The organism is Nocardioides sp. NPDC101246 (assembly GCF_044767415.1).
In the GTDB taxonomy this organism is placed as follows: Bacteria; Actinomycetota; Actinomycetes; order Propionibacteriales; family Nocardioidaceae; genus Nocardioides.
Map to the genome: position 1 here is coordinate 1 of NZ_JBIWNX010000018.1, position 54,963 is coordinate 54,963.

General features: G+C 69.7%; 58 protein-coding genes (1 of these 58 only partly in view). 28 read left to right on the forward strand and 30 right to left on the reverse strand.

Annotation, left to right across the window (positions count from 1 at the left end; translation table 11 throughout):
• The first annotated feature begins 99 nt into the window (after positions 1-99).
• The 5 genes from ACIRON_RS26200 (at position 100) to ACIRON_RS26220 (ending at position 5,039) form a co-directional block, all read left to right on the forward strand.
• Positions 100-2,061: a polymorphic toxin-type HINT domain-containing protein gene (locus tag ACIRON_RS26200; RefSeq protein ID WP_402996976.1), complete on the forward strand. Its 1,962-nt coding sequence runs from the start codon at positions 100-102 to the stop codon at positions 2,059-2,061.
• A gap of 2 nt (positions 2,062-2,063) precedes the next feature.
• Entirely contained in the window at positions 2,064-2,498 is a 435-nt protein-coding gene (locus tag ACIRON_RS26205; RefSeq protein WP_402996978.1) for a hypothetical protein, read from the forward strand.
• Positions 2,499-3,079: 581 nt separating this feature from the next.
• Positions 3,080-3,667: a hypothetical protein gene (locus ACIRON_RS26210; RefSeq protein WP_402996980.1), complete on the forward strand. Its 588-nt coding sequence runs from the start codon at positions 3,080-3,082 to the stop codon at positions 3,665-3,667.
• Positions 3,668-3,792: 125 nt separating this feature from the next.
• Positions 3,793-4,569, forward strand: a complete 777-nt coding sequence (locus ACIRON_RS26215) for a nucleotidyl transferase AbiEii/AbiGii toxin family protein (RefSeq protein WP_402996982.1) — start codon at positions 3,793-3,795, stop codon at positions 4,567-4,569.
• 134 nt (positions 4,570-4,703) lie between these two features.
• Positions 4,704-5,039: a YnfA family protein gene (locus ACIRON_RS26220; RefSeq protein WP_402996984.1), complete on the forward strand. Its 336-nt coding sequence runs from the start codon at positions 4,704-4,706 to the stop codon at positions 5,037-5,039.
• On the opposite strand, the gene ACIRON_RS26225 is transcribed toward ACIRON_RS26220, so the two are convergent.
• From ACIRON_RS26225 to ACIRON_RS26260, 8 genes are all read right to left on the reverse strand, one after another.
• Positions 5,014-6,024 (reverse strand): M56 family metallopeptidase, encoded by a 1,011-nt coding sequence (locus ACIRON_RS26225; protein WP_402996986.1) that lies wholly within the window; start codon positions 6,022-6,024, stop codon positions 5,014-5,016. The two genes, ACIRON_RS26220 and ACIRON_RS26225, sit on opposite strands and share 26 nt — an antisense overlap.
• Positions 6,021-6,401 carry a BlaI/MecI/CopY family transcriptional regulator gene (locus ACIRON_RS26230; protein WP_402996988.1) on the reverse strand — a complete coding sequence of 127 codons (381 nt, stop codon included), beginning with the start codon at positions 6,399-6,401 and terminating at the stop codon, positions 6,021-6,023. Before ACIRON_RS26230 ends, ACIRON_RS26225 begins: the two co-directional genes overlap by 4 nt.
• 10 nt (positions 6,402-6,411) lie before the next feature.
• Positions 6,412-8,433, reverse strand: coding sequence for a heavy metal translocating P-type ATPase (locus ACIRON_RS26235; RefSeq protein WP_402997267.1), 2,022 nt, complete (start codon positions 8,431-8,433; stop codon positions 6,412-6,414).
• Between the two features lie 74 nt (positions 8,434-8,507).
• Positions 8,508-8,864 (reverse strand): ArsR/SmtB family transcription factor, encoded by a 357-nt coding sequence (locus tag ACIRON_RS26240; protein ID WP_402996990.1) that lies wholly within the window; start codon positions 8,862-8,864, stop codon positions 8,508-8,510.
• 50 nt (positions 8,865-8,914) lie between these two features.
• Positions 8,915-9,535, reverse strand: a complete 621-nt coding sequence (locus tag ACIRON_RS26245; RefSeq protein ID WP_402996992.1) for a vitamin K epoxide reductase family protein — start codon at positions 9,533-9,535, stop codon at positions 8,915-8,917.
• Positions 9,532-10,194, reverse strand: a complete 663-nt coding sequence (locus ACIRON_RS26250; RefSeq protein WP_402996994.1) for a DsbA family protein — start codon at positions 10,192-10,194, stop codon at positions 9,532-9,534. The genes ACIRON_RS26245 and ACIRON_RS26250 overlap by 4 nt, the downstream gene beginning before the upstream one ends.
• A 65-nt stretch (positions 10,195-10,259) precedes the next feature.
• Positions 10,260-11,576, reverse strand: a complete 1,317-nt coding sequence (locus ACIRON_RS26255) for a hypothetical protein (protein WP_402996996.1) — start codon at positions 11,574-11,576, stop codon at positions 10,260-10,262.
• A 3-nt stretch (positions 11,577-11,579) separates the two neighbouring features.
• Positions 11,580-12,023, reverse strand: coding sequence for a hypothetical protein (locus ACIRON_RS26260; protein ID WP_402996998.1), 444 nt, complete (start codon positions 12,021-12,023; stop codon positions 11,580-11,582).
• Positions 12,024-12,168: 145 nt separating this feature from the next.
• Between ACIRON_RS26260 and ACIRON_RS26265 the strand changes: the two genes are divergently transcribed.
• The 6 genes from ACIRON_RS26265 (at position 12,169) to ACIRON_RS26290 (ending at position 16,221) form a co-directional block, all read left to right on the forward strand.
• The gene (locus ACIRON_RS26265) at positions 12,169-12,507 is read left to right on the forward strand and encodes an ArsR/SmtB family transcription factor (RefSeq protein ID WP_402997000.1); all 339 of its coding nucleotides are present in this window, start codon (positions 12,169-12,171) and stop codon (positions 12,505-12,507) included.
• Positions 12,508-12,596: 89 nt separating this feature from the next.
• Positions 12,597-13,442: a cation diffusion facilitator family transporter gene (locus ACIRON_RS26270; protein WP_402997003.1), complete on the forward strand. Its 846-nt coding sequence runs from the start codon at positions 12,597-12,599 to the stop codon at positions 13,440-13,442.
• Positions 13,439-13,702 (forward strand): hypothetical protein, encoded by a 264-nt coding sequence (locus ACIRON_RS26275; RefSeq protein ID WP_402997006.1) that lies wholly within the window; start codon positions 13,439-13,441, stop codon positions 13,700-13,702. The genes ACIRON_RS26270 and ACIRON_RS26275 overlap by 4 nt, the downstream gene beginning before the upstream one ends.
• A gap of 9 nt (positions 13,703-13,711) precedes the next feature.
• Positions 13,712-14,434 carry a sulfite exporter TauE/SafE family protein gene (locus ACIRON_RS26280; protein ID WP_402997008.1) on the forward strand — a complete coding sequence of 241 codons (723 nt, stop codon included), beginning with the start codon at positions 13,712-13,714 and terminating at the stop codon, positions 14,432-14,434.
• A 197-nt stretch (positions 14,435-14,631) separates the two neighbouring features.
• On the forward strand, positions 14,632-15,135 hold the full coding sequence (locus ACIRON_RS26285; RefSeq protein ID WP_402997011.1) for a hypothetical protein: 504 nt from the start codon (positions 14,632-14,634) through the stop codon (positions 15,133-15,135).
• 66 nt (positions 15,136-15,201) lie between these two features.
• Positions 15,202-16,221, forward strand: coding sequence for an App1 family protein (locus ACIRON_RS26290; RefSeq protein ID WP_402997013.1), 1,020 nt, complete (start codon positions 15,202-15,204; stop codon positions 16,219-16,221).
• A gap of 56 nt (positions 16,222-16,277) precedes the next feature.
• On the opposite strand, the gene ACIRON_RS26295 is transcribed toward ACIRON_RS26290, so the two are convergent.
• From ACIRON_RS26295 to ACIRON_RS26315, 5 genes are read right to left on the reverse strand one after another with little or no spacing between them, the layout of a single operon-like run.
• Positions 16,278-17,123: a PaaX family transcriptional regulator C-terminal domain-containing protein gene (locus ACIRON_RS26295; protein ID WP_402997016.1), complete on the reverse strand. Its 846-nt coding sequence runs from the start codon at positions 17,121-17,123 to the stop codon at positions 16,278-16,280.
• Positions 17,120-19,492, reverse strand: coding sequence for a bifunctional salicylyl-CoA 5-hydroxylase/oxidoreductase (locus ACIRON_RS26300; protein ID WP_402997019.1), 2,373 nt, complete (start codon positions 19,490-19,492; stop codon positions 17,120-17,122). Before ACIRON_RS26300 ends, ACIRON_RS26295 begins: the two co-directional genes overlap by 4 nt.
• A 10-nt stretch (positions 19,493-19,502) precedes the next feature.
• Positions 19,503-21,146 carry an AMP-binding protein gene (locus ACIRON_RS26305; protein WP_402997022.1) on the reverse strand — a complete coding sequence of 548 codons (1,644 nt, stop codon included), beginning with the start codon at positions 21,144-21,146 and terminating at the stop codon, positions 19,503-19,505.
• Positions 21,143-22,048: an acyl-CoA thioesterase gene (locus tag ACIRON_RS26310; RefSeq protein WP_402997025.1), complete on the reverse strand. Its 906-nt coding sequence runs from the start codon at positions 22,046-22,048 to the stop codon at positions 21,143-21,145. Before ACIRON_RS26310 ends, ACIRON_RS26305 begins: the two co-directional genes overlap by 4 nt.
• A complete protein-coding gene (locus ACIRON_RS26315; protein ID WP_402997028.1) occupies positions 22,045-22,491 on the reverse strand; it encodes a cupin domain-containing protein in 447 nt (148 codons plus the stop codon). Before ACIRON_RS26315 ends, ACIRON_RS26310 begins: the two co-directional genes overlap by 4 nt.
• Before the next feature lie 87 nt (positions 22,492-22,578).
• Here ACIRON_RS26315 and ACIRON_RS26320 point away from each other — a divergent pair, with 87 nt between their 5' ends.
• Complete coding sequence (locus ACIRON_RS26320) at positions 22,579-23,016, forward strand: RidA family protein (RefSeq protein WP_402997030.1); 438 nt, start codon at positions 22,579-22,581, stop codon at positions 23,014-23,016.
• On the opposite strand, the gene ACIRON_RS26325 is transcribed toward ACIRON_RS26320, so the two are convergent.
• From ACIRON_RS26325 to ACIRON_RS26340, 4 genes are all read right to left on the reverse strand, one after another.
• Positions 22,973-23,953 (reverse strand): bile acid:sodium symporter family protein, encoded by a 981-nt coding sequence (locus ACIRON_RS26325; protein ID WP_402997032.1) that lies wholly within the window; start codon positions 23,951-23,953, stop codon positions 22,973-22,975. The two genes, ACIRON_RS26320 and ACIRON_RS26325, sit on opposite strands and share 44 nt — an antisense overlap.
• A 98-nt stretch (positions 23,954-24,051) precedes the next feature.
• Positions 24,052-25,455, reverse strand: a complete 1,404-nt coding sequence (locus ACIRON_RS26330; protein WP_402997035.1) for a glycoside hydrolase family 28 protein — start codon at positions 25,453-25,455, stop codon at positions 24,052-24,054.
• Between the two features lie 191 nt (positions 25,456-25,646).
• On the reverse strand, positions 25,647-26,042 hold the full coding sequence (gene sodN, locus ACIRON_RS26335) for a superoxide dismutase, Ni (RefSeq protein ID WP_402997038.1): 396 nt from the start codon (positions 26,040-26,042) through the stop codon (positions 25,647-25,649).
• A 46-nt stretch (positions 26,043-26,088) separates the two neighbouring features.
• Positions 26,089-26,619, reverse strand: a complete 531-nt coding sequence (locus tag ACIRON_RS26340; protein WP_402997041.1) for a flavin reductase family protein — start codon at positions 26,617-26,619, stop codon at positions 26,089-26,091.
• Between the two features lie 255 nt (positions 26,620-26,874).
• Here ACIRON_RS26340 and ACIRON_RS26345 point away from each other — a divergent pair, with 255 nt between their 5' ends.
• The 5 genes from ACIRON_RS26345 (at position 26,875) to ACIRON_RS26365 (ending at position 31,567) form a co-directional block, all read left to right on the forward strand.
• Positions 26,875-27,885, forward strand: coding sequence for a TerC/Alx family metal homeostasis membrane protein (locus tag ACIRON_RS26345; RefSeq protein ID WP_402997043.1), 1,011 nt, complete (start codon positions 26,875-26,877; stop codon positions 27,883-27,885).
• A 96-nt stretch (positions 27,886-27,981) separates the two neighbouring features.
• Positions 27,982-29,172: a sensor histidine kinase gene (locus ACIRON_RS26350; protein WP_402997046.1), complete on the forward strand. Its 1,191-nt coding sequence runs from the start codon at positions 27,982-27,984 to the stop codon at positions 29,170-29,172.
• Entirely contained in the window at positions 29,169-29,840 is a 672-nt protein-coding gene (locus tag ACIRON_RS26355) for a response regulator (protein ID WP_402997048.1), read from the forward strand. The genes ACIRON_RS26350 and ACIRON_RS26355 overlap by 4 nt, the downstream gene beginning before the upstream one ends.
• A gap of 75 nt (positions 29,841-29,915) precedes the next feature.
• Entirely contained in the window at positions 29,916-30,557 is a 642-nt protein-coding gene (locus ACIRON_RS26360; RefSeq protein WP_402997050.1) for a DUF2867 domain-containing protein, read from the forward strand.
• The gene (locus tag ACIRON_RS26365) at positions 30,554-31,567 is read left to right on the forward strand and encodes a hypothetical protein (protein ID WP_402997053.1); all 1,014 of its coding nucleotides are present in this window, start codon (positions 30,554-30,556) and stop codon (positions 31,565-31,567) included. The genes ACIRON_RS26360 and ACIRON_RS26365 overlap by 4 nt, the downstream gene beginning before the upstream one ends.
• Before the next feature lie 56 nt (positions 31,568-31,623).
• On the opposite strand, the gene ACIRON_RS26370 is transcribed toward ACIRON_RS26365, so the two are convergent.
• Genes ACIRON_RS26370 through ACIRON_RS26390 form a run of 5 tightly spaced genes read right to left on the reverse strand, consistent with a single transcriptional unit; the run spans position 31,624 to position 35,282 of the window.
• A complete protein-coding gene (locus ACIRON_RS26370; RefSeq protein ID WP_402997055.1) occupies positions 31,624-31,950 on the reverse strand; it encodes a putative quinol monooxygenase in 327 nt (108 codons plus the stop codon).
• Positions 31,947-32,435: a DUF1097 domain-containing protein gene (locus tag ACIRON_RS26375; protein WP_402997058.1), complete on the reverse strand. Its 489-nt coding sequence runs from the start codon at positions 32,433-32,435 to the stop codon at positions 31,947-31,949. Before ACIRON_RS26375 ends, ACIRON_RS26370 begins: the two co-directional genes overlap by 4 nt.
• 12 nt (positions 32,436-32,447) lie before the next feature.
• A complete protein-coding gene (locus ACIRON_RS26380; RefSeq protein WP_402997060.1) occupies positions 32,448-33,482 on the reverse strand; it encodes an NAD(P)-dependent alcohol dehydrogenase in 1,035 nt (344 codons plus the stop codon).
• Positions 33,479-34,237: an iron-sulfur cluster assembly protein gene (locus tag ACIRON_RS26385; protein ID WP_402997063.1), complete on the reverse strand. Its 759-nt coding sequence runs from the start codon at positions 34,235-34,237 to the stop codon at positions 33,479-33,481. The genes ACIRON_RS26380 and ACIRON_RS26385 overlap by 4 nt, the downstream gene beginning before the upstream one ends.
• 1 nt (position 34,238) lies before the next feature.
• Positions 34,239-35,282, reverse strand: a complete 1,044-nt coding sequence (locus tag ACIRON_RS26390) for an amidohydrolase family protein (protein ID WP_402997065.1) — start codon at positions 35,280-35,282, stop codon at positions 34,239-34,241.
• Between the two features lie 154 nt (positions 35,283-35,436).
• Here ACIRON_RS26390 and ACIRON_RS26395 point away from each other — a divergent pair, with 154 nt between their 5' ends.
• The 3 genes from ACIRON_RS26395 to ACIRON_RS26405 all read left to right on the forward strand — a co-directional run bounded on the left by ACIRON_RS26395 (position 35,437) and on the right by ACIRON_RS26405 (position 40,747).
• Positions 35,437-36,909, forward strand: coding sequence for a GAF domain-containing protein (locus ACIRON_RS26395; RefSeq protein ID WP_402997068.1), 1,473 nt, complete (start codon positions 35,437-35,439; stop codon positions 36,907-36,909).
• Between the two features lie 90 nt (positions 36,910-36,999).
• Positions 37,000-38,607, forward strand: a complete 1,608-nt coding sequence (locus ACIRON_RS26400; RefSeq protein WP_402997071.1) for a serine/threonine-protein kinase — start codon at positions 37,000-37,002, stop codon at positions 38,605-38,607.
• Between the two features lie 82 nt (positions 38,608-38,689).
• Entirely contained in the window at positions 38,690-40,747 is a 2,058-nt protein-coding gene (locus ACIRON_RS26405) for a protein kinase (protein ID WP_402997074.1), read from the forward strand.
• A 15-nt stretch (positions 40,748-40,762) separates the two neighbouring features.
• Here ACIRON_RS26405 and ACIRON_RS26410 read toward each other — a convergent pair whose 3' ends face one another.
• The gene (locus tag ACIRON_RS26410; protein WP_402997078.1) at positions 40,763-41,587 is read right to left on the reverse strand and encodes a metal-dependent hydrolase; all 825 of its coding nucleotides are present in this window, start codon (positions 41,585-41,587) and stop codon (positions 40,763-40,765) included.
• A 186-nt stretch (positions 41,588-41,773) separates the two neighbouring features.
• On the opposite strand from ACIRON_RS26410, the gene ACIRON_RS26415 reads away from it, so the two are divergent.
• From ACIRON_RS26415 to ACIRON_RS26430, 4 genes are all read left to right on the forward strand, one after another.
• Positions 41,774-42,076 carry a hypothetical protein gene (locus ACIRON_RS26415; protein ID WP_402997080.1) on the forward strand — a complete coding sequence of 101 codons (303 nt, stop codon included), beginning with the start codon at positions 41,774-41,776 and terminating at the stop codon, positions 42,074-42,076.
• A gap of 55 nt (positions 42,077-42,131) precedes the next feature.
• Positions 42,132-42,665: a glutathione peroxidase gene (locus ACIRON_RS26420; RefSeq protein WP_402997082.1), complete on the forward strand. Its 534-nt coding sequence runs from the start codon at positions 42,132-42,134 to the stop codon at positions 42,663-42,665.
• A 110-nt stretch (positions 42,666-42,775) separates the two neighbouring features.
• Entirely contained in the window at positions 42,776-43,249 is a 474-nt protein-coding gene (locus ACIRON_RS26425) for a MarR family winged helix-turn-helix transcriptional regulator (RefSeq protein WP_402997085.1), read from the forward strand.
• A 69-nt stretch (positions 43,250-43,318) separates the two neighbouring features.
• Positions 43,319-44,539, forward strand: coding sequence for an MFS transporter (locus ACIRON_RS26430; protein ID WP_402997087.1), 1,221 nt, complete (start codon positions 43,319-43,321; stop codon positions 44,537-44,539).
• 29 nt (positions 44,540-44,568) lie between these two features.
• Here ACIRON_RS26430 and ACIRON_RS26435 read toward each other — a convergent pair whose 3' ends face one another.
• The 4 genes from ACIRON_RS26435 to ACIRON_RS26450 form a co-directional block, all read right to left on the reverse strand.
• Positions 44,569-46,392 carry a CocE/NonD family hydrolase gene (locus ACIRON_RS26435; protein WP_402997090.1) on the reverse strand — a complete coding sequence of 608 codons (1,824 nt, stop codon included), beginning with the start codon at positions 46,390-46,392 and terminating at the stop codon, positions 44,569-44,571.
• Positions 46,393-46,484: 92 nt separating this feature from the next.
• On the reverse strand, positions 46,485-47,135 hold the full coding sequence (locus ACIRON_RS26440) for a CoA transferase subunit B (protein ID WP_402997093.1): 651 nt from the start codon (positions 47,133-47,135) through the stop codon (positions 46,485-46,487).
• Between the two features lie 3 nt (positions 47,136-47,138).
• Positions 47,139-47,927: a CoA transferase subunit A gene (locus ACIRON_RS26445; RefSeq protein ID WP_402997095.1), complete on the reverse strand. Its 789-nt coding sequence runs from the start codon at positions 47,925-47,927 to the stop codon at positions 47,139-47,141.
• Between the two features lie 51 nt (positions 47,928-47,978).
• Positions 47,979-49,205, reverse strand: coding sequence for an acetyl-CoA C-acetyltransferase (locus tag ACIRON_RS26450; RefSeq protein WP_402997097.1), 1,227 nt, complete (start codon positions 49,203-49,205; stop codon positions 47,979-47,981).
• A 160-nt stretch (positions 49,206-49,365) separates the two neighbouring features.
• On the opposite strand from ACIRON_RS26450, the gene ACIRON_RS26455 reads away from it, so the two are divergent.
• The 4 genes from ACIRON_RS26455 to ACIRON_RS26470 are packed head-to-tail and all read left to right on the forward strand — an operon-like array spanning position 49,366 to position 51,752.
• A complete protein-coding gene (locus tag ACIRON_RS26455) occupies positions 49,366-50,058 on the forward strand; it encodes an energy-coupling factor ABC transporter permease (protein ID WP_402997270.1) in 693 nt (230 codons plus the stop codon).
• Complete coding sequence (locus ACIRON_RS26460) at positions 50,055-50,387, forward strand: PDGLE domain-containing protein (protein WP_402997100.1); 333 nt, start codon at positions 50,055-50,057, stop codon at positions 50,385-50,387. The genes ACIRON_RS26455 and ACIRON_RS26460 overlap by 4 nt, the downstream gene beginning before the upstream one ends.
• A gap of 4 nt (positions 50,388-50,391) precedes the next feature.
• Positions 50,392-51,003 carry a cobalt ECF transporter T component CbiQ gene (gene cbiQ, locus ACIRON_RS26465; RefSeq protein ID WP_402997103.1) on the forward strand — a complete coding sequence of 204 codons (612 nt, stop codon included), beginning with the start codon at positions 50,392-50,394 and terminating at the stop codon, positions 51,001-51,003.
• Positions 51,000-51,752, forward strand: coding sequence for an energy-coupling factor ABC transporter ATP-binding protein (locus tag ACIRON_RS26470; RefSeq protein ID WP_378867560.1), 753 nt, complete (start codon positions 51,000-51,002; stop codon positions 51,750-51,752). The genes cbiQ and ACIRON_RS26470 overlap by 4 nt, the downstream gene beginning before the upstream one ends.
• Positions 51,753-51,882: 130 nt before the next feature.
• On the opposite strand, the gene ACIRON_RS26475 is transcribed toward ACIRON_RS26470, so the two are convergent.
• The 3 genes in view from ACIRON_RS26475 to ACIRON_RS26485 are tightly spaced (at most 23 nt apart) and all read right to left on the reverse strand, a layout consistent with a single transcriptional unit that may run on beyond the window.
• A complete protein-coding gene (locus tag ACIRON_RS26475) occupies positions 51,883-52,302 on the reverse strand; it encodes a DUF3054 domain-containing protein (RefSeq protein ID WP_402997106.1) in 420 nt (139 codons plus the stop codon).
• Between the two features lie 23 nt (positions 52,303-52,325).
• Positions 52,326-53,450, reverse strand: coding sequence for an N-acetylglucosamine-6-phosphate deacetylase (locus tag ACIRON_RS26480; RefSeq protein WP_402997109.1), 1,125 nt, complete (start codon positions 53,448-53,450; stop codon positions 52,326-52,328).
• Positions 53,441-54,963, reverse strand: partial view of a dolichyl-phosphate-mannose--protein mannosyltransferase gene (locus ACIRON_RS26485; protein WP_402997112.1) — the 3' portion only. The gene runs 262 nt beyond the window's last position; only the last 1,523 of its 1,785 coding nucleotides appear in the window; its start codon lies beyond the right edge, outside the window — the gene reads right to left on this strand; its stop codon occupies positions 53,441-53,443. Before ACIRON_RS26485 ends, ACIRON_RS26480 begins: the two co-directional genes overlap by 10 nt.

Genomic DNA, 54,963 nt, shown 5'->3' on the forward strand with positions numbered 1-54,963 from the left:
TGGACTACCATCCTGAACGAACTGACCGTGGCCTACGGCGACCGCCTAGGCCCTAACTAAGTCAGACCGAAGAACACAGTCGAGAAGACAGACCCCACGGTGGCGGTTGACACGGTCTCCGGGACTGCGGATGCGGCCCTGGCGGGGATCGAGGGCACCTACACCTACAGTGACGCTGGCGAGCTGTTGGACCGTCCAGTGGCGGGTGATGTGCAGCGTCTGGAGTGGGATGCCGAGCACCACCTCGCCGGTGTCGACCCGACCAGCGAGACGGCCGCGGATCAGACGGCTGTTTACGACACGGCCGGCGCCCGCCTCCTGCGCCGGGTTAGCGAGCCGGGCGCCGGGACGGTCACGACGGTCTATCTACCCGGTGGCGTGGAGTTGGTCCACGACAGTGCAAAGGACACCGGCGCCGGCCTCCAGACCGGTGAGGTGACCCCGCGACGCGACTACTCCTTCGCGGGCCAGATCATCGCCACCCGAACCGGTGTGAACCCAGCTGATGTGACGACTTGGTCGGTCGATGCCCACGGCACCCCCGAGTACGCACTCGGGAACGCCGAGTCCGCTGCTGCGACCGCGCAGGACGAGTCCCTGCCACAGCGGCGCGAGCGACCTTTCGGTGCCGACCGCGGTACGGCCCCCGACAGGGCGACGTTCCCGGGGGAGAAGGGGTTTGTCGGGTCTACTCGGGATGAGGGTGTGGACCTGTTGCAGGTCGGCGCGCGTCCCTACGACGCCGTGTTGGGGCTGTTCATGACCACTGACCCGCTGGTCGATCCCGCGGACCCGGCCTCGCTGAACGCGTACTCGTACGCGAACCAGAACCCGATCACCTTCAGTGACCCGTCCGGTCTGGCGGCTGCTTGTATCCGGGAAGGCACCTGTGGTGCGTCTTCGAAGGGGACTCCGCAGGCGAATTCTGACGGGACGCTCAACGCGAACCCGTTCGACGACGGGTATGTCGGAACGCCCGCGGCTGAGATCGCTCCTGTGGTGAATCCGCCTCGGGAGGTCTACGAGCAAGCGGTTGCGGTCAGCAATGGGTACGGCGATGGGAAGCGGCCCGACAAGTTGTTCCCGCATCAGGGACACACTCTTGATGCTGACCAGGTCATCGCCGCGTACCTCGGGCAGCGCCCGGAGTTGTGGTCCGACGACTTCGAGACCGTGTTGACCGTGCTCGTCTTCGACCCTTCTGCGTGCAACGGGGAAAGTGCGGCCGCGTGCACCTTCGAGGTCGTCACCGTGATCGGAGTGACCAAGCCCCTCAAGTACGTCGATGACGCCTTCGAGATCGCTGGCAAAGCCATCAAGAAACGCCCCTCCAAGACCAAGGACGCCGCAAGCGGCGTAGGCAAGACCTGCAAGTTCAACTCCTTCAGCGCCGACACCCTCGTGTTGATGGGCGATGCGTCGAAGAAGAAGTTCAAGGATCTCAAGGTCGGCGACTTCGTGATGGCCCAGAACCCGATCACCGGGGTCAAGGGGCCACGACTGATCACGGCGGTCTGGATGCACAAGGACTCGCTCTACGACCTCGAGGTCGAAGGCCGAACTATCGTGACGACCGAGGACCACCCGTTCTGGTCAGTCACCGATCAAGCGTGGGAAGGCGCTGAAGACCTGGCGGTCGGTGAGGTCGTCCTCACCGCTGACGGGGACACCGGCCGGGTGACCGAGGCGGTTGACTTCGAGACGCGTCGCGTGGCGGACGCCTACAACCTGACCGTTGATGACCTGCACACCTACTTCGTCGGCGCTGAGTCAGTACTCGTCCACAACGATGACTACAACCAGGCGATGAGGGACGCTTTGGCATGGCTTGAGGAGCGTGGCTTTCGGGCCGAGCAGCCGACCTTGGGTAGATTCGGAGACATTAAGGGCAAGCCGATCGGCCGGCAGACGGCCAACGGGAAGATCGGCTTCCGGGTGGAGTTCGACGAGCGAAGTGGCGCCCACGTCAACGTGTGGAACGGCAAGGAGAAGGGTCCTCACTTCACGTTCGATGGAAGCGCGAAGACCGTAACCAAGATCCAGGGACAGTTCGGGTGCTGATGATGTCTGAGAACTATTGGGAGACCGAGGTGTACGGAGTCACTCCGCTTGCTGGGTTGGAGCGCATCGACGCAGATGACGTCTTCGAGTGGCTAGGGGAATCTATGCCTGTCGAGGGCTCACGAATCAACTGGCTCGAAGCGCGGGGGAAACACACCCACAACCACCTTGATGATGAAGCGGAGTTGCTCGCGCGAGCGACTCGAGAAGTGTTGCGGAGGATCGAAGGGGGCTCAAGAGTCGAGCATGCCGGTGACAGTCTGTCGCCGTTCGGAGTCCGGTTTGGTGGCGAAGAAGCAAGTTCCATCGTCGCAGCACTCCTTGAAATCCCAGAGCATCACTACTTCCTCGATGTGCACAGAGGGTGGCTCGTGGTTGTCAGTAGCGAGGGCGATCTCGACACCCTTGACCGGCTCGGGACTGACGCTGAGTCATAATCCGTCCTTCGCTGATCCTCGACGATCAGGCCCGTCGCTGAGCGGCGCCGGGGCCGGACTGCTCCACGGAAACTCCGCGCTTTGGGTTTCGAAGTGTGCCGAGCTGACGCGTTATAGTCCGAGCTGAATCATCAACTGACGTTGGGCATCGGCGCAGGTCGAGGCGAGATTTCCCGAAGCAAGCTGAATGATCGGGCCGTGAGGTCTCAGTGGCACGAGAAGGCCAGGGGTTCGAATCCCCTCAGCTCCACCAACCAAGAACCCCGCCTGACCTGCGAAAATGCAGAGATCTAGGCGGGGTTCTTGCTTGTTTGTGCTGCCGTTACTCCGAGGATTCCCCTCGAGCCGTTCAGACGGGCCAATCCGGCCTCATCTGCGACGGTCCCTAGGTGGTGCAGGTAGATGTTTGTCGTCGCGATTGAGGCGTGCCCCATCCAGGCCTGAACGGTGGTCGCGGGCACCCCCTTCGCCGGCCATGGGTCTGTGACGTAGGGCGTTGAAGTTCAGTCATGGTGACTGACCACCGCCCGCCATGGATCAAAACCATACACACTGACTTCGAGCGTGTATGGTTTTGATCCATGGCGGGATTGGAATCGCTCCCTGCGACGTTCACGGCCCGGGCGGCCCGCGGGATGGAGGTGCATCCCCGGGACCTGTATCGCTGGCGAGACAGGGGCGAGGTCGTTGAGCTGTCTCGAGGTGTGTTTCGCCGAGCGGATGCGCCGGAGCCGACCTATCCGGACCTGTTGGCAGTGGCGATGCGGGCGCCACGGGCGATCGTGTGCTGTGTGAGTGCTGCGGTGGTTCATGGGCTGAGTGACGAGATGGAGCCGACCGTCCAGATCGCGGTCTCCACGGCTCAGAACGCGCCGCGCATCTCCTATCCGCCGACCACAGTGTTCCGGTTCGATGCCGAGACGTTCGAGGTCGGCCTCTCGCGGGTGGAGGCGGCACCGGGAGAGTTCGTGCGCATCTACGACCCGGCGCGAACAGTGGTGGACCTGATGCGCCTGCGACACCGACTCGGCGAACCGCTGGCTCATACAGTGCTGAACCGATACCTGGAACGCCCAGGCAACAGACCCGCACCAGTGCTCGAGTACGCCACTGTGCTCGGCGTGGTCGGGCCCGTGCGGCTGGCGCTGGACATCGCGGGGGCACGATGAACAGGCCGACGAGGGAGACCGCTTCCGGACGGGCATACCTGGATCTGCAGAACCGCGCCCGCAGGGAAAGACGACGCACCCAGGACCTGCTGACGATGTACGTCGTGGAACGATGGCTGGCTCGGATGAGCGCATCGCAGTACGCCGGTGACTTCGTCCTCAAGGGCGGGATGCTCTTGGCGAGCTTCGGGAGTCGGCGGCCGACCACCGATGCGGACGCGCTGGCTCGAAACATGCCGGCCAATGAGAACGCTGTCGCGGCCCGGGTCGTCGAGATCGCAGGTCTGGCGGATCCGGACGACGGAGTCATCTACCTGGCCGAGACTGTCAAGGCAGCGGTGATCCGAGACGATGCGCTCTACTCGGGCGTCCGCGTGACCATGGACGCGACATTGGGCACGGCGCAGTTGAAGCTCAAGCTGGACATCAACTTCGGCGACCCGGTCACGCCGGAGCCGTCAGTGATCGAGTTGCCCGCGCTGCGACCTGACGCGACGCCGGTGCGGATCTTGGGGTATCCGATCGCGACCGTGCTGGCGGAGAAGATCTCGACCGCGATCGATCTCGGGCCAGCGAGCACGAGAGTGCGGGACTGGGCCGATATCTACACCCTGGTCACGGCACATGACCTCAGCGGTGCTGAGATGCGCACGGCGGTGGCGGCAACCATGGACTTCCGAGGCGTCGACGTCCGACCGTTGTCTGCCGCGGTCGGTGACCTGGTGAAGGTCAGGGCCTCGGCGTATGTCGCGTATCGACGCGGCCTGGGTGTCGATGGTGTGCATCTCCCCGCGACCTTCGAGGAAGTCGTGGACATGGTGGTCAGGTTTGCCGACCCGGTGCTGAATGTCGGGACCCCGGGCGCTGTGCAGTGGAGGGCGGAGGCCCGGGCATGGTCCTGAATGCTGTCGCAGTGTGCGCGCGGACTCCGCTTGCTGCTGAGTGCCGTTGGATTCCCCCCGGATGTCCCCCGAGCTGTTCAGGCGAGCCAATTCGGCCTCGTCTGTGGCCGCGAGAGGTTTGACAGGATGACGCCGTGGACACGCTGAAGTCGATCGCCCTGTTTCTCGCTGCCGCGGTTGCCGAGATCGGAGGGGCCTGGTTGGTGTGGCAGGGCGTACGCGAGCAGCGCGGTCTGGTCTGGATCGGCGCCGGTGTCATCGCCCTCGGCATCTACGGCTTCGTCGCCACCCTCCAGCCGGATGCGAACTTCGGACGCATCCTGGCTGCGTACGGCGGTGTCTTCGTCGCCGGCTCGCTCGCCTGGGGCATGGTCCTCGACGGCTTCAAGCCCGACCGTTACGACGTCATCGGGGCGCTGATCTGCCTGGTCGGTGTCGCGGTCATCATGTATTCGCCCCGCGCAGGCTGAGCACCGCCGTTCGGGTGTCGCCCGCGCTCAGGCAGCAGTGGTGTGCGTCGCTGACTCCGCCGGGCACCAGGGCGAGGGTGACCGGGGTCGAGGCGACCAGGACGATGGCTGCTGCCAGTGCCGCGATGGAGATCCGTCGGAGCGGCTGGTGCGGTCCGACCAGTCGTTGCGCGCGCTGGACGACGTCGGAGCCGGTGGCGGCGAGAGCGACCGACGCCTGCGCGGGCCGATTGGCCAGGGCGAGCTCGTACAGCGCCTCGGCCAGTGATCGGCGATCGTCCACGGCGACGGCGTCGTCGGCGTGCATCTCCGCGAGGAGGGCGATCTGCTCGTGGGCGACGCGGAAGAACCCGATGAACGGAAATGCCCGGCTCAGCGCAAGCGCGCGAGCGACCAGGCGAGCGTGGTGCGAGCTCAGGTGGGCGTGCTCGTGCCGAAGGACCAGGGTCATCTGGGCGGCGGTGAGGGTCTGCAGCGCGCCTCGGGTGACGACCACGGTGTCGGAGGTCCCGGCGCGTCGCTCACCCTGTACGCAGTAGACGGCCGCGGCCGCCTGGTCGAGGACCACGACGCCGTCCTCCGGGTGCTCGGCCACCAGCTCGAGGCCGGCCAGGTGTGCTCGCCGGGCGCGCAGGTCTCGGCGCCGCTGGCTCCACAGGGCAACGGCAAGACGTCCGCCGACGACGCCCAGGAGCACGACGCTCGCCGTCGTCAGGATGGCGCCGGCCACGGAGGCGTACTGGTGCTGGATCCCGACGACGCACGCGCGCAGAACCTCCCCGATCGCCGCGGCGGCGGACAGTCCGGGCATGGTGAGAGCGACCATGCCGAGCAGGAGCGCCGCGATCGCCGCAGCGGCGAGCGTCTGCCACAGGGCGATACCCAGCCGGGGGGCCCGGTGGAGCACCGAGAGTCGAGGGAGCAGGTGCTGCCCGGCGTACATCGAGGCCGCGGCGAAGGCGAGCAGCGCGATCGTGCCGGTCATCTCGACCCGTCCTGGTGCGGCGACCTGTCGGGGTCGGTGACCACTCGGCGCAGCGCCTCCAGCTCGTCGGCGTCGAGGTGCTCGACGAAGTGGAGCAGGACGTTCGCGCGGTCTCCGCCGTCGGCGAGCACTTCGCCGAGCAGCGAGGCGGTGTGCTCCTCACGTGTCGTCGACGGCGAGTAGACGTAGGCCCGCCCCTGCCGCTCGCGCCCGAGGAACCCCTTGCGGTGCAGGTTGTCCATGACGGTCATCACCGTCGTGTAGGCGATCTTGCGGTCCTCCGCCAGCGAGTCGTGCACCGCGCGCACCGTCTGTGGCGCGTCGCCGGACCACATCCGCTGCATGATCGTCGCCTCGAGAGGGCCCAAGCCGCGCATCATCACTCCTTCACGTACGAACCGCCATCGTAGCTGCGGGCGCACCGACCGGCGGCTGGCCGGTCGAGCTCGCCCGCGGCAGCGTCAGGTCGCGCACCTTCGCGGCACGCAGCCCGTTGAGGATGACCACCACCTCCGCGAGCTCGTGGACGAGCACGACCTCGGCCAGTCCGAGGACGCCGACCAGGGCGAGCGGGACCAGCACCACGATGATGGCCAGGGCGAGCGCGATGTTGCCGGTCATGATGGCTCGACCCCGCTTGGCGTGATCGAAGGCGAGCGGGATCTGGCGCAGGTCGGTCCCGGTGAAGGCGACGTCGGCCGACTCCACCGCGGCGGCCGACCCGGTGACGCCCATCGCGATGCCCACCGTCGCGGCGGCCAGGGCCGGGGCATCGTTGATGCCGTCGCCGATCATCGCCGTCGGAGTCGTGGCGACCGAGGACTCGATGGCCGCGGCCTTGCCGGCGGGCAGCTCCTCGGCGCGTACGTCATCGATCCCGACCTGCGCGGCCAGGGCGCGCGCGGTGCGCTCGTTGTCGCCGGTGAGCATCAGCGACCTGATGCCGCGCTGGTGGAGCATCGCGATCGCCTCGGCGGCTTCGGGCTCGAGCTCGTCCCGGACGCCGATGACGCCCACCGGGACGTCGTCGGCCTCGACGACGATGACGCTCATGCCTCGTTCGGCCATCGAGTCGGCCGCCTCGCCGAGGATCGTCCCGGGGGAGACCCAGCGCGGGCTCCCCACACGTACGCTGCGTCCCTCGGCGATGCCCCGGAGGCCGTGGCCGGCCAGCTCCTGCACGTCGGCAGCCGGTGGTACGCCGGGTCCGGCGCTACGCACGGCCTCGGCCAGCGGATGGGTGCTGGTCGCCTCGACCGCGGACGCCAGGCGCAGGACGTCGTCCTCGGACCAGCCGGCCGCTCCGGTCACCTCGACCACCGAGGGCTGGTTGCGGGTCAGGGTGCCGGTCTTGTCCAGTGCGACCGCCCGGATCGTGCCGAGCTGCTCGAAGGCCTGGCCGGACTTGATGATGACGCCGAGCTTGCTGGCCGAACCGATCGCGGAGATCACGGTGACGGGCACCGCGATCGCCATCGCGCACGGTGAGGCCGCCACCAGGACGACCAGGGCACGCTCCACCCACACCAGCGGGTCGCCGGTGAGGAGCCATCCGAGCAGTGCCACTCCGAGGGCGAGCACCAGAACGGCCGGGACGAGCGGCCGGGCGATCCGGTCCGCGAGGCGGGCGCGGTCCCCCTTGCGGGCGTGCGCCTCCTCGACGAGCCGCACGATCTGCGTCAGCGAGTTGTCGCGGCCGTCGGCCGTGGCCTCGATGCGGAGGGTCCCGCCGCCGTTGACGCTTCCCGCCGGGACGGGGTCGCCGGTGACGACCTCCACGGGGATGGACTCGCCGGTGACGGCCGAGGTGTCGATGCTCGAGCTGCCCTCGACCACGATGCCGTCGGTCGAGACCCGCTCGCCGGCGCCGATGAGCAGGACGTCGTCGCGGCGTACCTCGAAGGCCTCGATGGTCCTCGCCTGGCCGTCGCGCTCGACCCTGGCCGTGTCGGGGATCAGCGCGAGCAGGGCGCGCAGGCCGTGCTGGGCGCGGTCCATCGCCCGGTCCTCCAGTGCCTCGGCGATCGAGAACAGGAACGCCAGGGCCGCTGCTTCGCCGATCCGGCCCAGCGCGACCGCACCGACCGCGGCGATCGTCATCAACAGCCCGACACCGAGCTTGCCTCGGCGCAGTCGGCGCAACGCACCGGGAACGAAGGTCCAGGCGCCTGCGGCCAGCGCGCCGGTCTCGAGGACGAGAGCCACCGTGTCCTGGCCGAGCCAGCCGGCCAGGAACCCCAGCGCGAGCAGGATCCCCGACACCGCGGGCCACAGCAGCCCGCGATCACGCCACCACGGAGTCAGCTCCTCGTGCTTCAACGGCTCCTCGGACAGCGACTTCGGGGCGCAGCAGTCATCGTCCTCGGTGTGGGTCTGGGGGAGCCCACCCACCGGCGAGAGCGACAGCATCATCGGCTGCTGAGGTCCGCCGTGCGCGTGACCGGTGTCGCCGTCGGACTCCTCGGGCCCGCAGCAGTGGCGGCTCACCGGTCCGCCTCCGCGGCGCAGCAGCCGAGCTCGCAGCCGGCGTCCTCGCAGGCGAGGCCCTCGTCGACCGCGAGCACCACCTTCACCAGCGACTCCAGCGCGGCGGTCAGATGCGGGTCCGCGATCCGGTAGCGGGTCTGACGCCCTTCAGGCTCGGCCACGACGAGGCCACACCCGCGCAGGCAGGCGAGGTGGTTCGACACGTTGGTGCGCGTCAGCTCCAGGCTCCGGGCGAGCTCCGCGGGATAGCCCGGAGCCTCCAGCAGCGCCGTCAGGATGCGTGCACGCGTGGGATCGGACATGGCACGACCCAGGCGGGTCATCACGTCCATCCGCGAGGCAATGGTCAGCATGCGCTGACCATACAGCGAATGCTGAACAATCGGGAAGGTGGCCGGGTGCGTCAGATCAGCGTCGACCAGTAGTCCCAGAAGCGGACCGCGATGAGCGCGAGAATCGCCAGGAAAGCCGCCAGGAGGATCGGGGCGTGCCATACGTCCGCGACCTCCGCAGCCCTGCTGCGGGCGGCCCGCTCCCCGAAGACTCCGTGGCGGAGGTTGTGCAGGGTGACGTACCAGAAGGTCGGGACGACCACGATCCACACGACCATGCAGTAGGGGCACAGTGCGCCGATGCGGTAGAGGCTCTGGAAGATCAGCCAGGCGATGAACGCCAGCCCTGCCGTAACGCCTGCCTGGAGCCCGAGCCAGAACCAGCGTCGGAACCGGGCTCCCGCGAGGATCGCCGCGCCGGTGGTGATGAGCACCGGAAACGCCGCCACGCCGATCAGCGGGTTGGGGAAGCCCAGCACCGCGGCCTGCGCCGACTCCATCACCGACCCGCAGCTGACCACGGGGTTCAGGCTGCAGACCGGCGTGTACGAGGAGTCCTGCGCCAGCTTGAAGCGCTCGATCAGGAGGGCTGCCGCCGCGACGAGCCCGATGAGGCCGCCCAGGATCAGGCCCCAGCCCATCGCGGTGCTCGCGGCCGGGGAGCCCTCCTGCGTCGAGGATGCGTCGTTCACTGCGCGAGCGCCTCGTCGAGGACGCGGTCGAAGTCCTCCGCCGTCTGCGGCTGGAACGGCTCGCCGTCGACGAAGAAGGTCGGCGTCCCCTGCACGCCGAGCTCGGTGCCGTCGTCGATGTCGCGCTGGACTCGGGCGGCGACCTCCTCGGAGGCGTAGTCGGCGTCGTACGTCTTCATGTCCAGGCCGATCTCCTCGGCGAAGGAGCGGAAGAGGTCGTCGTGGGGCGTCCGGGCCTCGCCCCAGGTCGCCTGGGTCTCGTACATCTTGCTGTACATCGCCTCGAACTGACCCTGTCGGCCGGCGGACTCGACCGCTCGCGCCGCCCGCTCGGAGTTGAAGTGGCCGGGCAGCGGGAAGTAGCGGACGACGAAGGTGACCTCGCCGGCGTACTTCTTCCGTATGTCCTCGACGATCGGGTACGCGGCGCCGCACGCCTCGCACTCGAAGTCGAGGAACTCGACGAAGGTCACGTCGCTGGAGCCCTTCTCGCCGAGCATCCGGGCATCGGGGCGCGTCAGCGCGTTCTCCTCGGCCGGGGTGTCCGCAGCGGGAGCGGGGCGCTCTGCCTCGCCTCTCGACGAGGCGACGATCAGGGCCACGATCGCGGCGATCACCAGACCCGCGACGACGGCGGTGATCTTGGTCTGCTTGGACACGGTTGCACTCCTCCTGAGAACTACTACTAGCGGGAATAGTAGGCGACGCCTGGTCACCCCTCGGGTCAGCCGCTGAACAGCAGGTAGAGGCCGCCGACGGTGTAGACGAGCATCACGACCAGAAGTGCGAGCTGCCCGGTCGCCTGATGGCCTCTCGGGAGCAGCCTGACGGCACGATCGTGGGCGGCGATGACGCCGAGGATGTGGCCGGCGAGCACCGCGAGGACCTTGATCGTCGCCAGGGTCGTGGGCTGCTCGGAGAGGAAGTAGACCGCGGTCCAGTCGGCGGTGCCGAGCAGGTTCGCGCCGGTCACCATCGGGTCGCTGAGCTGGATGAGGACCTGCTGGCCGAACTCCAGCAGGAGCGTGAGGTAGTGCGCGATCACGTAGCCGACGATGATCGGCACCACCGAATGGGCGAACAGGGCCGGCAGCTGCCTACGTCGCAGATCGGCCGGGACGGCTGTCGCCATCGTGCCCAGCGAGAACGTCACCCCGACGAAGACGCAGAACGCCAGCAGTGTCAGTGTGCCGAGCAGCGTCATGTCGATCAGCACCGCCTGGGAGAACCTGACCCAGTGCTGGGAGCGGCTGAAGCTGTCGTACGCCGTCGAGCCCAGCAGCACCGCGACGACGGCGACCCGGCTCGGGCTCGGCGCGAACGCGTCGAGATGGACGAGCGGCCACTGCCACACGAGCTGCCCGTCGCTGCGCCGGCCCACTGGTGAGAGCTGCGCGATCAGCGTCGAGTACGCCTCGAACGGATCGGCGCGCTCGAACCACACGTCGCCGAAGACCGCGGCCCCGATGATCAGCGCCGCCGCCCAGACCGCGAACCAGGTCTGGACGGTGGTCAGGTAGTTCGCCTCCTCGTTGACCAGCTCCAGCCAGACGAAGGCGAACAGGCCGACCGTCGCCGGCCAGTATCCGACCCATGACGGCAGTGCGACCAGGCCCTCTCGTGGTGAGGTCCCGGCCACCTTGGCGATGCCGAGATGGAACGTACGCAGCGGGCTGATCGCCCGCCATACCGGACCGAGCACGAGCGACGCCGGGACGAGGCCGACCCACAGCAGCACGTAGACGATGCCGAAGATCGGGTTCAGGGCGAGATCCGGTCCCCAGATCATCGCCCAGGCGGCGTAGCCGACCAGGACGATCCCGATCACCCTGGCGACGATCGACAACCAGGTCGACTCGATGAGGCCCGCGAGCGGGGCGGGCAACGGGCGGCCGGCGCCGGCGCCGTCGAACCGAGGTCGCCGCCAGGCCACCAGGAGCACCCCGAAGCTGATGACCAGGGCGACCCCGGCGCCGGTGATGGCGTAGCTCGCGGGGATCGGCAGGTCCTGCGCCCCGCCGATGCCGTGCGTGGGAAGCATCGTTCAGCGGACTTCCAGCTGCACGACGAGCTCGCCGGACTCGTGCTCCTCGACGTCGATGAGGCCCGGGCGCTCGATGGTCACCTGGAGCGTGGTCGTGCCGTCGACGAACTCCGGTGTCTGCTCCGGGCTCGAGTGCACGTGCAGCCCGCCGGCCCGATCGGAGGTGACGACGAACGTCACCGGCACGCCGACCTGGGCGCTGATCCGCTTGCCCGCAGGGGTGACCTCGGCGCCCTTGATGGCGACCTCCACCACCGGGCCCGCGGGCTCTGCCGGTCGCTCTGATGCCGGTGGCTCGGCATGCGCCGACGACTCGGGAGTGCTGGTCGCCGGGGCTGAGGTGGCGCCGTCGCTCGGGCGAGTCGTCGGCGAGGTCTCCTCCCCGCAAGCGGCGAGTCCGGTCAGCATGGCGAACGCCAGGCAGAGGGAAGCGATCGGCTTCATCGAAGCTCTCTCTCGGTTGTGCGATCGGTGGTGGGTCGAGCCCGGGAGATACTACTATCGTGGATAGTAGATGGTGGGCCGGGTCCTCCGTGATGCGACAGATCAATCTATTGCTGAATTCATGATCTGATGTACTGTCGTACGCATGACCACCGATGTGAGTCCCGGATCGATCGATGCGCTCGCCCGTTTCGGGCATGCGCTCTCCGACCCCACGCGGGCACGGATCCTGATGCGGCTGCGTGAGCAGCACGACTACCCGGCCGAGCTCGCCGACTCGCTCGGGGTGAGCCGACAGTCCATGTCGAACCACCTCGCCTGCCTGCGTGGCTGCGGCCTGGTCGTCGCGGTGCCCGAGGGTCGCCGCACTCGCTACGAGATCGCCGACCGGCGGCTGGCCCACGCTCTGGGTGACCTGCAGGAGGTCGTCCTCGTCACCGACCCCGCCATGTGTGCTGCCGCCGACTCGGACGGAGCCGCCTGATGGGCGCGGGCCACGGGCACGGTCATGGGCACGGTCATGGGCATGGTGCCGCCGCCGGGCACGTCGGCGGCCGGTATCGGAGCCGACTCATGGCGACCTTCTTCCTGGTTGCCGCCTTCATGGTCGTCGAGCTCGTCTTCGGGCTCCTGTCGGGCTCGCTCGCACTGGTCTCGGACGCCGGCCACATGGCGGCCGACGTCGTCGCTCTCGGCGCCGCGCTCGTCGCGACCCGGATCGCCACCAGGAAGGACACCACGGGCCGGCGCACCTACGGCTCCTACCGGGCCGAGGTCTTCGCCTCCGGGCTGACCGTCCTGATCATGCTCGGCGTCGCGGCGTACGTGGTGGTCGAGGCGCTGGGCCGGATCGGCGAGGAGGTCGAGGTCGCCACCGGGCCGATGCTCGTCGTCGGCGTGATCGGGCTCGCGGTCAACGTGATCTCCATGCTCCTGCTGCGCGAGGGCTCCGCCGAATCGCTCAACGTCAAGGGCGCCTACAACGAGGTCATCGCCGACGCCGCCGGAAGCGTCGGCGTCATCGTGGCGGGCATCCTGGTCGCCACGACCGGACTCCCGCTCTGGGATGCCGTCGTCGCGGTCGCCATCGGCCTGTTCGTCGCGGTGCGCGCGGTTGTCCTCGGTCGTCAGGTCTTGGCGGTCCTCGGCCAGGAGGTCCCCGAAGGTCTGACCCTCGAGAACGTCGTCGCCGACCTCGAGGCCGTTCCGGGGGTGAGTGACGTACACGACCTCCACATCTGGGCCCTCACCTCCGGCATGAACGTCGCGACCGCCCATCTGGTGCTCGCGGTCGAGGCCGACGGGCAGGCCGTACGCACCCAGGCTCAGCAACTTCTGGCCAGCCGGCACCGCATCGAGCACGCCACGCTGCAGACCGAGACCGAGATGAGCCCGCAGTGCCATGAGGTCACCTGGTGACGAAGTCGCGAGGTCCTGTCCTCGACACCTCCAGGCCAGAGGTGATGTACGCCGTCGCCCCAGGGGTGGCAGGGTTCACCAGCCTGGTGAACGTGACCGGGGGCGCAGCGATGTCGGTGCCCGCCGGGGTCGATCCCGACGGCCTGCCTCTCGGCGCACACTTCTTCACCGACCTCGGTGGCGAGCCGCTGCTGCTGTCCCTGGCCGGCCAGCTCGAGCGGGTCGCGCCGTGGCCGCGGCATGCGCCGCGCGCCGGCTGAGCAGAACCGATGTCGGCCGAGCTGCTCCCCCTCATCGGGATCGCGTTGCTGGTGTTCGTCATCGCCGCGCTCGTGCAGGCGGTGACCGGTTTCGGGTCCGTCCTGGCGGCCGTGCCCGGCCTGCTCCTCGTGACTGACCCTGCCCGCGCTGTCGTCGTGGCGACGATCGTCAGCTGGATCCTCACCACGGCTGTCGCGCTGCGTGAGCGCGCCCATGTGGACCGCCGCGACGGCCTGCTGCTGACCCTGACCGGGATCGTGGGGATGCCGGTCGGGTTGGTGCTGTTGGCGGTCGCCGACGAGCGCCGGCTCTCGGCCGGTATCGCCGTGGTGATGCTGGTCCTGGTACTGCTGATGGCGATCAGGCCGCAGATCGGCCGCCGTGGCATGCCGGTCGCCGGCATCGTGAGCGGCGTACTGCTGACGTCCACCGGGATGAACGGCCCACCCCTGGTGATGGCGCTCGTCGACCGGGAGCCGCGGCGCTACCGGGCGACCCTGCAGGCGGTGTTCGCCGGTCAGGATCTCGTCGCGGTCGCTGCCTTCCTCGTCCTCGGTCACATCGACTCGGAGGTCCTCCTGCTCTCCCTCGGCGGCGTGGCCGGGCTGCCGGTCGGATGGCGGCTGGGCGACGCGCTCTTCCGCCGGGTGTCCCCGGCGCAGCTGCGACCGCTCGTCATCGCGACACTCGTCATCTCGGCCGCGGCGGTCCTCGTCAGCGCCGTGATGTGACCCGGATCAGGTCGTTCGAGTCCTGACGTCGTCCTCGCCGACCTCAACTACGCGGCCTGGTACGCCACCACCTGATCGCGATGCGCGACGGCGTCGTCGACACAGCCCGGGTGCGCTGCGCCGGGAGTAGCATGGGCGTGCGCCGTGTGCTTCAACCGGGGGCGGCGCAGTCGCCGGCCAACACACCGGAGGGTCCTGTGAACAAGGCCTTGCTGAACTCACTGACCGAGAAGGAAGCAGCACTCGTCCGTGAGGCGGACCCTGCTGCTCTGCGCGAGCTGGACGAGGACCAGCTGCTCGAGCTCCATGAGCGGGTGAGACGCGAGCGCACCAAGCACCTGAAGGTCTATCGTCGCGGTGCCAGCGCCGAGGTGGAGGCTGCCGGAGGGCGCGGAAAGGCCTACGACCGCAACCAGCGCGCCAGGGCCAAGGCGGAGGTCTTCGAGTCCGTGCTGGCCCAGGTCAGCCGACAGGTCGGCGCTGCGGCGAGGAAGGCCTCGCAGGAGCTGCGGGCCGAACGCCTCGCCGAGGCGCGGGCCGCCACCAGCGCAGGACCAGCTCGGACGGCTCCCGTGAACGACGGTGGCACGCCGGTGCCCAGCACTCGGCGTAAGGCGACCCGGACAACGGGAGGCCTCAAACGGGACGCTTCCTCTCGTGCGCAGGGCGCCCGTCGCCAGGGTGCGCGCGACGCGCGCTGAGCTCGCCGACGACTCTCTCCGGATCCCCGAGCTGTCCGGACGGGGCCGGACCTTAGGCTGTGGCCCATGTCGGCAGGTCAATGGGTTCGCGGAGTGGAGCGCGCGTGGGACGCGGCGAGACGCCGCCGGGCGGGCTCGCGGGTGCCGGCCGACTTTCGGATCAAGTGCTACGGCGGGCACGGCGGTGTCGAGGGGATCGTCGTACGCGGCCGGGTCGTCGACGATCCGCCGCCGTCGGTCGCGGAGGAGGGCGAGCGGGTGGGGGCCGCCGTACGTCGGACGGTCCGCCATTTCCTGACCGACGAGCTGCCGGGAGTGCCGCTGCGGGTCACCGTGGGCGACGCCACGGCGGACGTGGTCACCGACGACGAGGGCTACTTCGTGGCACGGCTGCGGCCGAACCCGGAATCGCTGGAGTCCCCGTGGACCCTCGGCACCGTCGAGCTGGCCGGCGAGTTCCGCGGCGTGACCGGCGCCCACCGCGCCACGGTGGAGGTCCGTGTGCCTGCCGCTGACGCGCAGTTCGGCGTGATCTCCGACATCGACGACACGATCCTCGAGACCGGGGTGCAGCGCATCGGACGCATGGTGCGACAGACCCTCACCGGCTCGGCGCTCACGCGCACGCCGTTCCCGGGCGCGCCCGAGCTCTACCGCGACCTTGCCGCCCGTGCGAACCCGGTGTTCTACATCTCCTCCAGCCCGTGGAACCTGTACGCGTTCCTGGATGCCTTCGTGCGCCACCGCGACTTCCCCCGCGGGCCGCTGCTGCTGCGCGACCTGCTCGGCAACGCCGATGGCCGGGAGTCCAAGACCGGGCGCATCGACGAGGTCCTCGCCCTCCACCCCGGCCTGCAGTTCGTCCTCCTGGGCGACTCCGGTGAGCATGATCCGGCGACGTACGCCGACACCGTCCGCCGACATCCCGGCCGGATCCTCGCGGTCTACATCCGCGAGGTGCGGCTCGATCCTCACGACGGCAGGGTCGAGAGCGTGTGGAGCACCATGGGCGACGAGGTGCCGCTCGTGCTCGCTGCCGACAGCGATGCGGTACGCCGCCACGCCACCGGTCTCGGACTCCTCTGACATGCCCTGACACGACGTCCTAGGTCCGGATCCCGGGCATCGATGGTGCGGGTTCGTCAGGCCGACGGCCAGTGGGCGCTCGCATGCGCGAGGGCGGGCTTCTCGAGCACGTCCACCAGGCGCTCGAACAGCGCCACGGCGGCGGGAGCGCTCCAGTCCGGGGCGAGGACGTCGTGGGGCAGGCCAGGGTCACGGAAGGGGAGCTTGCGCCACCGGCCGACGACGTCGAGGTAGGTCACGAAGGCGTCCTGGCCCGACGGGGTGGCCTTCTCCAGCCGGGCGGCGAGAGCGTTGTGGGTGGCGATGAAGTCACGGTAGCTCTGGTCGATCGCCTCGAGGTCCCAGCTGCTGTAGAGGAGCTCGGTGAGGTCCTGGGTGCCGTGGTAGCCGCCGACGAAGATCGCGGCGTAGGACTCGAGCCCGAGCTCGGTGACCGCCCGCTCGGCCGCGTCGCGCATCCGCGCGGGCGCGATCCACAGCGCGGTTCCGACGTTGCCGAAGCCGAGGTGGGAGAGGTGGGCACGCAGCTGGTGTCGCTTGGCCCGCATCGACTCGGGTACGCCGAAGTTCACGATGCACCAGCCGTCGGCGAGGTCCGCGGGCGTACGAGCGTGCCAGATCACCTCGTCGCCGGCGGCGAGCGTGCTGCGCGCGGTCGAGGTCAGCGCGTAGCCGCGGGTGCCGGCGCGGGTCTCGGAGTCGAGCCAGCCGTTCCGCTTGAGGCGGTGGACGGCGGTGCGTACGGAGGGGGCGTCGAGCCCGACCTGCGCGAGCAGGTCGATCGCGCCGGCGATCGGCATCCAGTCTCCGAGCGGGCGCACGACCGCGCCGAGGAACGTCACCACGGTGGTGCGCGATCGTCGGTTCTGCTGGCTTGCCGGTGCAGCCTCCGCCGTAGTCACCTGGGGCATTCTGCCGGATGCTCCGCCGGGGTCCCGCGGGTCCACCGCACGTGGACCTGCTCGGTCTCCCCGGTCCTGAGCAGCTGCAGCCGAGGCGGGATCTTGTCGCTGCGCGACGTCGGCGGCTTGCGCTGCCCGGCGGCCCACGGGAGCGGCCAGTCGGCGCCGTCGCCGTGGTAGTCCTGCTCGGCAGCGGCATGCAGCGTCCAGCTGGGATCGAACAGGTGGGTGCGGCCGAGCGCACAGAGGTCGGCACGGCCCGCGAGCAGGATCGAGTTGACGTCGTCGTACGAGGAGATGGCGCCCACGGCGATCACCTTCGCTCCCGCGGGCTCGGCGACCCGGTGACGGATCTTGTCGGCGAACGGGGTCTGGTAGGAGCGCCCGAAGGCGGGCTTCTCGTCCTTGCTCACCTGGCCCGACGAGACGTCGATGGCGGCTGCTCCGTGCTCGACGAAGGCGCGGGCGATCTCGACCGCGTCCTCGTCGGTGTTGCCGTCGGGCATCCAGTCGGTCGCGGAGATCCGGACGGTCACCGGAATATGGGCCGGCACGGTCGCGCGGACCGCGTCGAAGACCTCCAGGGGGAGGCGGAGCCGGTTGGCCAAGGGTCCGCCATAGGCGTCGTCGCGGTGGTTGGCGATCGGGGAGAGAAACGAGCTGAGCAGGTAGCCGTGCGCGGCGTGGACCTCGATCAGGTCGAAGCCGGCGTCGACGGCGCGCCGCGCCGCCGAGACGAAGTCCGCGACCACCTTGTCCAGGTCGGCGCGGGTCGCCTCGCGCGGGACATGACAGCCGTCGCCGTACGGCAGCGGGGAGGGGCCGATGACCTCCCAGTTCTCGTGGTCGAGCGGCTCGTCCATGCCGTCCCACATCAGCTTCGTGGAGCCCTTGCGGCCCGAGTGGCCCAGCTGCATCCCGATCCTGGCGGTGGAGTGGCGGTGCACGAAGCCGGTCACGGCTCGCCACGCGTCGCGCTGCGCGTCGGTCCAGATGCCCGGACAGCCGAGGGTGATCCGGGCCTCGGGGGAGACGCAGGTCATCTCGGTCATCACCAGCCCGGCGCCGCCGAGTGCCTTCGAGCCGAGGTGGACCAGGTGGAACTCGTCGGGGACGCCGTCGGTCGCGGAGTACATGTCCATCGGCGAGAGCACGACCCGGTTCTTCAGCTCCAGCTCGCCGATCCGGACCGGCTGGAACATCGCCGGTGCCACCTCGGCGCTCCCCTGGTGGCGGGCGAACTCCGCCTCCATCCGGTGCGCGAAGTCGGCGTCGCGCTCCTTCAGGTTCTCGAAGGTGATCCGGCGTGAGCGGGTGAGCAGGTTGAAGACGAACTGGGCAGGGTCCTGGTCGGCGTACATGTCGATGTCCTCGAACCACTCCAGCGAGGCCTGCGCGGCCCGCTGGGTCGACTCCACCACCGGCTTCCGTTCGGTCTGGTACGCCTCGAGCGCCTCGTCGAGGGAGGGGTGCTCGTGCAGGCAGGCGGCGAGGGCGAGGGCGTCCTCCATGGCCAGCTTGGTGCCGGAGCCGATCGAGAAGTGAGCGGTGTGGGCCGCGTCGCCGAGGAGCACGACGTCGCCGTCGTACCAGTGCTCGTTGCGTACGGTCTGGAAGCTGATCCACCGGGAGTTGTTGGTCAGGATCGCGTGCCCGCGGAGCTCGTCGGCGAAGATCTCGCCGATCCGCTCGACGGCGTCCTCGTCGCGGTCCAGGCCGGCGCGGCGCCAGACCTCCTCGCGCATCTCGACGATGAACGTCGAGCCGCGCTCGGAGAAGGGGTAGCCGTGGATCTGCATCGTGCCCCACTCCGTCTGCTTGACGAAGAACTGGAACGCCTCGAAGACCAGGTCGGTGCCGAACCAGATGTACTTGTTCCTGCGGCGGTCCAGGCTGGGGCCGAACCGGTCGGCGTACTTGGTCCGGACGGCCGAGTTCACCCCGTCCGCGGCCAACACCAGGTCGTAGGAGGCGCGCAGCTCGTCGGGGTCCGGGGCCTCGGTCCGGAAGTGGACGGTGACCCCGAGCTCGGCGACCCGCTCCTGGAGGATCTGGAGCAGGTCCTTGCGAGACATCGCGGCGAAGCCCTGGCCGCCGACGGTGAACGAGTGGCGCGCGCCCTGCCGGTCGGTGAGACCGACGTCGATGTCGGTCCAGCGGGCGAACAGCTCCTCCATCCGGTCGTGCACGACCGGGTCGGCACCCTCGATGCTGCCGAGGGTCTCGTCGGAGAAGACCACTCCGAAGCCGAACGTGTCGTCGGGGGCGTTGCGCTCCCAGAGCGTGATCTCGTGGCCAGCGTCGAGGGTCTTCATCAGCGTGGCGAAGTAGAGCCCACCGGGTCCGCCCCCGACGATCCCGATCCTCATGACTCAGCCCTCATGTCCCGCTCTCCGACGCGATCATCTGGCGCAGCTTGAAGTGCTGCAGCTTGCCGCTGGTGTTGCGAGGGAGGGACGCGACGAACCGGACGTGGCGCGGGTACTTGTAGGGAGCCAGCCGCCCCTTGACGTACTGCTGGATCTCCTCGGCCTTCGCGGCGTCGCCGTCGACGCCCTCGCGGAGCACCACGAAGGCGCAGACGATGGCGCCCCGATCCGCATCGGGTCCGCCGACGACGCCCGCCTCGACCACGTCCGGGTGCGTGCCCAGCGCCTCCTCCACCTCGGGGCCGGCGATGTTGTAGCCCGAGGAGACGATCATGTTGTCGGTGCGCGAGCGGTACCAGTAGTAGCCGTCCTCGTCGCGGACGAAGGTGTCGCCGGTGACGTTCCAGCCGTTCACGATGTAGCCGCGCTGGCGCCCGTCGTCCAGGTAGCGGCAGCCGACCGGGCCGATCACGGCGAGCCGCCCCTCGACGCCCGGTCCGACCTCGTTGCCGTCGGCGTCCAGGATGGTGGCGCGGTAGCCGGGCACAGGCTTGCCGGTCGCCCCCGGCCGGATCTCGTCGCCGGCCGCGGAGATGAAGATGTGCAGCATCTCGGTGGCACCGATGCCGTCGATGACCCGCAGCTCCAGCTCACGCTCGAGCTCCTCCCAGGTCACCTGGGGCATGTGCTCGCCCGCGGTGACGGCGACGCGCAGCCCCTTGAGCTGCTCGATCGCACCGGACTTGAGGATCTGCTTGTACGCCGTCGGCGCGGTCGCGAGCACGGTGACGCCGTGCTCCGCGATCAGGTCGGCGAGCTGGACCGGCGAGGCGGCCTCGGTGAGCAGGGCACAGGCCCCGGCCCGCAGCGTGAAGACGACCAGCATGCCGAGCCCGAAGGTGAACGCGAACGGCGCGGTGCACGCCACGACGTCGCTCGGCTCCAGCCGCAGCGTCGCCCGGCCGAAGGTGTTGTCGATCGAGAGGATGTCGCGGTGGAAGTGGGTGGTGATCTTCGGGACGCCGGTCGTCCCCGAGGTCGGTCCGAAGAGCGCGACGTCGTCGGCCGCGGTGTCGACCGCGGTGAAGTCGGCGGGCTTGGCCAGGATCCGGCGGGTCAGGTCGTCCTCGGCGTCGCCGCCGTAGGCGACCACGGTCAGGTCGGGCGCGACGGCGTCCCGGACCGCGTGGACGTCCTCTACGAACCGGTGGTCCACGAGCGCGACCGTGGGCCGGGTCCTCTCGACGATCGGCCCGAGCTCGGTCGCCCGCAGCGCGGCCATGGTGGTCACCACGATCCCGCCGGCCTTCAGCACACCCAGCCAGGCCGCCACGGTCCACGGGTTGTTCGGGGAGCGCAGCAGCACCCGGTTGCCGCCGACCAGACCGAGGTCGTCGACCAGTACGTGGGCGATCTGGTTGGCCCGGGTGAGCAGCTCACCGTAGGTCCACGCCGTGCCGTCGGGGGTGCGCAGGGCAGGGCGGTCCGGACCGTGGGCCGCGACGGTCGCGTCGATCAGCGCGGTCGCCGCGTTGAGGCGCTCGGGGTAGTCGAGCAGCGGCGTGGTGAACTCCAGCGTCGGCCACTGCTCCGCCGGCGGCAGGTGGTCGCGGGCGAACGTGTCCTGGTGGCCCGACGGGGCGAGCCCGGTCATGACGACGCCCCTGCCGCGCGGATCATGCCCTCCTGGACGACGGTCGCGACGTGCACGCCGTCGGTGGTGAAGAACCGGCCGATCCCGGTGCCGCGGCCGTCCTCGACCGAGACCGCCTCCTGCGCGTAGAGCAGCCAGTCGTCCATCTGGACCGGCCGGTGGAACCACATCGCATGATCGAGGCTCGCGGTCACGAGCCCTTCGTCGGCCCAGGCCAGGCCGAGCACCCGCAGGGCCGGCTCGAGGATCGTGTAGTCGCAGACGTAGGCGAGCGCGGCGGTGTCGCGCTGCTGGTCGGTCAGGCCCTCGACCGGTCGGAGGGTGTCGTACGGCTTGACCCAGATGGCCTGGTGCGGCGACCGCTCGCCCTCGACGGTCAGATAGACCGGACCCGGCACATGTCGCATGTCGAAGCTGCGCCCGTCGGACCAGTACGCCTTGGAGGTCTCGGTCATCGTCCCGCCGGTGCGGTCGGCGAGATAGGCCGCGGACGTCGGCACCGTCTCGGGACCGGGTACGTCGGCCGGCATCGTCACCTGGAAGCTGCCGCTCGGCTCGCCGGCGGCGAAGCTCGCCATGCACACGTACACGGGCTTGCCGTTCTGGAAGCCGCGGACCTGGCGGGTGCTGTAGCCGCGGCCGTCGCGCAGCACCTCGACCTCGTAGCGGACCTCGGCGCCGATGTCGACGGGGCGCATGAAGTAGGAGTGCATCGAGTGCATCGCCTTGCCGTCGGTGACGGTCCGGGACGCGGCGACGAGCGCCTGCGCGACCATGTCGCCGCCGTACGCCTTCGGCCACGGGCACGGCTGGGTGGTGGCGGTGAAGGCGAGGTCGAAGACCTCCGGCTCGCACTCCTTGAGCGTGACGGCGTCGGTGAACGTCTGAGAATCGGCGGTCATGGCCGGTCGGCCCAGTCGCGTAGGTCGGCGTCGTCGACCTGAGGAAGGTTGATGACGATGTTCTCGGGGGTGCGGGTGGTCAACCAGGTCAGCGGGTGGTTGCGGTCGAGGTTGCACTCGACGTGCGGCAGGAACGGCGGCACGAAGACCCAGTCGCCCTCGGACATGTCGAGGTAGTCCTCGAACTTCTCGCCGAAGTAGATCCGGGCCCGACCCGACAGCACGTAACCGCCGGTCTCGGCCTCGCCGTGGTGATGGGGGACGGAGCGGTAGCCGGCGAGGTTGTGCACCTTGCCGAACCACAGCTTGGTCGCGGGGGTGTGCTGGATGCTGACGCCGCTGATCCGGGTCGCGCCCTCGCTCTGCTCGGTCAGGTCGGGCTCGAAGCCGGCGCGGGTCACGACCGGGACGACGAGACCAGAGGTGTCGGAGGTGGGGTCCATGTGAGGTCCTGTCCGTTCGATTCAGGATGTGTTTCATTTTCTGCACGAACGTTGTAGGAATGTCAATAGATGCCCTACGGTCGAATCATGAACACGGACCTCACGCCCGTAGCCGTCAACCCCGCGGCACTGCCCGCGCCGCGCGGCTACTCGCACGGCACGCTCAGCGGCAACACCCTCCATCTCGGCGGGCAGACCGCCCTGGACGAGAACATGCAGATCGTCCCCGGGGGAATCGTCGAGCAGTTCCGGCAGGCGTTCGGCAACGTCCTGACCACGCTGCGGGAGGTCGGCGGCATCCCCGAGGACCTGGTGTCGATCACGATCTTCCTGACCGACATCCCGGACTACCAGGCGCACGGCAAGGAGATCGGTGCGGTCTGGCGCGAGCTGGCCGGCCAGGTCTACCCGGCGATGGCGGGGATCGGTACCACCGCGCTGTGGCAGCCCGAGGCGATGATCGAGATCCTCGGTGTCGCGGTCATCCCCGACGATCGGCTGGTGCGGCCTCCGTCTGCGAAGTGACCTCGTCGCCTCGGATCGGCCGCCGCGACCAATAGCTCGCCAGGATCGAGCCGGACACGTTGTGCCATACGGAGAAGATCGCGGCAGGCAGCGCCGCAGCAGGTGAGAAGTGGACGGTGGCGAGCGCGGCGGCCAGCCCCGAGTTCTGCATGCCCACCTCGATGCTGATGGCGCGCCGGCTCGAGACCGGCATGCCGCAGACCCGCCCGACGGCGTACCCCAGGGCCAGGCCGGCGACGTTGTGCAGGACCACGGCGAGGACGACCAGGAGGCCGACGGAGAGCAGCGTGTCGGCGCTGCCGGCCACGACGGCGAGCACGACTCCGGTGATGCCGGCGACGGAGATCAGCGGAAGCACATCGATGACCTTCTCGATGAGGCGCGGCAGCAGCAGCCGGAGCACCAGACCGAGCAGGACCGGGACGAGCACGATCTCCACGATCGAGACGAACAGGTCGCTCGCGGAGACGGGCAGGTCCTCCCCGATCAGGAGGAGGACGAGAAGGGGTGTCAGTACGGGAGCGAGCAGCGTCGACACGGAGGTCATCGCCACCGACAGCGCGGTGTCGCCACGGGCAAGGAACACCATGACGTTGGAGGCGGTGCCGCCGGGGGCGCAGCCGACCAGGATCATGCCCGCGGTGAGCACCGCGGAGAGGCTGAGTGCGTTCGCGATGCCCGAGCCGAGCAGCGGCATCACGGTGAACTGGGTGGCGACTCCCAGCAGCAGAGCCCACGGTCGCCGGCCGATGATCGCGAAGTCGGCAGGCCGCAGCGTCATGCCCATCCCGAGCATGATGATCTGGAGGAGCAGTGGCACCTGGGCGGCCCACCCGTCGAAGGTGCTGGGCGTGGCCAGGGCGATGGCGCCGGCGACCAGGACGATCAGGGCGAACCATCGCCCCACGAAGGCGCTGACCTGTCGGACTGTGTTCATGTTCTTCCTTCCGAGAAGATGGGTACGGACTCGACCCGATGACCACGCCCGCCGCGATCCTCGCAGGAGGTGCGCGGCGGGCGGGGTGCGGGATCGGATCAGGAGAGCCAGTCGAGCTCTCCGTCGACGTACTGGTCGCCGAACCGGACGTCGTCGAAGCGCAGTTCCTCGACGTTCTCCAGGACCATCGGTGTCTCGACCTGCTCGACGGTGACGTCACGCAGGGTGACATCGCTCAAGGGGGCGTCGGCCGGACCGTGGATCTCGAGCCCGGTCGTGGCGGAGGCGACGGTGATGTCGGAGAAGACGATGTCGCGGTAGACCGGTGGGTAGTTGCCGCCCAGCTCGCCGGGGTAGTCGAGCTGGAACCAGATGAAGTTCTCGAAGCTGCCGATCTCCATGTCGCTCACCCGGATGTGCTCGACCGTGCCGCCGCGGTCGAGGTTGCCCTTGAACCGGATCGCCGAGGCGCCGTCGCGCAGCACGTTGTCGGTGAAGTAGACGCCCTTGATGCCACCGGACATCTCGCTGCCCAGGGCGATGCCGTCCTCGCCGCCCATGTCGTTGCGGCGGATCACGACGTTCTCGCTGGGCCGGGCGATGGTGCGTCCGTCGAGGTCGCGTCCCGACTTCACGACCACGGAGTCGTCGCCGGTCCGGAAGCGGTTCTCCTCGATCAGTACGTCGGTGCTGGAGTCGACGTCGATCCCGTCGTTGTTGGCCCGGTGGCTGTCGACGTCGAGCCCGCGCACCGTCGCCTGGTCGGTGTAGACGAGGTGGTTGATCCAGAACGGTGAGTTGGTGACCCGGTAGTCCTCCAGCAGCACTCGCTCGGCGTGGAAGAACTGGACGGCGCTCGGTCGCAGGAACGTACCCTTCCCGAAGACGCGCTCCTCGACGGGTACGCCGTCGAAGCCCATCTGGCGCAGTCGCAGCTGATCCGGCTTCTCCTGTTCCTTCCAGGAGTGGAACTCGGAGTCCTCGTTGCCGTCGATGGTGCCCGAACCGGTGATTGCGACGTCGTGCACGTCGTTGCCGTAGATCAGCGGTGAGTAGCCGTCCAGCTCGGTGCCTTCCCAGCGCGTACGCACCACCGGCAGGTAGTCGTCCGTGTCGGTGCCGAACAGCAGGGTGGCCCCGTCGGAGACGTGCAGGTCGATGTTGCTCGCCAGGTGCACGGGACCTTCGGAGAGCCACGTTCCTTCGGGGAGTACGACGCGGCCGCCGCCGTCGGCGGACGCCTTCGCGATCGCCGCCCTGATCGCCGGCAGCGCGTCGGTCGTGCCGTCTCCGACGGCGCCGAAGTCGGTGATCTGGTAGTCGCGGTCGGGGATGGAGGGCTCCTCGATGCGGTCGACGATCTTCGCGATCGCGGCAGCATCCGGGCCGCGTACGACCTGGCCCTTCTTCTGGTCTGCGAGGGCGGGGGTGGTCGCGGTCAACGAGCCGACCAGACCGAGGACGAGCAGGAGGGGTGTCGCGCGCTTTCGAATGTGACGCATGCATGCTCCTCGAAGGCTTCCGCGGCGGCCGGGACCACCGCGAGGGGGACTGTGGCACTTGTCACACTAGTGACGTACTTGTCATACGTCTATGCCCTCGGGGGGTGGAGCATGGCGAAAGCCAGGTCCCGGCTGCTCGCCGGAACCTGGCTTCACTGGTGAGCTTCGAGAAAGCTCAGGCCTTCTTGTCCTCAGGCCTTCTTGGTGGCCCAGAAGATCTCGGCGATCTCGTCGATCTTGGCGAGGAGCTTGTCGGCGGTCTCGAGGTCGAGGGTGCCCTTGGTGCCGGCGGCGCCGGCGAGCTTGGTGGCCTCGTTGACGAGGGTGTGGAGCTGGGGGTAGGCCTCGAAGTGCGGGGGCTTGAAGTAGTCGGTCCACAGCACCCAGAGGTGTTCCTTGACCAGGTTGGAGCGCTGCTCCTTGATCACGATGGCGCGGGTGCGGAAGTCGGGGTCGTCGCTGTCCAGGGCCTTGGCGATGACGGCCTTGACGGACTCGGCCTCGATGCGGGCCTGGGCGGGGTCGTAGACGCCGCAGGGCAGGTCGCAGTGGGCCGAGACCTCGATGGTGGGAGCGAACAGACGCATGGTGGTGCCTCTCGTGATGTGGTGGAGAGACCGTCGAGGTCGACGGTCAGGAAGCCTTCTCGGGCAGGATGCGGTCGAGTGGGAGGGTGCTGACGGACGGGCCGAGCGACCAGTAGTGCCGGTCGTGGTGCAGGAGCGGGTCGGCCGACTCGCCGAGGTCGACCACGTCGATCTCGAGCAGCACCAGCCACGCCTCGCCGGCGGGGATGACGCGGGCCACGCGCCCGGTGAAGCTGGCCGCGGCGTCGTTCAGGACCGGCGGCTCCCCGGGTGCGAGCGTCCAGCCCTGGGCGAGCGTGAATCGGGGCGCGCTGCGGTCGGCGAAAGCTGCGGCCACATCGGCCTGGGACTCGGTCAGGATGTGCACCGCGAGGCGGTCGCTGCCGGTGAGTGCCGGCCCGGAACGGCCGGACCGGGAGACCGAGAACGACAGCATCGGTGGGTTCGCGCTGACCGAGGCCACGCTCGACACGGTCGCGCCGACGGGTCCCGTCTCGGTCGAGGCGGCGACGATGGCCACGCCGGTGGGGTATCGACGGAAGCCGGCCTTGAACTGGTCGGTGAGTGTGTCGCTCACACCCCCTCCTCTCTCTGTTGGCAGTGACGCTAAAACATCAAGTCCAGTTGAGGTCCAGTCATCCACGGTGTGATCGCCGACTCATCCGTTTGTCCGCGGCTGAGATCATCTGGAGGGGTCGGGAGCGCTGCTTGTTAGACTAGTTAAGCGCTTGTCATACAACCTGGGTTGGCCTGCTACGACTTCGAGGCTTGGACCTCGGTCGCCTAATCTTCCCAAAGAACCGCTCTGCCTCACGATCTAAGGAGTCCCTTCGTGGACGTCTCCCCGCTCATCTGGTGGTTGACCATCGGCATCGCCAGTGCCGTGCTGCTCTTCGATGTGCTCGTCATCGGCCGACGACCGCACGAGCCTTCGCGTCGGGAGCTGATCGTCGCGCTGAGTGTCTACATCGGCCTGGCGATCCTGTTCGGCATCGGGGTCTACGTGTTCGCGGGCCATGAGTTCGGCACGCAGTTCTTCGCGGGCTGGGTGACCGAATACTCGCTCTCGGTCGACAACTTGTTCATCTTCATCATCATCATGTCGAAGTTCGCGGTGCCGAGGCAGTACCAGCAGAAGGCGCTGCTGATCGGCATCATCCTCGCGCTCATCTTCCGCGGCGTCTTCATCGCGGTGGGTGCGGCGGCGATCGAGAACTTCAGCTGGGTCTTCTACCTGTTCGGTGCGTTCCTGATCTACACCGCGGTCAAGCTGGCCATGGAGGGTGGCGAGGACGAGGACGAGTACGAGGAGCCCGCCGTGGTGAAGTTCCTCGAGCGCCGCATCCCGCTGACCTCGCAGTGGACCAGCGCGAAGATGTTCATCCGCGAGAACGGCAAGCGGGTCGCGACCCCGATGTTCGTGGTCGTCTGCGCCCTCGGCACCACCGACCTGCTGTTCGCGCTCGACTCGATCCCGGCGATCTACGGTCTGACCAACGAGGCCTACCTGGTCCTGACCGCCAACATCTTCGCGCTGATGGGTCTGCGCCAGCTCTACTTCCTCATCGGTGGCCTGCTGGAGCGGCTGGTCTACCTGTCCTACGGCCTGGCGATCCTGCTCGGGTTCATCGGCCTCAAGCTCGTCTTCCACGCTCTCCACGAGAACGAGCTGCCCTTCATCAACGGTGGCGAGCACGTCGAGTGGGCCCCGGAGGTCTCCATCGAGGTCTCCCTCAGCGTGATCGTCGGCATCCTGGCCATCACCACCATCCTGAGCCTGCTGAAGTCGCGCAGCATGACCGAGAAGGAGCGCGACGACGCCACCGGTCCGCGCAGCATGTGACGCTTCGTCGACACCCGGCTGAGCCGGGACGGCCCGCAGGCCCGCTCCGATCGGAGCGGGCCTGCGGGCGTTCCCGGGCGGCACTAGGGTGAGCGCATGACCGTGGCAGCCGCTCCCGGACCCCGCTGGCTCGGGGACGTCGGACAGGTGGCGTTGGCCGGGGGGCTCGCGCTGGTTCTGCTGCCGGTCGGGTGGACCTCGGTGGTCGACGGTGAGGTCAGCACGGCGTGGGAGATCGCGCTCCTGGTGGCGCTGGCGGCTCTTCACGCCGCGGTGGCCACCGCCCGGCGCTGGCCGCTGCCGTCGTACGCCGTCGGGGCACTGGCCGAGCTGGTGCTGGTCGCCGCTCCGGACCTGGGCGGGCCGACGGCAGCGGCCGCGGGGAGCGAGTACGGGCCGGTGCTGCTGCCGAGCAGCCTGTGCTTCTTCGTGCTGCTCTACGCGGTGAGCGCGCAGGACCGGCGGCCCTGGCCGGGGATCGCGCTCGGGATCGGGCTGGTGGGGTGCCTGGTGACCGTCGTACGCCTGTCAGGGTTCGACGGCACCGGCCTGCAGGGGTGGACGTGGTGGCTGATGGTGGCCACCGCCACCGTGGCGGCCACGGTGGCGGCGTGGGCTCTCGGCAGGTTCCGGGCGACCCGGGCCGCCTGGATCGACCAGCTCGCCGACCGGGCCGCCGCCGAGGAGCGCCAGCGCATCGCCCGCGAGATGCACGACGTGGTCGCGCACTCGCTCGCGGTCGTGGTCAGCCATGCCGAGGCCGGCCGGATGGTCGTCGGGCAGCAGCCGGAGCGGGCCTCGGGCATCCTCGACACCATCGCGACCACCGGCCGCGAGGCCCTCATGGAGATGCGCGGGCTGCTCGGCGTACTCGGCGGCGAGTCATCTCGACAAGCTCGATACATCGCCTCGACCGAGCCGCAGCCGGGGCTGGCCGACGTCGGCGACCTCGTCGAGCGGATGCGCGCGGCAGGGCTGACGGTGCGGCTGGAGGTGGACGAGCCCGGACAGGTCGCGCCGGCCGTCGGGCTGACCGCCTACCGGGTCGTCCAGGAGGCGCTCACCAACGTCACCCGCCACGCAGGGTCAGGTGCTGTCGCGACGGTGTCGGTGACCCGTGCCGGACGCCGGCTGACGGTCGAGGTCAGCGACGACGGCGTCGGGATCCAGCGTCCGCCCGGCCGCGGCCTCAGCGGGATGCGCGAACGGGTGACCGCGGTGGGCGGCACTCTCGAGGCCGGGCCGAGCGGCGAGGGCTGGCGCGTGCGCGCCATGATGCCGCTATGAGCGAGATCCCGATCCGCGTCGCGATCGTCGACGACCAGGAGCTGATGCGCTCGGCGCTCAGGATGATGGTGGAGAGCCAGCCCGACCTCGAGCTCGCCGGGGAGGCGGCCGACGGTCACGAGGCGCTCGCCCTGGTGCGTACGAAGCGGGTCGACGTCGTCCTCATGGACCTGCGGATGCCCCGCCTCGACGGGATCCAGGCGACGGCCGCGATCACGGGCGAGCTGCCGGCGACACGGGTGGTCGCGCTGACCACGTTCGACCTCGACGACTACGCGTTCCCGGCGATCCGGGCCGGTGCCAGCGGCTTCCTCCTCAAGGACGCCCGGGCCGAGGAGATCGTCGAAGCGATCCGCACCGTTCACGCAGGTCACGCGGTGGTTGCGCCGTCGACCACGCGACGGCTGCTGGAGCACGTAGCGACCGCACCGGCGCCCGACAACGGTCGGGCCGCCGACATCCGGGCCACCCTCACGCCCCGCGAGCTCGACATGCTGCTCGAGCTCGCCACCGGTGACAGCAACGCCGAGATCGCCCGCCGCGTGCACCTCTCCGAGGCGACGGTGAAGACGCATGTCGGCCACGTGCTCGCCAAGCTCGGCCTGCGCGACCGGGTGCAGGCGGTCGTGCTGGCGTACGAGACCGGGCTAGTGGGTCCCCGGAGCTGAGTCTCATCCCAGAGGCTGAGAAGCCCGCGACCTGAGGGCGACGAACCGCCGCCGGGCGCGGACCAGTGTGGAGGCATGACCACACAGACACCCATCAGAAACAGACCGCTCCCGTCGGGCGTCTACTCCGGCAGGCCCTGGCGGATCCACGAGATCACCGAGGACTTCGACCTCGAGGACGTCTGGGCCTTGCCCGTCCAGGGCGGCGCCGACGACTTCCCACGCTTCGTCGAGGCGTTGATGTCCGGCGACGACCGCGACTTCCCGGCGGCGTACCGCTTCCTATTCGCGGTCCGCTGGGCGCTCGGCCGGATGCTCGGCACCGACGAGGACGAGCACGGCCTGGGCCGACGCGTCGCCTCGCTTCGCGACCGGCTGCCCGACAACCTCCGGGACCACCCCGCACCCGAGCGCGACACCAGCCCGTTCCAGCCGCTCTACCTGACGGATCGGGAGTACGCCGCGGAGATCGCCAACCGCACGATGCACGGTGTCCTCCACCTCGCCTGGGTCGAGGACGCGACCGCTCCCGACGGCTACAGCGCGCAGATGAGCGTGCTGGTGCGGCCGAACGGGCTGTTCGGGGACGTCTACATGAGGTTCATCAAGCCGTTCCGCTACCTCGTCGTCTACCCGGCGCTGCTGCGCACGGTCGGCCGGCGCTGGGAGACCGCTCGGGGGATGGGCCGATGCGATGTATCGAGCTTGTCGAGATGACGACCACGATGGAACGTACGCAGCCCCGCTCCGCTGTGCGACGGGCCGCCCCCTGGGTGGCCGGCGCCTGGGCGCTCGCCTCCGGTGCCCTGTCGGGCCTGGCGCTCCTCGGGCGGATACCCGACCCGTGGGCGCCCGAGGCGGCCTCGCCGCTCGGCGGTCTCAGCGGCACGCAGATGTCCTGGATCACCACCCTCGCCGCGCTCCTGGTGCTCGTCGCCGGGATGGTGGGCGCCGGCGCCGGGGAGCGCCTCACGCAGCGCCGTGCCGGGCGGCTGCTGGTCGTGGTCGGGCTCGTCGTCGCGCTGGTCGTCTCCGACGTACGCGCGCTGATGTTCCTCGGCTACCTGCCGCAGATGCTGCTCGCGCTGGTCGGTGCCGGACCGGCGGCGGGCGAGCTGAACTGGGGTCTCACCGTCGACTCCGGCATCGCGCTCGCGCACGCGGCCGGCGGGCTGGCGGCCGTGGTCGTCGGCATCGGCCTGCTCGAGCGGGCTGAACCGGGCGGCCGGATCGAATGGAGCCGCTGGGTGCGCTGGGGGCGCCCTGCGGTGACGGTCGCGATCGTCGTACCGCTTCTCTACGCCATCACCCGGATCGCCTGGGCCGCGGGCGTGCCGCTCGGGATCCGGCCGCAGATGCTCGACGAGCTCGGCAGCGGCCGCTGGGCCGGCCTGGGGCTGGGTCTCTTCGCGGTCGTCGGGGCCCTGCTGACCTGGGGTCTGGTCGCCCGATGGGGCGAGGTCCTCTGGTCCTGGGTGCCAGGGGTCGGCGGCCGCGAGGTCCCGGTCGCGATGGCCCTGGTTCCCGGGATCCTGGTCGCCGGCGCCGTCACCTCCGCCGGGCTGTCCTTCTGGCGGATGGTGTTCGCCGGCGACCTGTGGACGGTCCCCGGGGCCACCTCGGACTGGGCGGCGTGGGCCCCCGAGATGCTGTGGCCGCTGTGGGGCGTCGCGCTCGCCGTCGCCTGCCTCGCCTACCTGGGGCGGCGCACCGCAGCGCGCGGATGACGTACGGATCCCGCTCGACCTGGAGTCACCCCAGGTCGAGCGGGATCTGTGGGGCTTCAGCCGGTGACCGCGAGCTCGCCGAGCTCGGACCACTCCTGTCCGGGGACATTGGTGTTGACGATCCGCGGCGTCTCGGCGAGATGGCGCGGGAGGTCGGCCTGGGCGTGCTTGAAGTGGGCCGAGGTGACATGGGCGGCGCCGGCGTCGTCGTCGGCGAAGGCCTCGAGCAGGAAGTACTCGTTCGGGTCGTCGAGGCTGCGGGCCCAGTCGAACCAGAGGTTGCCGGGCTCGGCCCGGGTGGCCTCGGTGAACGGGCCGGCGATGGCCGGCCAGTCCTCGGCGTACTCCGGCTTGATGCGGAAGCGGGCGGCGATGAAGATCATCGGGTGCTCCTTGATGTCGCGGGGATCGGTTGGGACGGGCGTTCGACCGCGGCCTGGATCCGCCGCCCGGCGATGTCCGAGAGCCACCCGAGCCCGGCCCCGACCACCAGTGCGAGGAGCGTGCCGCCGAGGTCGAACGAGGTGCCGAAGATGACCGCGGTCCCGGCGAAGGCACCAGGGATGAAGGACAGCAGATCCACGGCCGCCTGCAGGCACAGGATGAACGCGACGAGCGTGACCACCAGGGCCACCGCGCCGGTGAAGGTGGCGTACGTCAGGACCAGGCTCGCGCCGTACCCCCACAGTGCGCCGGCGAGGTTGGCCGCGAGACCTTTCAGGAAGCCCTGGCGACCGCCTCCCGCGGCGAAGTAGCAGGCCCAGGCGACGAAACCGACCCAGGTGATGAGCGCGAGCTCGATGCTCACCTGGGTCCAGATGCCCGCGAGCACTCCGACCGAGATGCCGATTCCGAGGAGCTTCTTCATGTCGTCGCCTCCTCAGGGGACCAGGATCGCGCGGCCGCGGACCCGGCCGGCGTCGAGGTCGGAGATGGCGGTCTGGAAGTCGTCGAGAGCGTACTTCTGCGTGTGCAGCGTGACGGCCCCGCGGGCGGCGAGCGCCATCAGGTCGCACAGGTCGTTGTAGGAACCCACCAGGTTGCCGATGAAGTTGATCTCGGCCGAGATGATGTCGATCGTCGGCACATCGATGTTCTCGCCGTAGCCGACGACGTGGTAGTCGCCCGCCTGGCGGAGCATCCGGACCCCTTCGGCGGTCGCGCCACCCTCGCCGACGAAGTCGACGAGGACCTCGGCGCCCTGGCCGTCGGTGAGGTCCAGGACCTGGTCGACCTGGGTGCCCTCGGCGACGACCCCGTGGTCGGCACCGATGTCGAGGGCGAGCTTCACCGCGTCCGGGTTGCGGTCGACGACGATCAGCTCGGCCGGGCTGAGTGCTTTGAGGACCTGGATGCCGATGTGCCCGAGCCCGCCGGCGCCGATCACCACGCACCGGTCGCGCGGGGTCAGCCGCCGGGCGGCCTTCGCGGCCGCGTGGTAGGCGGTCAGACCGGCGTCGGCCAGGGCGGCCACGTCGGCCGGCTCCAGGGAGTCGTCGATCTTCACCACCGAGCGCGCGGAGGTCTTCAGGTACTCCGCGTAGCCGCCGTCGGTGTCGATGCCTGGGAACCGGTTGAGCTCGCAGTGCACGTCGTCGCCCGAGCGGCAGGCCCTACACAGGCCGCAGGTGATCAGCGGGTGCAGGATCACCTTGTCGCCCTCGGCGACGTGGGTGACGGCGGGGCCGACCGCGTGCACCCAGCCGGCGTTCTCGTGGCCGATGGTGTAGGGCAGCGCGACACCGGACTTCTCCGCCCACTGCCCCTCCAGGATGTGCAGGTCGGTGCGGCACACACCGGCGCCGCCGATCCTGACCACGACGTCGAACGGTCCGGTCGGCTCGGGGGCCGGGACCTCGGCCATGGCCAGCGGCTGGTGGTAGCCGACCACCTGGACGGCTCGCATGGTGCTCATGATGATGCTCCTTCTCGGTGCAGGTCGGTCAGGGGTACGAAGGCGGGCGAGGTGACCTCCTCGCCGTAGCGCGTCGCCAGCAGGCCACGGCAGAAGTGCGCGTTCCCGTCGATCGAGATCCGGGTCGAACGCGCCCTCCGCAGCGCCAGCGGGATGTCGCCGGGTCGGGCGTCGTCGTGGTCGACCAGGACGTACGCCTCCGGGAGGTCGGGCAGCCCGAGGACCGCCCGGCGGCGCCGGAGCGAGGCGGTGAACTCGTCGTCGGGCAGGTCCTCGAGCCGGACCTCGCCCACGGCGTCCTCGGCCAGGTCCGGCCGCCCCCGCAACAGCCGGGTCAGGCAACGCTCGAGGGCGGCCGTGTGGGCCTTGCGGTGGAACGTGGTCCGCAGCTCGTCCAGGGACGACTCGGCCTCGTGGCGGAAGGTGCCGAGATACCCGGCATCGGCCGCCAGCCCGGCGTTGATCAGGTCGGAGTCGTGGTGGTCGTCGAGCTCGACGACCACCTGGTCGGTCCACGGCAGCGCGGTCAGCGCGTCCTTGGCGTCGCTCGCCATCAGGTAGGCGAAGTTGGGCGAGCAGAACGACGTCGGCAGTCGCAGGTGGACCTCGACCCTGACCGGCACGGTCGCGGAGACGGTCAGTGACCGGACGAAGCCCAGGTCGGTGATCGGCTCGTCGAGCTCGGGGTCGACGACGGCGTGGAGCGCGGCGTACGCCTCGGTGGCGCGGGTGTTCTCGCAGGTCAGCAAGGTCATGTCACACCGCCGCGAGGTCGGCCCGCTCGGGCTCACGGGGGCCTGTCGCGGTCTCGTCCGCCGTGGGCAGCCGCAGCTCGGCGGGCACCTCCAGGTCGTACATCTTCGCGGCGTTGAGGCCGAGGATCTTCTTCTTCTGCGCGACGGTGAGCGGGGCGTACTCGGTCATGTCCTCCGGGATCTGGAAGTCGACGAACCGCTCGATCAGCCACTTCGGTGTCCAGATGGCGTAGTCGGAGGAGAACTGGATCCGGTCCTCGCCGATCCAGTAGACGAGCTCGCCGAGGATCTGCGCGAAGTAGCGCGGCCGGGTGTGGATGAACGGCATCGCGACCGCCAGTCCGCCGTGCACGTTGGGCTCCTGGGTGGCGATCCAGCAGAAGTCCTCGAGCCGTGGCAGGCCGACGTGCTCGACGATGAAGTTGAGGTCGGTGAAGTCGCTGGCGACGTGGTCGATGTCGGCGACGTCGAACGCGTCGCGGTCCAGCGGCCGGATCGTCGGGCCCTTGTGGATGTGGATGTTGGTGATCCCGAGCTCGCGGCAGGCCTCGAAGTAGCGGTACGCCCACGGGTCGGTCAGCTTCCAGCCGCGCGACTCCCCGTGCCACTCGGCGGTGTAGAGCTTGACGCCCTGGAGCCCGAACCGCTCGGCGTCGGCGTGGAGCTGTTCGAGCCCGGCCTCGCCGTTGCGGGGATCGAAGTGGTGGTTGTACGTCAGCCTGTCCGGGTGCTTCGCCGCGAGCCGTGAGGCCTCCTCGGTCTGCCCGAACCCGTTCGTGTAGAACTCGCCGAGGTGGGCCGGCTGGAAGATCGCGTGGTCGACGTAGCCGACCTCGAACAGGTCGTGCATCAGGCGCTCGCCGCCCTGGTAGAGGTAGTCCTCGTAGGACCAGTGCTCCGACTCGGGGGAGAGGTTGCGGTGGTAGTCGTAGAAGCAGTCGATGAACTGCTTGCCGTGGATGTTGCGCTGGTTCTCCGGACGGGCGTCCCAGAGCGCGACGTGGGCGTCGACGATGAAGTACGACTCGTTGTCCTTGGTGTACATCAGGGTTCTCCGATCTGTGGCTTCCGTCACAGGACGCTAGGGCGGCCGGGGCGCACGGATCAGGGGTGCGGCGTCTCAATGTGAGACCTCGACCGTCTCAATCTGAGACGCTCGTCGGCCGTCGCCGTCGCCCGGCGGATGTAACGTCGATCACATGACCGGCCGCCACCCCATCGCGCAGCGCACCGCGGCCGTCGACGCGTCGGCGCTGGCGCCGCGCGTACGTGCCTCCTGGCAGCGCAGCCAGGAGTACGGGGTCTCGGTCGAGGAGGTCGACCCGGTCTTCTCCGGCGCCTACGACCAGGAGTCGCTCTTCTTCCAATGCGGCCAGGAGGTGCTCGACGACCTCCACCGGACGCTCGTCGGCGAACCGGTCAGCCTGATGCTCACCGACCCCGGCGGTCTGGTGCTCAACCGGCTCAGCGGCGACCAGCAGCTCCTCCGGGACCTCGACGCCGTCCACCTCGCGCCGGGGTTCAGCTACGCCGAGCGCGCGGCGGGCACCAACGGGCTCGGCCTCGCGCTGGCCGACCGGACGCCGACCGTGGTGCGCGCCGAGGAGCACTACTCGCTCTCGCTGTGCAGCTACACCTGCGCCGCCGCGCCGGTGATCGACCCGATCAGCGGACGCCTGGAGGGCAGCGTCAACCTGACCACCTGGTCGGAGTCGTCCCACGACCTGCTGCTCGCCCTGGCCCAGTCGGCGGCCAGCAACACCGCCTCGCTCATGCTCGCCCGAGCCCATGGCCGGTTCCCGCGGCCGGCTCCCCGTGGCGAGGTGTTCCGGGTCGAGGCGCCCCGGCTCGAGCCCGGCGCCGGCAGCCTCCGCGACCTCTCCTCCGCCTGGCGCGAGGCACTGGGCAGCGTGCGCGACGCGCTCCGGGTCGGCCGACGGGTCGCCGTGGTCGGGGAGCCGGGGGTGGGTCGGACGACCCTGGTCGCCCAGGCGTTCCGCGACCTGCGGCCCCGCGACCGGATCCTGGCGGCCTCCGCCCCGGAGCCGGCCGACGCCGAGGCCTGGCTGTCGCTGTGGACGCCGGAGCTCGCCAAGCAGGACACCGCGGTGGTCGTACGCGACGTGAACACGCTTCCTGCCTGGGTGGCCGAGCGGCTGCATGCCCTCCTCGTCGAGGCGGCGCCCGGCGCGGTCGCCGGAGTGCCGTTCGCGATGACGGCCGAGACCTTCGACGGCATCCCGGCGGCCCTGGCCGACCTCGTCGACACCGTGGTCGAGGTGCCGCCGCTGCGGGAGCGGCCCGAGGACGTACTCCCGCTGGCGCATCAGGTGGGCCTGCGGGTGCGGGGCCGCGAGGTCGCGCTGACCCCGGCGGCGGAGCGGGCGCTGCACGACCACGGCTGGCCCGGCAACGTCGCCGAGCTCGTCCACGTCGTCCAGCGGGCCGTGAGCGCCGGTGACCAGATCGATCTGCGCCACCTTCCCGCCGACGTACTCTCCGACACCAGGCGGCCGTTGTCCCGGATCGACGCGTTCGAACGAGGTGAGATCGTCCGCGTCCTGACCCGTCCGGGGATCACCATGCAGGAAGCAGCCGCGGAGCTCGGGATGTCGCGCGCCACCGTCTACCGGAAGGTGCAGCAGTACGGGATCCGGCTGCGGCCGGGGTAGCCCGCGGGGGAGCCGAACTCTTGGCCAAGTCCAGGAAAACTCTCGGTTGAGGCCGGGGCGTCAGGGGTGCTCACCAGGGACTATGGACCCATGCGTATCCGTCCCCCACGCGCCGGTCGCCAGCATTTGAACCATCTGACCGGACAGGGCGGACCCGCTCTGAGCGTTCAGAATCTCGCCGACCGGCTTGTCCAGCAGCACCCGTTCTCCGCTGATGAGGCCTCGAGCATCGTCGCGCAGGTCGCGCGCATCCTCGCCTCGGGCCACGCAGCGGGGAAGCTGCACGGAGACATCAGACCGGCCACCATCGGGTACGCCCCGGACGGCCGGATCGCTCTCGTCGGTGCGCCCGCGCCCCGCGGCGGGGAGGGCCTGCCGTACCTGTCCCCCGAGCAGATCGACCGCCGTCGGATCGGACCCGCCAGCGACGTCTACTCCCTCGGCGCCGTGTTCTTCGAGCTGCTCGTCGGCCGCCCGCCGTACGCAGGGATCGAGCCCGAGCGGGTCGGCACACTGGTGACCGTTCCCGGCCACCTCGACGGCATCACGACCGCCATGCTCGACCCGGACCCGGCCAAGCGTCCCCGGGCCGACGAGGTGGCGACCGTGCTCGAGAGCGGGGTCGCCGCTCCGCCGAAGCGGATCGTGCGTCCGACCGACATCAGGGGCCCGCGCCTCTCGCCCACGCTGCTGGGTGTGCTGATGGTCCTGATCCTGCCGGGGTTGGTCTTCGGCGGCTGGAGCACCCTGCGGGCCGGCGACAAGATGTCGGACGTCGGCAGCGCCGAGCCGCTGGCCGACATCTTGCCGGCCAGCTTCCAGCTCGCCTTCGACCTCTCGATCGAGCGCGACGCGCTGCGGACCGATGCGGCACTGACCGAGGACTTCCTCCAGATCACCGACCGGTCCATCGATGCCTGGACCGTGGCCGTCGAGAAGCTGGACACCGCCGGCGATCCGGGCCTGCGGCGGCGTACGGAGAGGTCGGCGGCGGCCCTCGAGCGGCTCTCGGACATCCGTGCGGCCGCCCGGGCGGGGAACAGGTCCGGCAAGCTGGCGGCCGTCGGGCTGTACACGAACGCGGTCAACGGGCTCTTCGACCTCGCCGTCGAGCTGCCGTCGTTCCGGGACGACGAGCTGGCGGAGCAGGCCCGGAACCTGGAGCTGATCGGGTCCGTCTCGGAGGTGCTCGGACTCCAGCGGAGGATCATGGCGAACGCCTTGCGCAACGAGCGGATCAGCAACCAGGGCATCGCCGACCTCAGCGCGGCCCAGGACTCCTGGGCGACCCACTCGGAGTCCATCTACACGCGCGCCGATCCGGCGACGCGGCAGCGGCTCGACCGGATCTCGGGCCGGTCGTTCGAGTTCGGGTCCTACGCGGTCTCCTCCCAGCGTGCCGTCATCCGGGTGCTCAACGCCCGTGACATCGAGGACGTCGTCAGGCAGCTGGAGGACAGCGACGACGGCAGGCCCGTGGACCAGCTCTGGCTCGCCGATGCGGCCAGCTATGTCCAGGACCTCAAGGAGGTGGTCGTCGACGCCGCCAACCGGCTCGCCGACGACATCGAGCGCGAGCACAGGGATGCCCAGAACCAGACGATCGCCTGGGGAATCCTCACCGGCATCGTGCTGGCGGTGCTCGCCGCGCTGGGCGTCGCGCTCCTTCGCGCGCGAGGGCGATCAGTTGATGCGTAAACCGGCGACAATAGCAAAGATCGGCGGACTTCATCGGTGCGTACACGAGACGCACGGGGTGTGAGTCCGACAACATATGCGCATGCGAACGCGCCCCCCGATCGCAGGCCGCTACCGCCTGCACCGACTGCTTGGACGCGGCGGGATGGGCGAGGTCTGGCAGGCAGCCGACATCAGGCTCGAACGCTGGGTCGCCGTGAAGGTCGTGGAGACCTCGGCCGACCCCAAGGTGACCGAGCGCTTCCGGCGTGAGGCGCTGTCGACGACGGCGGCCAGCCACCCCGGCACGGTGCAGGTGCACGACGTCGGGGTCGAGGAGACCGAGTACGGCAGCATCGTCTACCTGGTCATGGAGCTGCTTCCCGGCCCGACGCTGGCCGACCGTCTCGAGAAGCAGGGGCGGTTCACCGTCGAGGAGGCGAGCGAGGCGATGGTCCAGGTCGCGCGTACGCTCACCGCGGTCCACACCTCCGGGATCATCCACCGCGACATCAAGCCGTCCAACCTCGTCTACGACGGCGACGGCCGGATCCGGGTGCTCGACTTCGGTATCGCCCAGCTGGCCAGCCATCAGGCCGAGCGACTCACCTCGACTCGCCACGTGATGGGGAGCCTGCCCTACATCTCGCCCGAGCAGGCTGCCGACAACGTGGTCGGCCCACCGAGCGACATCTACGCGCTCGGCTGTGTGTACTTCGAGCTGCTCACCGGACGCGCTCCGTACGCCGGCTCCGAGCCGGTCTCGATGATCTACCAGCACGTGACCGCGCCGGTCCCGCACGTCAACGACGTGGTCACCGTGCCGTCCCATGTCGACGAGTTCGTGGCGTCGATGATGGACAAGGACCCCTCCCGGCGACCCACCGCCGGCGAGGTCGTCGCTTTCGCCCGTCGGCCCGAGGTCGTGCCCGCGGTTCCGGCCGGCAGCCGCGAGCTGCCCGCCGGGCTCAAGCCCCTGGCGCTCCCGTCGTCCTCGTCCTCGTCGTCCGCGGCTTCGTCGGCCCCCTCGATCTCGTTGGTGACAGCGGTCGCCGGCGTGGTCGAGTCGGCGCAGCGTACGCCTCGGTCCCATGCGGCCCCGAAGCCGAGGTTCCTCCGCCCCCGGGTGTTCGCCGTGCTGCTGGTCCCGGTGCTGATCGCCCTGGTCCTCAGCGGGCTGACCTTCGCCGACGCGCTGGAGGAGCGGTCCGTCTCCACCCGCGCGATGACGATCGCCGGAGCGCTCCCGGAGAGCTATGAGCTCGGGATGGACCTCATCTTCGAGCGGGACGCGCTGAGCTCCGACCAGGTCCCGGCCGCGGTCCGGGAGGCCTATCGCCAGGTGACCGACGACTCGATCGAGGCGTGGCACGACGACATCACCAAGGTCGACCTCGCCGACACCCCGAGCCTTCGGGAACGGGTCGAGCGCACCTACACGGTCCTCAAGAGCATCGACGCCTACCGCACCGACCTCGAGGACGGCGACAAGGCGAGCACGGAGGCGGCGGTCGCCGCCTACACCGACACCGCCTACGAGCTGCTCGACTTCGCGACCGAGATGCCCAACATCCGCAACGAGAACATCTACAAGCAGGTCACCAACCTCAAGTACGTCCGGTCGGCGTCCGAGTCGCTGGGGATCGAGCGCACGTTGATGGTGCCGGCGCTGATGACCGGGAAGATCGACGAGGAGTCGTTGGACGCGATGAGCGAGGCGCGTACGTCCTGGCAGCTCACCTCGCGCTCGTTCTACGGCGACGCCCCGAAGGCCACCCAGAAGGCGCTGGACAAGATCTCGGACGGCACCTTCGCCGACGGGTCCCGGGGCCTGGTGTCGCAGAACGCGGTCGTCCAGGTCATCAACGACGGCTCGCTCGCGGGCGCGGTCCGAGACCTGGAGACCCACGCCCCGGGGAGGCCGGCCGCGCAGGTCTGGTCCGAGGACATGACCCGCTTCATCCAGCTCCTCAAGGACACCATCGTGGCGATGACGCTGATCGTCTCCGACGACGTCGGCGAGGAGCACCGCGGCATCCAGATGAAGGTCGTCCTGAGCGGGGTGCTCGCGGTCGCGGCGCTCCTCGCGGCTCTCGCGCTGCTGGCCGGGATGTTCGTCCTGCGCCCGCTGCGTGGGCGCCGGCGGTCCGTCGACGGCTGAGCGGCGAGCCGTCGGTCAGATCAGCGTGCTGAGGCTCGAGACCAGGTCTGCCCAGCGGCTCTCGACGTCGAAGCCCATCTGGCTCAGCAGCGCCCAACCGAAGCCGACGACGGCGTAGAGGCTGATCGGGGTCATCACGACCCACTCCCGGATGGAGCCGGCGTCGCCGAGGACCGGGAGGGCGAAGTTGCCGCCCCGGGTCCACATGTTGTCGAAGGGCAGCCACTTGTTGCGCCGCACCCACTTCGGCGGCTTCGGTGCGATCGGCCAGAACAGCGGGATCCCCATCGTGGTCACGAAGTCGCCGATCAGGTGCACGACGCAGCCGAGGGCCACCGAGAACGGCATCCACCACCACTCCTCCGGCGCGAAGATCGCGATCACCGCCGCCAGCACCACCGCCGGGATCCACGGCCAGTGGACGCCCTTGCGGGTGAGCTTCAGCGCGTCCATCGCGAAGGCGACCAGCAGGACGCACATGATGCCCGGGCCGATCAGGACGCTGCCGAAGTGCTCGGTCTCGAGCGAGAGCTTCCCCGCGCCCCAGGCGAGGGCGGTGAAGGCGAGCACGCCGAGGATCGAGTGGGTGCCGTTGCGGTGGCCGCCGGAGACCTTGCCGACGATCTTGGTCAAGCCTTCGGAGACCGGTGGCAGCGAGTGGGCGATCGTGCCGTTGTGGTGGTCGGCGTCCGGAAGGAGCGCGGCGCCGGCGCACACCAGGGTGCCGGTCATCACGCCTATGTCCGAGACGCCCGGATACCACCCGAACGCGATCGGTGCCGACGATGTCACTGCGATCCACGCGGCAGCCCCAGAGGCCGCGTGATGCCCGCCCATCATGTGAAGTTGTGTCCCTCTCCAGTGTTCCCCCGCTGAATGACCGCGGACGAACGTACCGGTCCTCGGGCTGCTTCGCGTGCGTCGGGGTGGTGTGTCTGGTGACGAGATTCGAATCACTGTTCGAGGGTTGATCTGAGGGGTGAAAGGGGTGCGGTCGGGGCGGCAACCTGAATAGGATGCCCGGTCATGACGACTCCCGGTGCCCACGGCGGTGCCCGCCGTGCGCAGTGGACGTTCGAGACCAGTCGGTGCGCCGCGACGGTGACCCCCGAGGCGATCGAGTTCCGGTTCATGGTCGCCGCGCCCGACGGCTCGCTCAGCGAGATGCTCCTCTCCGTGGGCCGGCACGACATGCCGACGCTGCTCGAGGAGATCGCCTACGAGATGCCCGAGGCGCTGGAATGGATGTCGGCCGCGATCATGACGGTCGCCCGTGACCGGCGGCTGGCAGAGGAGGCCGCGTCGGTTCCGCATCAGCGCGGGGCATAACCTCGGGCCGAGCACGGTTGTCCCCCTGCACCACAACTCGATCGAGGAGAGACCTGTGACCACCACGTACGATTTCGAAGCGACCGCCGCGGATGGCAGCCCCGTCTCGCTCAGCGACTACAAGGGCAAGCTGCTGCTGATCGTCAACGTAGCCAGCAAGTGCGGTCTGACGTCGCAGTACGAGGGCCTGGAGGCGCTCTACCGGGCCACCAAGGACTCCGGTGTCGAGGTCATCGGGTTCCCGACCAACCAGTTCCTCGGTCAGGAGCCTGGCACCGACGACGAGATCCAGGAGTTCTGCAAGACGACGTACGACGTGACCTTCCCGGTCCTCTCCAAGGTGGACGTCAACGGCGAGAACGCTGCGCCGCTCTACGACTTCCTGCGGGCCGAGGCGCCCGGCGACTGGGGCCCGCACCTCGGGCAGTTCTACGAGGCGGTCAAGGACCTGTCGCCCGCGACCGAGCCCGGGGACATCAAGTGGAACTTCACCAAGTTCCTCATCGGGCGTGAGGGCGAGGTCATCAAGCGCTACGAGCCGCCGGTGGCGCCCGAGGAGATCCAGGCGGACCTCGCCCAGTACCTCTGAGGCTTGCCGGACGGCGCTCGATCCCGATGTGTGCGGGGTCGGGCGCCGTTTGGGTTGGATAGTTGGCCAGAAGATAGTTCCGTATCGGATGGTTCGTTAAGATCTAGTTCATGACCGGACCGCGTATCGACCTGTTGTTCCTGCTCAACCAGTCTGCTCACGCCTTCGCGGCCCAGGTCGGCGAGGCGCTGGCCGACCTGGAGCTCTCGGTGCGGGAGTACTGCGTGCTGATGAAGGCCGCCGAGGGGGAGTACACCCAGAACGCCGTGGCCGAGATGGCGATGCTGGACAAGACCACGATGGTCTCCACCCTCGACAACCTCGAGCGCCGCGGCCTGGCCGAGCGGCGGGTCTCGGCCACCGATCGCCGCGCCCGCGTCGTCGCGCTCACGCCGGCCGGCGTGAAGCTGCTCGAGGAGGCCTCGAAGGCCTACAACGCGACCGTCGCCGAGGCGCTGGAGGGTCTGGCTCCGAGTGAGGGAGAGGCGTTCATCGAGGCGCTGCAGCACCTCGTCGAGGGGCCCTGGGCGACGCCGTCGCACACGATGACGCTGCGGCGTCGGGCGCCTGCCTCGTCCCGCTAGAGATAAGTTTCCAACTGAATATCCCGAAATAGATTGTTTCATAAGAAACAATCTTCTATGGTCGTATCTATGACGACCAAGACAGTCGCGCTCGCGACCCTCGCAGCTACTCAGCTGATGGTGATCCTCGACGGCACGGTGGTGACCGTCGCCCTTCCGGCAATCCGCGACGACCTGGGATTCGGCGATGCCTCGCTGTCCTGGGTGGTCAACGGCTTCCTGCTCGCCTTCGCGCTCGTCCTGCTCCCGGCAGGCCGGGCGGGCGACGCGTTCGGCACCCGCCCGGTCTTCCTGGCGGGGCTGAGCATCTTCACGCTCGCCTCGGCATGGTGCGGTCTCGCCTGGGACCCGGTCTCCCTGGTCCTCGCCCGATTCGTCCAAGGTCTCGGCGGCGGCATCGCCTCGGCCGTGGTGCTCGGCATGATCGCCGGGCTCTACGCCGAGCCCCGTGAGCGCCTGCGGGCCTTCGCGGTGCTGGCCTTCGTCGGCTCGATCGGTGCCTCGGTGGGGACGGTCCTGGGTGGCGTACTCACCGACGTCGCGTCCTGGCGCTGGGCCTTCCTGATCAACGTGCCGTTCGGGATCATCGCCCTGATCGTCGCGCTCCGCGCGGTGGAGGGTACGCCGCCGACCGGCGCCAAGGGCGGCCTGCTCCCGCGCGGCCTGTTCGCCCAGCGCAGGTTCGCGCTCGCAAACCTGATCCTGCTGACCCTGACCTTCGGCGGGTTCACGTTCCAGTTCGTCACGACGCTCTACCTGCAGGACACTCTCGGGTTCGGAGCACTCTCGACCGGCCTGGCGTTCCTCCCGGTCAGCGTGGTGATCGCCATCGCCAGCCTCGGCTTCAGTGCCACGCTGGCCGAACGGTTCGGGTCCGAGCGTGTCCTGCTCGTCGGCGTGCTCGCCTTCGTCGCCGGCATGGTCTACCTCGTCCGCCTCCCCGGAACGGGCGGCTTCCCCCTGGACGTACTCCCCGGCGCGGTCGTGATGGGCCTCGGCTTCGGCCTCGCGATGCCGCAGGTGACGGCGTTGGCGATGGGCGCGCTGGCGCCGGAGCACGCCGGGATCGGGTCCGGCCTGACCACGACCACCCAGCAGCTCGGCGGGTTCCTCGGCACCCTGATCGCGGCGGGTCTGGTCACGACGGTCGGCTACGGCGCCGCCTATGCCTCGGCGGCGGTCGCGTTGGCCGCGGGAGCCGCGATCGCGGCGTACCTGCTCGTGGACGCGGCACGCGCCCGGGACCCGAAGGTCGCCGAGCGCGTGCCGGACGAGGCGGCCCGTCTCTGATCCCTGACCTCAGGACAGGCCCCTCGGCGCTACCTCCGGACAGGGAGGACCAGCGTCGAGGGGTTCGTCGTCGTGTGGTGGACCGTGACCACGCCGGCGACGCCGCGGACCAGTTGCTTCACGTTGGGGAGCAGGTGGGGGACGTCGTAGGAGTTGACGGTGACGCGGAGGCGGTGGCCCTTCTTGATCACCGCGCCGGTCGGGAAGACCTCGACGGGCACGCGATAGATCGTCCCGGGCCTGACCGCCTGCTCGGTCTCGCGGGTGAAGGGATGCCAGGGCTGGACGACCTGGCCGTCCAGGGTCCGCGACCTCGACGCCGTGAGGGCGCGGTGGCGCAGGGTCTGCCAGCCGCCGGTGATGCGGTCGACGGACCCGTCGGGCGCGACGTCCTCGACGGAGACCGAGATCAGGCCGTCGGTGCCGGTGGTGGAGACCGACAGATCGGCGTTGAGCGGACCGGAGAAGGCCAGGTCCGAGGTCGCCGGTGCCGTCTCGTAGGAGACCCCGAGCGCGTCGTTGATCCGGTTGTCGGTCTCGCAGCCCGGGATCGCGAGCGCGCCGGCGGTCCACTGCGCGGTGCTGCGTGAGCACAGCCCCTGCACCGGCAGCGGAAGGATCGTGTCGCCTGCGACGGGCTTCAGGGCCGACCCGAGGGCGTACGTCTTCGCGCGGACCTCGCTCCCGAGCCACGACTGCATCGTGCGCCACTTCCTGGACCCGATCTCGTGATAGGTCACCGGGGCGACGTCACGGTCGAGAGTGGAGTCGGGCAGACCCTTGAGGTGCGTGTCGAACCACCGCAGCGCCATCTCGTCGAGGCTGTCGATCCCGCTGCCCTCCAGGCCTGCGCCCAGCGACGCCTCGGCGTGCGTCCACGGCCCGATGAGCAGCTTGGTGTCGACCCCGTTCCGCTGCATCCGGTCGAAGAGCATCGGGGCGCCGCGCTGGAAGATGTCGTACTGCCCGGCCGTCACGAACGTCGGTACGTCGATCTCGTCGACCACGCTCAACGGTGACCGCTTCCGGTAGAAGGGGCCGTCGTAGCCGGCGTCGGTGCCGAGCAGCGCGCTGGCGAGCATCGGCACCTGGAACCCGAGCGCGCCGCCGACATGCTGCAGCAGCGTGGTGAGGGTGGCCTCGGGGCGGGTCGAGTTGACGGCCGGCGGCACCAGCCCGGCGCCCGTGACCAGCCCGAACCACAGCGGGATGAACCCGGCGTCGACCTGGCCCCCGGAGGCGACGACGTCACGGTAGACGTCGCCCGCGGGTACGATCGGGAACATCGCCTTCAGCCCGCGCGGGTGCTGTGCGGCGGTGAAGAACTGGTTGATCGCCATGTAGGACGGACCCCACAGGCCGAGCTCGCCGTTGCTCCACGTCCGCTTGGACGAGGTCGCCCAGTTGGCCACCTCGAGGCCGTCCTTCTGCTCGCGGTCACCGAACGCGTCCCACTGGCCGGCGGAGGAGCCGGTGCCGCGTACGTCGGTCTGGACCCAGACGTAGCCCCGCTCGACGAAGTAGTCACCGCCGCCGCCGGCGACGTTCTTGTTGTAGGGGTTCTGCGTCAGGATCACCGGGAACCGGCCGGGCGCCGCGGTGCCGTCGGCCTTCGCCGGCCGGTGGACGTCGGCGCGCAGCACCACTCCGTCGGACATGGTGAGCTGGACGTCCTTCTCGACCACCACGCCGTACGTCGCCGGCCGCGGCTTCCATGTCCCGACCCGCGCCTGTGGCCCGTGAGCGGCCACCGCAGGCGCGGCCGTGGCGGCGCTCGGGGCGAGCGCCGGTGGGAGGAAGGTCGTGACGAGGGCCAGGAACGGGAAGAGGAATGCCAGTCTGCCGAGTTTCACGACTCACTCCAGAGATGTGGTGGGTATCACACCTCGAACGACGGAGTGCAAACGCGAGTTACGAAGCAGCGTTCCGGTATTGAATAGTGAGACTAAGCAGTCAGGGCGCCGGTCCTGTCGACGACCGGAGCGCCCGTGGCCGCCACGACCTCGTCGTACGTCACCCCGGGAGCCAGCTCGACGAGCTCGAACGCCTCACCGGCGACATCGAGAACCCCGAGGTCCGTGATGACCCGCTTCACGATCCCGCGACCGGTCAGCGGAAGGTCGCAGGCCGAGAGCAGCTTGGGGGCGCCCTTCTTGGTGACGTGCTCCATCAGCACGATCACCCGCCCGGCGCCGGAGACGAGGTCCATCGCGCCGCCCATGCCCTTGACCATCTGGCCGGGCACCATCCAGTTGGCGATGTCGCCGTTGGTCGAGACCTGCATCGCGCCCAGGACGGCGACGTCGATGTGGCCGCCGCGGATCATCGCGAACGAGGTCGCGGAGTCGAAGTAGGACGCTCCCGCGAGCACGGTCACGGTCTGCTTGCCGGCGTTGATCAGGTCGGGGTCGACCTCGTCCTCGTAGGGGAACGGGCCGACGCCGAGGATGCCGTTCTCGGCGTGCAGCACGACCGTCGAGGTCTCCGGGATGTAGTCGGGGATCAGCGTCGGCAGGCCGATCCCGAGGTTGACGTAGTCGCCGTCCTGCAGCTCCTGCGCGGCGCGCGCGGCCATCTGGTTGCGGTCCCAAGCCATGGCTCAGGCCTCCTTCGTGTCGGTCGGGCGCTCGCCGCGCGTCGTACGCTTCTCGATGTCCTTGCGCGCTGCCTGCTCGGGCGTCAGCGCGACGATCCGCTTCACGAAGATCCCCGGGAGGTGGACGTCGGCCGGGGCGATCTCGCCGACCTCGACGACCTCCTCGGCCTCGACGACCGTCACCCGGCCGGCCATCGCGGCCGGCACGTTGAAGTTGCGCGTGGAGGCGTTGAACTGGGCGTTGCCCGCCCGGTCGACGCGGGTCGCGCGGACCAGCGCGAAGTCGGTGATGATGCCCTCCTCGAGCACCATCTGCTTGCCGTGGAACTCGCGGACCTCCTTCGGCTCGGAGGCCTCGGCGATGGTTCCGTCGGAGTTGTAGCGGTAGGGCAGGCCACCGTCGGAGACCATCGTGCCGACGCCGGTCGGGGTGTAGAACGCGCCGATCCCGCTGCCGCCCGCGCGCATCCGCTCCGCGAGCGTGCCCTGCGGGGTGAGCTCGAGGGTGATCTCGCCGGCCAGGTACTGGCGGCCGAACTCCTTGTTCTCGCCGATGTAGCTCGCGATCACCCGGGAGATGCGGTGGTCGTCGAGCAGCAGCCCGAGGCCGGCACCGTCGACGCCGCAGTTGTTGGAGACGACCATCAGGTCGTCCGCGCCCTGCTCCCGCAGCGCCTCGATCAGGAACCACGGGATTCCCACCAGCCCGAAGCCGCCCACGGCCAGGCTGGCCCCGCTGTGAATGTCGGCAACGGCCTCCGCGGCCGACCCGACCACCTTGTCCAGACCCATGTCTTCTCTGCTCTCTCTCGAAAAGAAGTTCGTACGCCGGCTCGTACTGCCTCAGCGCACCGACTCGAACACCGCCGCGAGCCCCTGCCCGCCGCCGATGCACATCGTCTCCAGGACGTACCGGGCCTCGCGCCGCTGCGCCTCCCGGGCGGCGGTGGCGAGGATACGGGCGCCGGTGGCGCCGATCGGGTGGCCGAGCGAGATGCCCGAGCCGTTGGGGTTGAGCCGCTCGTCGGTGGCGTCGACCTTCCACTCGCGCAGCACGGCGAGGACCTGGGCGGCGAAGGCCTCGTTGAGCTCGATCAGGTCGATCTCGTCGAGGGTGAGCCCGGCCCGGGACAGCGCCGCCTTGCTGGAGAGGACGGGCCCGATGCCCATCCGCTCGGGCTCGCAGCCGGAGACCGCCCATGACTTCAGCGCGAGGAGCGGCGTGAGACCGCGGCGCTCCGCCTCGGCGCGCGTGGTCACGACGCACATCGCGGCGCCGTCGTTCTGGCCGGACGCGTTGCCGGCGGTCACCGTCGACTCCTCGTCGACCTTCAGCCGGATCGGGCGCAGCGAGGCGAGCTTCTCCAGGGAGATGTCGGCACGCGGGTGCTCGTCGCGATCGACGACGACGTCGGGCTTGCGGCGGCCGCCGGGGACGGTCACCGGGACCAGCTCGTCGGCGAACTTGCCCGCCTCGTGGGCCGCGACGGCGCGCTGGTTGGAGCGCAGCGCGAGCTCGTCCTGCTCCTCGCGCCCGATGCCGTACTCGCGGCGCAGGTTCTCGGCGGTCTCGATCATGCCGCCCGGGATCGGGTGGTCCTTGCCGCCAGCGGTCTCGCGAGCCCGGTCGAGGCGGTCGAGCAGCTCGATGCCGCCCTGCTTCACCCCGCCGCGCAGCCCGAGCGCGTAGTGCTCGACGTTGGACATCGACTCCGCGCCGCCGGCCACGACGAGGTTGGCGGCACCGGTGGCGACCGAGCCCGCGGCGTACAGGATCGCCTGCAGTCCCGAACCGCAGCGACGGTCGATCTGCAGGCCGGGGACGCCGTTGCCGAGCCCGGCGTCGAGGGCCGCGATGCGGCCGATCGCAGGGTTCTCGCCGCTGGCGTAGCCATTGCCGAGGATGACGTCGTCGACGTCGCCCTCCTGGAGGCCGGTGCGCTCGACCAGCTCGCGCAGGACCGTCGTGGCGAGGTCGGTCGCGGTCAGCGGCGCCAGGGCGCCGAGGAACCGGCCGACCGGGGTGCGGAGGGGCTCGCAGATGACGATGTCGTTGGCGGCGCTGCTCATGCCCTCGACGGTACGCGCGCAGTCATGACTTGAGAAGTATTCATTTAGCGTCGATTGACACCTGTCGAGTCTTGATCTTCCTATCCGACCGGACAGTGCGCCAACGACGCTATTGCGATAAATTCGCGTTAGCCCCCATCCGCAGATTCAAGAGGTGACCATGCACGTCCCCGACGGCTTCCTCGACGCTCCGACGTCGATCGCCACCGGTGCAGTCGCTGTCGTCGCGGTCGGCGTCGCGCTGCGCGGCGCGCGCCGCGAGCTCGACGACAAGACCGCCCCGCTGGCCGGCCTCGTGGCCGCGTTCGTCTTCGCGACCCAGATGCTCAACTTCCCCGTCGGCGCAGGCACCAGCGGCCACCTGATGGGCGGCGCCCTGGCCGCCGTGCTGGTCGGGCCGTGGACCGGGGTGCTGTGCGTCTCGGTCGTACTCATCGTGCAGTCCCTGCTCTTCGCCGACGGCGGCATCACCGCGCTCGGCACCAACATCCTGCTCATGGCCGTCACCACCGTGGTCGTCGGCTGGTTCGTGAGCCGGGTGCTGATCAAGCTGCTGCCGAAGCGGGTCGGCCTGGTCGCCCCCGCGGCGGCGATCGGCGCCTTCCTCTCCGTCCCCGCGGCCGCCCTCGTCTTCACCGCGCTCTACGCCGTCGGTGGCACCGCCGACATCTCGCTGACCACGCTGGCCACCGCGATGCTCGGCTGGCACACGGTGATCGGGCTGGGCGAGGCCGCGATCACCTTCCTCGCGGTCGGCGCGATCCTGTCCGTACGCCCCGACCTCGTCTACGCCGCGCGCGGCGTGATCGCCGAGCGCGACCTGGTCATCAAGCCGAAGGAGTCGGTCGCGTGAGCGCCGCGTCGAAGAAGGCCGTGCCGTTCAAGTGGGTCGCCCTCGGCATCGCCGTCGTCGCCCTCCTCCTGGCCGGCGTGGTGTCCTACTACGCCTCCGCCAACCCCGACGGCCTCGAGTACGTCGCCGGCAAGACCGGCTTCCTCGACAGCGCCTCCGAGCACGGCGCGGCCGACGGCCCGCTGGCCGACTACGGCACCCAGGGCGTCGACAACGAGCGACTCTCCGGCGGCTTCGCCGGCGTGATCGGCACCGTGGTGGTGCTCGTCCTCGCCGGTGGCCTCGCCCTGGTCGTACGCCGTCGCTCCGCCAAGTCCGACGAGGCCTGATCCGGTGCCCGCCCATCTGAAGGTGCTCGCACTGATCGGTTTCATGCTCGTGGTGGTGGCGACCCCGCGGGAGTGGTTCGCGGCGTACGCCTTCTTCCTCGCCGTCCTGGTGACGGTCGGCGCGGTGGCTCGGGTGCGTCCGGGGTGGGTGCTCAAGCGGATGGTGGTCGAGACGCCGTTCGTGGTCTTCGCCGTGCTGATGCCGTTCATCGCGCACGGGCCGCGGGTCGAGGTGCTCGGGCTGAGCCTGAGCGAGTCGGGCCTGCTCTCGGCGTGGGGGCTGCTCGTCAAGGGAACGCTCGGTGTGATCGCCGGGCTGCTGCTGGCCGCGACGACGACGCCCCAGGAGCTGGTCCACGGCCTGGAGCGGTTGCGGCTGCCACAGCAGCTGGTGCAGATCATGGCGTTCATGGTCCGCTACCTCGAGGTGGTGACCGACGAGATGCGCCGGATGGCGGTCGCCCGCGCCTCCCGCGGATTCGAGGCCCGCAACCCGCTCCACTGGCCGGTGCTGGCCCGCTCGGTCGGCGCGCTGTTCATCCGCTCCTTCGAGCGCGGCGAGCGGGTGCACCTGGCGATGGTCTCGCGCGGCTACACAGGGAGAATGCCCCGGTGACGACTCCAGTCCTCGACGTACGCGGCCTCGCCTTCGCCTACCCCGACGGCCATCAGGCGCTCTTCGGTGTCGACCTGCACGTACACCGCGGTGAACGGGTCGCGCTGCTCGGCCCCAACGGCGCCGGCAAGACGACCCTGGTCCTGCACCTCAACGGCATCCACCTCGCCGGCGCCGGATCCGTCGCGGTGAGCGGGCTGCCCGTCACCAAGGCCAACATCAAGGAGATCCGCCGCCGCGTCGGCATCGTCTTCCAGGACCCCGACGACCAGCTCTTCATGGGCACCGTCCGCGAGGACGTCGCCTTCGGCCCCGCCAACCTCGGCCTGCGCGGCTCGGAGCTCGACGCCAAGGTGACCGAGGCGCTCGCGAAGGTCGGCATGGAGGACTTCGCCGACCGGCCGCCCCACCACCTCTCCTTCGGTCAGCGCCGCCGGGTGGCGGTGGCCACCGTGCTCGCGATGGACCCCGAGATCCTGGTCCTCGACGAGCCGTCCTCCAACCTCGACCCGGCCTCCCGCCGCGAGCTCGCCGACATCCTCCGCGACCTCGACGTCACCGTCTTGATGGTCACCCACGACCTGCCCTACGCCCTCGAGCTCTGTGAGCGCTCGGTCATCCTCGACGGCGGCATCGTCGCAGCCGAAGGCCGCACGGTGGATGTCCTGTCCAACGCCGACCTCATGCGCGCCCACCGCCTGGAGCTTCCCTTCGGCTTCGACCCCGTAGCCGCAGCCGCCACTCTCTAGCCGAGACCGCAGTTTTGGCGGGTCGAGTGGGTAGTTTTGGACGCCGAGTCTGCAGTTCTGGGTGACGAAACGACAGTTTCGTCCACCGTTTCTACGCATTCGGCCCCCACAACCACCGATTCGGCTGGGGTCAGTCGGCCAGGCGGCGGGAGCGGTAGTGGAGCTTGGCGCTGACGTAGCCGCGCCAGCCGACCAGGGTGAGGCCGAGGAAGAGGATCGAAACGACCAGGAAGGCTGGCGCCAGGCCCCCGCCGGTGAGGCCGCGCAGCACCATCCCGATGGCGTACGTCCCTAGCCACACGACCACACCGGCCGGCCAGGCACGGGCCGCGGGCCAGCGGCGCCAGGCCAGCACGGCCCAGGCGACGACCAGCCCGACCAGGAAGGGCCAGGCGATGCGGAGCACGACGAGCACCGGGCCGGAGTCGTGCGACTGGCGTCCGGCGAAGGCGAAGAGGAGCACGAAGAAGACGTCGACGGCGAAGGCCGCGACCGCCCATCTGGGCACGAGCCCGGCGATGAGGGGGGAGGAGGACTTCGTGGAGGACATGGTGTCCAGAATACGAGCCGCGCCTACGACGAGATCCAGGCCCCGCCGCGCATCACCCGGGTCGGTTGCAGCGACTCGTCGGTGAGCACGAGGTCGGCACGAGCGCCGGGCTCGAGGCGGCCCGCGTCGAGGCCCACCACCGATGCCGGCCGCAGGCTGGAGGCCTTCATCAGCATGGCCAGGTCGATCCCGGCAGCGGCATGGCGACGGACCTGATCCATGAGCCGCGAGGTTCCGCCGGCGATCGACCCGTTTCCGGTCCCGTCGGCGATCCGCGCGACGCCGGAGCGCACTTCCACGGCCAGCGGGCCGAGCTGGTAGTCGCCGTCGGCCATCCCGGCCGCGGCCATCGCATCCGTGACGAGTACAACCGACCCGGGCACCATCGACATCACCGCCCGGACCGTCTCATCGTCGAGGTGTACGCCGTCAGCGATCAGCTCCACGCAGGCGTCTCCGACCCCGGCAGCCCCCAGGGATCCGAGCACCGGCCCGGGAGATCGATGGTGCGCGGGCGGCATCCCGTTGAACAGGTGCGTGACCAGGCTCCCGGGCCCGGACAGGAAGGCGCGAGCCCGCGAAGCCGATGCGGCGGTGTGCCCGAGTGCGACCACGACCCCGGCCGACGTGAGCACGGAGGCGACCTCGTCGGCCCCGGGGAGCTCGGCTGCCAGCGTCATCACCTTCAGCTGCCCTCGGGCGGCGGCGACGAGCTCACGGGCGAGCCCGGCGTCCGGCGCGAGCAGCAGCTCGGGATCGTGCGCTCCTCGGCAGGAGTGCTCCAGGAACGGCCCCTCCATGTGGATCCCGGCGATCAGCCCGTCCTCCGCAGCGGTGGCCAAGGCGGAGACCACCGACAGCAGCCGGGAGGGCGAGTCGGTCACGGTCGAGGCGAGCAGCGTCGTCGTACCAGCGGCGTGATGCACCCCGGCAGCGACCGCGATCTCCTCCGAGGACGTGGAGTGGAACGAGGCTCCGCCTCCACCATGGTTGTGGATGTCCACCAGGCCCGGCAGCAGGATCCCGGCTGATTCCGGATCAGCGTCACCAGCCGGCCGGAGCCCGGCGATCACGCCGCCCGCGACGCTGACGACCAGGTCGTCGAAGCCACCGGGTCGCGGCACCAGGCCGCGTACGTCTAGATCCATCGCTTGAACCAGATCCTCGTCAGCCATTCCTGCCGGGTGAGCAGCTCATCGGTGTAGATCGGCCAGAACCAGGCGAAGTTGCAGATCACCAGCACCACGAAGATGCCCCCGAAGACCGCACCCCCGACCCGACGACGACTCGCCGGACCACCACCTCCGACCAACGGCGGTGGTCGGTCGAGCAGCTTGCCCAGGCACAGACACAGGCCGAGCACCAGGAACGGCAGCGCGATGATCATGTAGAAGGAGAAGATCGGGCGCCCGGCGTACTGCAGCCACGGCAGCCACGTCGACAGCACGCCGACGACGGCGACGCCGAACCTCCAGTCCCGCGCGGCGACCCACATGAACGCGGAGACGATCAGCGCGATGAACGCTCCCCACCACAGCACCGGGGTGCCCAGCAGCAGCACCTGCCGCAGGCACGTCCCGGCCTCCTCCGGCCCGTCCCTGTCGGGATCCGCCGTCGGCGTCGCCGAGCACATCTCGCCGCGCGACTTCGCGCCGGACAGGATCCCGGTGTCGGCCGCGACCCCGACCGGCCGGTTCAGGACCAGCCAGCCGATCGGATGGGACGCGTAGGTGTGCTCGGCGCACTCCAGGAAGTGGGTGTGGAAGGTGAAGACGTCGCGGTGGTAGTACCACAGCGAGCGCAGCGACTGACTGACCTCGCCGAGGCCGGACGCGTCCGGCTCCGTGGCGGTCGGCCAACGCTTGTCGTTGAGGTTCTCGGGGACGTACGACTTGTTCTCGCAGTGGCCCTCGCCGGTGTAGCGCGTGTACTGCGTCGACGAGAGTGACTCCTCGTAGACGTCCGCGTGGGTCATCCACGGGATCCACGTCATCACGTAGACCGCGAGCGCGACCCCCACCAGGTGCACGAACGCCGTCGGCCCGTCGGCCACACAGGCCCGCAGCCAGGACAGCCGTACGCCGAAGGAACGCCGCATCCCGGCGGACCAGGCCACGTAGAGGAGACCGAAGGCGGCCAGCGGGTAGAGCGCCTCCCACTTGCACCCGATCGCCAGACCCCACACGATGCCCGAGCAGAGCAGCCACGGACGGAACAGCATCTGGCGGACGGGTCCCCAGGCGCCGGGCTCGGCGAGCTGGGTGGGCGCGAGCGCGGAGAACCGCCGTCGGCACCAGTCGCGGTCCATCACCATCAGGTGCACCGCGAGCAGCAGGAAGAAGGCTACGAAGAGATCGAGCAGGGCCAGGCGCGAGAGCACGAACGCGAGCCCGTCGAAGGTGATCAGGATGCCGCCGACGAGACCGAGCAGCATGGACCCGGAGACGCGGCGTACGAACCGGATCGTCAGCATCACCAGCAACGAGCCGACCACGACCGAGGCGATCCGCCAGCCGAACGGGTCCATCCCGAAGAGCTTGATGCCGAGGGCGATGATCCACTTGCCCACGTCCGGATGGACGATCATCGACGGCCCGTCGGCGAACTGCCCGTCGAGGTTGCCCGCCAGGATGTTCTCGTCGGCGCCCTCGATGAAGTTGC

Coding starts and splice junctions, on each gene's coding strand:
- ACIRON_RS26280 (WP_402997008.1), top strand. CDS start 13,712: ATGTCGGCCGAGCTGCTCCCCCTCATCGGGATCGCGTTGCTGGTGTTC.
- ACIRON_RS26265 (WP_402997000.1), top strand. CDS start 12,169: ATGACCACCGATGTGAGTCCCGGATCGATCGATGCGCTCGCCCGTTTC.
- ACIRON_RS26210 (WP_402996980.1), top strand. CDS start 3,080: ATGGCGGGATTGGAATCGCTCCCTGCGACGTTCACGGCCCGGGCGGCC.
- ACIRON_RS26455 (WP_402997270.1), top strand. CDS start 49,366: ATGCACGTCCCCGACGGCTTCCTCGACGCTCCGACGTCGATCGCCACC.
- ACIRON_RS26415 (WP_402997080.1), top strand. CDS start 41,774: ATGACGACTCCCGGTGCCCACGGCGGTGCCCGCCGTGCGCAGTGGACG.
- ACIRON_RS26350 (WP_402997046.1), top strand. CDS start 27,982: ATGACCGTGGCAGCCGCTCCCGGACCCCGCTGGCTCGGGGACGTCGGA.
- ACIRON_RS26375 (WP_402997058.1), bottom strand. CDS start 32,435: ATGAAGAAGCTCCTCGGAATCGGCATCTCGGTCGGAGTGCTCGCGGGC.
- ACIRON_RS26445 (WP_402997095.1), bottom strand. CDS start 47,927: ATGGGTCTGGACAAGGTGGTCGGGTCGGCCGCGGAGGCCGTTGCCGAC.
- ACIRON_RS26360 (WP_402997050.1), top strand. CDS start 29,916: ATGACCACACAGACACCCATCAGAAACAGACCGCTCCCGTCGGGCGTC.
- ACIRON_RS26370 (WP_402997055.1), bottom strand. CDS start 31,950: ATGATCTTCATCGCCGCCCGCTTCCGCATCAAGCCGGAGTACGCCGAG.
- ACIRON_RS26355 (WP_402997048.1), top strand. CDS start 29,169: ATGAGCGAGATCCCGATCCGCGTCGCGATCGTCGACGACCAGGAGCTG.
- ACIRON_RS26240 (WP_402996990.1), bottom strand. CDS start 8,864: ATGCTGACCATTGCCTCGCGGATGGACGTGATGACCCGCCTGGGTCGT.
- ACIRON_RS26425 (WP_402997085.1), top strand. CDS start 42,776: ATGACCGGACCGCGTATCGACCTGTTGTTCCTGCTCAACCAGTCTGCT.
- ACIRON_RS26475 (WP_402997106.1), bottom strand. CDS start 52,302: ATGTCCTCCACGAAGTCCTCCTCCCCCCTCATCGCCGGGCTCGTGCCC.
- ACIRON_RS26385 (WP_402997063.1), bottom strand. CDS start 34,237: ATGACCTTGCTGACCTGCGAGAACACCCGCGCCACCGAGGCGTACGCC.
- ACIRON_RS26400 (WP_402997071.1), top strand. CDS start 37,000: ATGCGTATCCGTCCCCCACGCGCCGGTCGCCAGCATTTGAACCATCTG.
- ACIRON_RS26410 (WP_402997078.1), bottom strand. CDS start 41,587: ATGATGGGCGGGCATCACGCGGCCTCTGGGGCTGCCGCGTGGATCGCA.
- ACIRON_RS26315 (WP_402997028.1), bottom strand. CDS start 22,491: ATGGACCCCACCTCCGACACCTCTGGTCTCGTCGTCCCGGTCGTGACC.
- ACIRON_RS26270 (WP_402997003.1), top strand. CDS start 12,597: ATGGCGACCTTCTTCCTGGTTGCCGCCTTCATGGTCGTCGAGCTCGTC.
- ACIRON_RS26450 (WP_402997097.1), bottom strand. CDS start 49,205: ATGAGCAGCGCCGCCAACGACATCGTCATCTGCGAGCCCCTCCGCACC.
- ACIRON_RS26230 (WP_402996988.1), bottom strand. CDS start 6,401: ATGCGCGGCTTGGGCCCTCTCGAGGCGACGATCATGCAGCGGATGTGG.
- ACIRON_RS26260 (WP_402996998.1), bottom strand. CDS start 12,023: ATGAAGCCGATCGCTTCCCTCTGCCTGGCGTTCGCCATGCTGACCGGA.
- ACIRON_RS26255 (WP_402996996.1), bottom strand. CDS start 11,576: ATGCTTCCCACGCACGGCATCGGCGGGGCGCAGGACCTGCCGATCCCC.
- ACIRON_RS26325 (WP_402997032.1), bottom strand. CDS start 23,953: ATGAACACAGTCCGACAGGTCAGCGCCTTCGTGGGGCGATGGTTCGCC.
- ACIRON_RS26395 (WP_402997068.1), top strand. CDS start 35,437: ATGACCGGCCGCCACCCCATCGCGCAGCGCACCGCGGCCGTCGACGCG.
- ACIRON_RS26305 (WP_402997022.1), bottom strand. CDS start 21,146: ATGACCGGGCTCGCCCCGTCGGGCCACCAGGACACGTTCGCCCGCGAC.
- ACIRON_RS26290 (WP_402997013.1), top strand. CDS start 15,202: ATGTCGGCAGGTCAATGGGTTCGCGGAGTGGAGCGCGCGTGGGACGCG.
- ACIRON_RS26225 (WP_402996986.1), bottom strand. CDS start 6,024: ATGACCGGCACGATCGCGCTGCTCGCCTTCGCCGCGGCCTCGATGTAC.
- ACIRON_RS26310 (WP_402997025.1), bottom strand. CDS start 22,048: ATGACCGCCGATTCTCAGACGTTCACCGACGCCGTCACGCTCAAGGAG.
- ACIRON_RS26300 (WP_402997019.1), bottom strand. CDS start 19,492: ATGAGGATCGGGATCGTCGGGGGCGGACCCGGTGGGCTCTACTTCGCC.
- ACIRON_RS26405 (WP_402997074.1), top strand. CDS start 38,690: ATGCGAACGCGCCCCCCGATCGCAGGCCGCTACCGCCTGCACCGACTG.
- ACIRON_RS26320 (WP_402997030.1), top strand. CDS start 22,579: ATGAACACGGACCTCACGCCCGTAGCCGTCAACCCCGCGGCACTGCCC.
- ACIRON_RS26330 (WP_402997035.1), bottom strand. CDS start 25,455: ATGCGTCACATTCGAAAGCGCGCGACACCCCTCCTGCTCGTCCTCGGT.
- ACIRON_RS26235 (WP_402997267.1), bottom strand. CDS start 8,433: ATGCTGTCGCTCTCGCCGGTGGGTGGGCTCCCCCAGACCCACACCGAG.
- ACIRON_RS26390 (WP_402997065.1), bottom strand. CDS start 35,282: ATGTACACCAAGGACAACGAGTCGTACTTCATCGTCGACGCCCACGTC.
- sodN (WP_402997038.1), bottom strand. CDS start 26,042: ATGCGTCTGTTCGCTCCCACCATCGAGGTCTCGGCCCACTGCGACCTG.
- ACIRON_RS26380 (WP_402997060.1), bottom strand. CDS start 33,482: ATGAGCACCATGCGAGCCGTCCAGGTGGTCGGCTACCACCAGCCGCTG.
- ACIRON_RS26440 (WP_402997093.1), bottom strand. CDS start 47,135: ATGGCTTGGGACCGCAACCAGATGGCCGCGCGCGCCGCGCAGGAGCTG.
- ACIRON_RS26430 (WP_402997087.1), top strand. CDS start 43,319: ATGACGACCAAGACAGTCGCGCTCGCGACCCTCGCAGCTACTCAGCTG.
- ACIRON_RS26215 (WP_402996982.1), top strand. CDS start 3,793: ATGAGCGCATCGCAGTACGCCGGTGACTTCGTCCTCAAGGGCGGGATG.
- ACIRON_RS26365 (WP_402997053.1), top strand. CDS start 30,554: ATGACGACCACGATGGAACGTACGCAGCCCCGCTCCGCTGTGCGACGG.
- ACIRON_RS26205 (WP_402996978.1), top strand. CDS start 2,064: ATGTCTGAGAACTATTGGGAGACCGAGGTGTACGGAGTCACTCCGCTT.
- ACIRON_RS26480 (WP_402997109.1), bottom strand. CDS start 53,450: ATGGATCTAGACGTACGCGGCCTGGTGCCGCGACCCGGTGGCTTCGAC.